This is a genomic window from Burkholderia sp. IT-111MI5 (genome assembly GCF_949752865.1).
GTDB classification, from domain to species: domain Bacteria; phylum Pseudomonadota; class Gammaproteobacteria; order Burkholderiales; family Burkholderiaceae; genus Burkholderia; species Burkholderia pyrrocinia_C.
In genome coordinates this window covers 113760-171430 of sequence record NZ_CATKIF010000044.1, presented here as the reverse complement: position 1 = coordinate 171430, position 57671 = coordinate 113760, and the positions used below count along the sequence as shown (strand labels likewise).

48 protein-coding genes and 2 tRNA genes (2 of these 50 cut by a window edge) are annotated in these 57671 nt (G+C 65.2%); 21 read left to right on the top strand and 29 right to left on the bottom strand.

The features are described from left to right. Positions 1 to 340: the 3' end of an aliphatic sulfonate ABC transporter substrate-binding protein gene (locus ACM6JT_RS25450; protein WP_243565487.1), read on the top strand. The gene continues 650 nt to the left of window position 1, outside the view; 340 of the gene's 990 nt are visible here — the last part of the coding sequence; its start codon lies off the left edge, out of view; its stop codon occupies positions 338 to 340. Positions 341 to 450: 110 nt separating this feature from the next. Next, positions 451 to 537 (top strand) — tRNA-Leu (locus ACM6JT_RS25445). A gap of 115 nt (positions 538 to 652) precedes the next feature. On the opposite strand, the gene ACM6JT_RS25440 is transcribed toward ACM6JT_RS25445, so the two are convergent. After that, positions 653 to 1216 carry a flavodoxin family protein gene (locus tag ACM6JT_RS25440; protein WP_034184065.1) on the bottom strand — a complete coding sequence of 188 codons (564 nt, stop codon included), beginning with the start codon at positions 1214 to 1216 and terminating at the stop codon, positions 653 to 655. Between the two features lie 445 nt (positions 1217 to 1661). Between ACM6JT_RS25440 and ACM6JT_RS25435 the strand changes: the two genes are divergently transcribed. The 6 genes from ACM6JT_RS25435 to ACM6JT_RS25410 all read left to right on the top strand — a co-directional run bounded on the left by ACM6JT_RS25435 (position 1662) and on the right by ACM6JT_RS25410 (position 8040). Continuing rightward, a tRNA-Leu gene (locus ACM6JT_RS25435) sits at positions 1662 to 1748 on the top strand. A 348-nt stretch (positions 1749 to 2096) separates the two neighbouring features. Further along, a complete protein-coding gene (locus tag ACM6JT_RS25430; protein ID WP_034184269.1) occupies positions 2097 to 3344 on the top strand; it encodes an ROK family protein in 1248 nt (415 codons plus the stop codon). After that, positions 3331 to 4884 (top strand): sugar ABC transporter ATP-binding protein, encoded by a 1554-nt coding sequence (locus ACM6JT_RS25425; protein WP_034184064.1) that lies wholly within the window; start codon positions 3331 to 3333, stop codon positions 4882 to 4884. Before ACM6JT_RS25430 ends, ACM6JT_RS25425 begins: the two co-directional genes overlap by 14 nt. Before the next feature lie 42 nt (positions 4885 to 4926). Next, the gene (locus tag ACM6JT_RS25420) at positions 4927 to 5964 is read left to right on the top strand and encodes an ABC transporter permease subunit (protein WP_034184063.1); all 1038 of its coding nucleotides are present in this window, start codon (positions 4927 to 4929) and stop codon (positions 5962 to 5964) included. An 84-nt stretch (positions 5965 to 6048) separates the two neighbouring features. Next, positions 6049 to 6993 (top strand): ABC transporter substrate-binding protein, encoded by a 945-nt coding sequence (locus ACM6JT_RS25415; RefSeq protein WP_034184062.1) that lies wholly within the window; start codon positions 6049 to 6051, stop codon positions 6991 to 6993. 111 nt (positions 6994 to 7104) lie between these two features. After that, positions 7105 to 8040 (top strand): carbohydrate kinase family protein, encoded by a 936-nt coding sequence (locus tag ACM6JT_RS25410; protein ID WP_414857546.1) that lies wholly within the window; start codon positions 7105 to 7107, stop codon positions 8038 to 8040. A 22-nt stretch (positions 8041 to 8062) separates the two neighbouring features. On the opposite strand, the gene ACM6JT_RS25405 is transcribed toward ACM6JT_RS25410, so the two are convergent. The 3 genes from ACM6JT_RS25405 to ACM6JT_RS25395 all read right to left on the bottom strand — a co-directional run bounded on the left by ACM6JT_RS25405 (position 8063) and on the right by ACM6JT_RS25395 (position 11117). Further along, positions 8063 to 9793 (bottom strand): SulP family inorganic anion transporter, encoded by a 1731-nt coding sequence (locus tag ACM6JT_RS25405; protein WP_414857545.1) that lies wholly within the window; start codon positions 9791 to 9793, stop codon positions 8063 to 8065. 24 nt (positions 9794 to 9817) lie between these two features. Beyond that, positions 9818 to 10444, bottom strand: coding sequence for a ParB-like protein (locus tag ACM6JT_RS25400; protein ID WP_105393195.1), 627 nt, complete (start codon positions 10442 to 10444; stop codon positions 9818 to 9820). Positions 10445 to 10574: 130 nt separating this feature from the next. Beyond that, the gene (locus ACM6JT_RS25395; protein ID WP_034184268.1) at positions 10575 to 11117 is read right to left on the bottom strand and encodes a GNAT family N-acetyltransferase; all 543 of its coding nucleotides are present in this window, start codon (positions 11115 to 11117) and stop codon (positions 10575 to 10577) included. Positions 11118 to 11397: 280 nt separating this feature from the next. Here ACM6JT_RS25395 and ACM6JT_RS25390 point away from each other — a divergent pair, with 280 nt between their 5' ends. The 4 genes from ACM6JT_RS25390 (at position 11398) to ACM6JT_RS25375 (ending at position 16513) form a co-directional block, all read left to right on the top strand. After that, complete coding sequence (locus ACM6JT_RS25390; RefSeq protein ID WP_414857544.1) at positions 11398 to 12618, top strand: MFS transporter; 1221 nt, start codon at positions 11398 to 11400, stop codon at positions 12616 to 12618. Between the two features lie 214 nt (positions 12619 to 12832). Beyond that, entirely contained in the window at positions 12833 to 13651 is an 819-nt protein-coding gene (locus tag ACM6JT_RS25385) for a TetR/AcrR family transcriptional regulator (RefSeq protein WP_105393194.1), read from the top strand. A gap of 157 nt (positions 13652 to 13808) precedes the next feature. Continuing rightward, positions 13809 to 15563: an AMP-binding protein gene (locus ACM6JT_RS25380; protein WP_414857543.1), complete on the top strand. Its 1755-nt coding sequence runs from the start codon at positions 13809 to 13811 to the stop codon at positions 15561 to 15563. 29 nt (positions 15564 to 15592) lie between these two features. Continuing rightward, positions 15593 to 16513 carry a DUF1571 domain-containing protein gene (locus tag ACM6JT_RS25375; RefSeq protein WP_414857542.1) on the top strand — a complete coding sequence of 307 codons (921 nt, stop codon included), beginning with the start codon at positions 15593 to 15595 and terminating at the stop codon, positions 16511 to 16513. Between the two features lie 27 nt (positions 16514 to 16540). Here the strand turns inward: ACM6JT_RS25375 and ACM6JT_RS25370 are convergent, their stop codons facing one another. Further along, on the bottom strand, positions 16541 to 16825 hold the full coding sequence (locus tag ACM6JT_RS25370; protein ID WP_034184056.1) for a PXPV repeat protein: 285 nt from the start codon (positions 16823 to 16825) through the stop codon (positions 16541 to 16543). 293 nt (positions 16826 to 17118) lie between these two features. On the opposite strand from ACM6JT_RS25370, the gene hfq reads away from it, so the two are divergent. Further along, a complete protein-coding gene (hfq, locus tag ACM6JT_RS25365; protein WP_414857541.1) occupies positions 17119 to 17739 on the top strand; it encodes an RNA chaperone Hfq in 621 nt (206 codons plus the stop codon). A gap of 79 nt (positions 17740 to 17818) precedes the next feature. Here the strand turns inward: hfq and ACM6JT_RS25360 are convergent, their stop codons facing one another. The 14 genes from ACM6JT_RS25360 to ACM6JT_RS25295 form a co-directional block, all read right to left on the bottom strand. Further along, on the bottom strand, positions 17819 to 18526 hold the full coding sequence (locus ACM6JT_RS25360) for a DUF2968 domain-containing protein (protein WP_034184054.1): 708 nt from the start codon (positions 18524 to 18526) through the stop codon (positions 17819 to 17821). A 56-nt stretch (positions 18527 to 18582) separates the two neighbouring features. Then, complete coding sequence (locus ACM6JT_RS25355) at positions 18583 to 19974, bottom strand: sigma 54-interacting transcriptional regulator (protein ID WP_175961540.1); 1392 nt, start codon at positions 19972 to 19974, stop codon at positions 18583 to 18585. Positions 19975 to 20082: 108 nt separating this feature from the next. Next, positions 20083 to 22116: a pilus assembly protein TadG-related protein gene (locus tag ACM6JT_RS25350; protein ID WP_414857540.1), complete on the bottom strand. Its 2034-nt coding sequence runs from the start codon at positions 22114 to 22116 to the stop codon at positions 20083 to 20085. Positions 22117 to 22127: 11 nt separating this feature from the next. Then, positions 22128 to 22457, bottom strand: a complete 330-nt coding sequence (locus ACM6JT_RS25345; RefSeq protein ID WP_131948497.1) for a DUF3613 domain-containing protein — start codon at positions 22455 to 22457, stop codon at positions 22128 to 22130. A gap of 19 nt (positions 22458 to 22476) precedes the next feature. Next, positions 22477 to 23319 (bottom strand): tetratricopeptide repeat protein, encoded by an 843-nt coding sequence (locus ACM6JT_RS25340; protein WP_217590453.1) that lies wholly within the window; start codon positions 23317 to 23319, stop codon positions 22477 to 22479. An 18-nt stretch (positions 23320 to 23337) separates the two neighbouring features. Beyond that, positions 23338 to 24330, bottom strand: a complete 993-nt coding sequence (locus tag ACM6JT_RS25335; RefSeq protein WP_407971388.1) for a type II secretion system F family protein — start codon at positions 24328 to 24330, stop codon at positions 23338 to 23340. 4 nt (positions 24331 to 24334) lie between these two features. Then, a complete protein-coding gene (locus ACM6JT_RS25330; protein ID WP_414857539.1) occupies positions 24335 to 25333 on the bottom strand; it encodes a type II secretion system F family protein in 999 nt (332 codons plus the stop codon). Beyond that, positions 25326 to 26696 (bottom strand): CpaF family protein, encoded by a 1371-nt coding sequence (locus ACM6JT_RS25325; protein WP_217590450.1) that lies wholly within the window; start codon positions 26694 to 26696, stop codon positions 25326 to 25328. The genes ACM6JT_RS25330 and ACM6JT_RS25325 overlap by 8 nt, the downstream gene beginning before the upstream one ends. A gap of 3 nt (positions 26697 to 26699) precedes the next feature. Continuing rightward, a complete protein-coding gene (locus ACM6JT_RS25320; protein ID WP_131948502.1) occupies positions 26700 to 27974 on the bottom strand; it encodes a fimbrial protein in 1275 nt (424 codons plus the stop codon). A 60-nt stretch (positions 27975 to 28034) separates the two neighbouring features. Beyond that, the gene (locus ACM6JT_RS25315; RefSeq protein ID WP_131948503.1) at positions 28035 to 29366 is read right to left on the bottom strand and encodes a type II and III secretion system protein family protein; all 1332 of its coding nucleotides are present in this window, start codon (positions 29364 to 29366) and stop codon (positions 28035 to 28037) included. A gap of 65 nt (positions 29367 to 29431) precedes the next feature. After that, entirely contained in the window at positions 29432 to 30361 is a 930-nt protein-coding gene (gene cpaB, locus ACM6JT_RS25310; protein WP_414857538.1) for a Flp pilus assembly protein CpaB, read from the bottom strand. A 93-nt stretch (positions 30362 to 30454) separates the two neighbouring features. Next, positions 30455 to 30901 (bottom strand): TadE/TadG family type IV pilus assembly protein, encoded by a 447-nt coding sequence (locus tag ACM6JT_RS25305; RefSeq protein WP_131948505.1) that lies wholly within the window; start codon positions 30899 to 30901, stop codon positions 30455 to 30457. After that, positions 30898 to 31398, bottom strand: coding sequence for a prepilin peptidase (locus ACM6JT_RS25300; RefSeq protein ID WP_217590449.1), 501 nt, complete (start codon positions 31396 to 31398; stop codon positions 30898 to 30900). The genes ACM6JT_RS25305 and ACM6JT_RS25300 overlap by 4 nt, the downstream gene beginning before the upstream one ends. Before the next feature lie 117 nt (positions 31399 to 31515). Further along, on the bottom strand, positions 31516 to 31722 hold the full coding sequence (locus ACM6JT_RS25295) for a Flp family type IVb pilin (RefSeq protein WP_131948507.1): 207 nt from the start codon (positions 31720 to 31722) through the stop codon (positions 31516 to 31518). Between the two features lie 678 nt (positions 31723 to 32400). On the opposite strand from ACM6JT_RS25295, the gene ACM6JT_RS25290 reads away from it, so the two are divergent. From ACM6JT_RS25290 to ACM6JT_RS25275, 4 genes are all read left to right on the top strand, one after another. After that, positions 32401 to 33996 (top strand): collagen-like triple helix repeat-containing protein, encoded by a 1596-nt coding sequence (locus tag ACM6JT_RS25290; protein WP_105393034.1) that lies wholly within the window; start codon positions 32401 to 32403, stop codon positions 33994 to 33996. Between the two features lie 40 nt (positions 33997 to 34036). Next, positions 34037 to 35386, top strand: a complete 1350-nt coding sequence (locus tag ACM6JT_RS25285; RefSeq protein WP_131948509.1) for a collagen-like triple helix repeat-containing protein — start codon at positions 34037 to 34039, stop codon at positions 35384 to 35386. 144 nt (positions 35387 to 35530) lie between these two features. Next, positions 35531 to 37216: a ShlB/FhaC/HecB family hemolysin secretion/activation protein gene (locus tag ACM6JT_RS25280; protein WP_175749339.1), complete on the top strand. Its 1686-nt coding sequence runs from the start codon at positions 35531 to 35533 to the stop codon at positions 37214 to 37216. Positions 37217 to 37382: 166 nt separating this feature from the next. Beyond that, positions 37383 to 37844 carry a DUF2147 domain-containing protein gene (locus tag ACM6JT_RS25275; protein ID WP_034184041.1) on the top strand — a complete coding sequence of 154 codons (462 nt, stop codon included), beginning with the start codon at positions 37383 to 37385 and terminating at the stop codon, positions 37842 to 37844. A 103-nt stretch (positions 37845 to 37947) separates the two neighbouring features. Here the strand turns inward: ACM6JT_RS25275 and ACM6JT_RS25270 are convergent, their stop codons facing one another. From ACM6JT_RS25270 to typA, 6 genes are all read right to left on the bottom strand, one after another. Continuing rightward, on the bottom strand, positions 37948 to 38358 hold the full coding sequence (locus ACM6JT_RS25270; protein ID WP_181152302.1) for a transposase: 411 nt from the start codon (positions 38356 to 38358) through the stop codon (positions 37948 to 37950). Positions 38359 to 38502: 144 nt separating this feature from the next. Then, positions 38503 to 39600 carry a cell division protein ZapE gene (gene zapE / locus ACM6JT_RS25265; RefSeq protein WP_034184039.1) on the bottom strand — a complete coding sequence of 366 codons (1098 nt, stop codon included), beginning with the start codon at positions 39598 to 39600 and terminating at the stop codon, positions 38503 to 38505. A gap of 97 nt (positions 39601 to 39697) precedes the next feature. Beyond that, entirely contained in the window at positions 39698 to 41128 is a 1431-nt protein-coding gene (gene lpdA / locus ACM6JT_RS25260; protein ID WP_105393030.1) for a dihydrolipoyl dehydrogenase, read from the bottom strand. 83 nt (positions 41129 to 41211) lie between these two features. Next, the gene (odhB, locus tag ACM6JT_RS25255) at positions 41212 to 42486 is read right to left on the bottom strand and encodes a 2-oxoglutarate dehydrogenase complex dihydrolipoyllysine-residue succinyltransferase (protein ID WP_034184037.1); all 1275 of its coding nucleotides are present in this window, start codon (positions 42484 to 42486) and stop codon (positions 41212 to 41214) included. A 135-nt stretch (positions 42487 to 42621) separates the two neighbouring features. Then, positions 42622 to 45486, bottom strand: a complete 2865-nt coding sequence (locus ACM6JT_RS25250; protein WP_034184036.1) for a 2-oxoglutarate dehydrogenase E1 component — start codon at positions 45484 to 45486, stop codon at positions 42622 to 42624. Between the two features lie 319 nt (positions 45487 to 45805). Then, entirely contained in the window at positions 45806 to 47632 is a 1827-nt protein-coding gene (gene typA, locus ACM6JT_RS25245; protein ID WP_034184035.1) for a translational GTPase TypA, read from the bottom strand. Positions 47633 to 47959: 327 nt separating this feature from the next. On the opposite strand from typA, the gene ACM6JT_RS25240 reads away from it, so the two are divergent. From ACM6JT_RS25240 to ACM6JT_RS25225, 4 genes are all read left to right on the top strand, one after another. Next, positions 47960 to 48451 carry a MarR family winged helix-turn-helix transcriptional regulator gene (locus tag ACM6JT_RS25240; protein WP_034184034.1) on the top strand — a complete coding sequence of 164 codons (492 nt, stop codon included), beginning with the start codon at positions 47960 to 47962 and terminating at the stop codon, positions 48449 to 48451. Positions 48452 to 48538: 87 nt separating this feature from the next. Continuing rightward, the gene (locus tag ACM6JT_RS25235) at positions 48539 to 50035 is read left to right on the top strand and encodes an efflux transporter outer membrane subunit (protein ID WP_414857537.1); all 1497 of its coding nucleotides are present in this window, start codon (positions 48539 to 48541) and stop codon (positions 50033 to 50035) included. A gap of 52 nt (positions 50036 to 50087) precedes the next feature. After that, positions 50088 to 51308: an efflux RND transporter periplasmic adaptor subunit gene (locus ACM6JT_RS25230; protein WP_034184032.1), complete on the top strand. Its 1221-nt coding sequence runs from the start codon at positions 50088 to 50090 to the stop codon at positions 51306 to 51308. A gap of 28 nt (positions 51309 to 51336) precedes the next feature. Continuing rightward, the gene (locus tag ACM6JT_RS25225) at positions 51337 to 52896 is read left to right on the top strand and encodes a DHA2 family efflux MFS transporter permease subunit (protein WP_034184031.1); all 1560 of its coding nucleotides are present in this window, start codon (positions 51337 to 51339) and stop codon (positions 52894 to 52896) included. A gap of 97 nt (positions 52897 to 52993) precedes the next feature. Here ACM6JT_RS25225 and truB read toward each other — a convergent pair whose 3' ends face one another. The 4 genes from truB to nusA all read right to left on the bottom strand — a co-directional run. Then, positions 52994 to 53926 carry a tRNA pseudouridine(55) synthase TruB gene (truB, locus tag ACM6JT_RS25220; RefSeq protein WP_105393026.1) on the bottom strand — a complete coding sequence of 311 codons (933 nt, stop codon included), beginning with the start codon at positions 53924 to 53926 and terminating at the stop codon, positions 52994 to 52996. Between the two features lie 13 nt (positions 53927 to 53939). Further along, complete coding sequence (gene rbfA / locus ACM6JT_RS25215; RefSeq protein WP_034184029.1) at positions 53940 to 54338, bottom strand: 30S ribosome-binding factor RbfA; 399 nt, start codon at positions 54336 to 54338, stop codon at positions 53940 to 53942. Positions 54339 to 54453: 115 nt separating this feature from the next. Continuing rightward, on the bottom strand, positions 54454 to 57390 hold the full coding sequence (gene infB, locus ACM6JT_RS25210; protein WP_034184028.1) for a translation initiation factor IF-2: 2937 nt from the start codon (positions 57388 to 57390) through the stop codon (positions 54454 to 54456). A gap of 91 nt (positions 57391 to 57481) precedes the next feature. Further along, a protein-coding gene (gene nusA, locus ACM6JT_RS25205) for a transcription termination factor NusA (RefSeq protein ID WP_034184027.1) crosses the window boundary here: on the bottom strand, positions 57482 to 57671 show its 3' portion. 1286 nt of this gene lie beyond the right edge of the window; the window shows 190 of its 1476 coding nt (coding positions 1287-1476); the start codon falls outside the window, past its right edge; its stop codon occupies positions 57482 to 57484.

The following is a 57671-nucleotide window of genomic DNA, read 5'->3' as shown; positions in this document are numbered from 1 at the left end:
GCGCTACTACCTCGCATCGAGCAGTTTCGCCGCCGCGCGGCCCGACGTCGTCCAGATCCTGTTCGACCAGTTGTCGCAGGCCGGCACGTGGTTGCGCGACCATCCGCAGGAGGCCGCGAATACGCTTGCGCCGATCTGGGGGCTCGACGCGGCGACGATCGCACGCGCGAACGCGCGCCGCAGCTACCTCGTTCGCGCAGTGGTCGCGCAAAATTTCGGCGAACAGCAGAAGATCGCCGACACGTTCCTCGCGGCCGGACTGCTGCCGGCACGCGTCGATACGGGCCAGGCGCTGCGCTGGAATTTCGCGGCGAAACGCGCGGATCCGGTCGGCGCGTGAGACGCCGTCGCACAAGGATGCAATATTTTTATCGCTTCGGATGAAATTGTGTTGACAGTCTTCGAAGACACGCTAGAATAGCGGTCTTCGCATCGCAGCAAGCGAAACGTGCCCAGGTGGCGGAATTGGTAGACGCACTAGGTTCAGGTCCTAGCGGTGGCAACACCGTGGAGGTTCGAGTCCTCTCCTGGGCACCATCTGTTTTTGAAAAGGTCGGCTTCCAGCCGGCCTTTTTTCATTTCAGGTCCCGCATCGGCGCCACTCATCCATCAGCCGGACGACCATCGAGACAGCGCCGCCCGGCCATCGATTTCAGGCACCGTTCCAGCGTTTCGCGGCAATCGCGACGCGCTCGCCCAGCACTTCGGCCGTCTTTCGATCGCTCTCGAGAATCGCATCACCACCCTCGTCCGCATTCGCCTGCGCCATCGCACCGAGGAACGACCCGAGCCGATTCAGATCGTTGACCGAACCCTTGCTGTTGTTGTTGCCGGGCATCAGCCCGAGGCTGACCCACAGCATCTGATGCTGGGCAGCGAAGACAGCCAGCTGCTGCAGCGTCGCCAGTTTGTCGCCGCTTTGCGAAGCCGACACCGTAAAGCCGGCCGCCAGCTTGTCTCGCCACTTGCCCCAATGCTTCGACGATGCGTCCATGAAGCCCTTGAACTGCGCGGACGCACTGCCCATGTAAGTCGGCGAACCAAAGACGATCGCCTTGGCATCGCGCTCCAGATACTCCCAGTGTTCGTCGATCGCGTCGACGGGGATCAGCTTGACCGACGCACCGTCGACTTTCTCGACACCACGAGCGACTGCGTCCGCAATGACGGCCGCATGGCCGTAGCCGCTATGAAAAACCACTGCGATTTCAGGCATGAGGAGCTCCTTGTCGCGGACTATTCCGCAAAAAAACGTTACTGCGATAGTAACAGAAATGATCGTAATGCAAATATCTTCACCTGCATGTGCCGCGCGCCCCATTGCGGCAGCCGACTACACGATGCGCATGGTGCCGCCAAGCGAGCGGACAAGGCGGCATAGAGCGGCGTCGGCTGCCTGTCTTCGCGAGTCAGCGCGGCACGACAGGCACGCACCAACGATAATTTCTCAGGCGACAAACTGGAACCTGCGTTCAGGAAATTCGCTCGCTCCTCTCCGGCGGCAATCCTTCGCACCGGGATCGATTCGGCAGCGATACCCGGACACGGCGAATCCGGCACGCCCCTCTTTCTCGTCCCGCACAAAAGCCGCTCAAAATCTGTTGACAAGCCGTTCGGGCACGCTATAATTGCGGTCTTTCGCATCGCAGCAAGCGAAACGTGCCCAGGTGGCGGAATTGGTAGACGCACTAGGTTCAGGTCCTAGCGGTGGCAACATCGTGGAGGTTCGAGTCCTCTCCTGGGCACCATCTGTTTTTGAAAAGGTCGGCTTCTAGCCGGCCTTTTTTCATTTCCGGACCCGCATCATTCACACCGCCACGTTGATCCGCATGGTGTGACAAACCCCGTCTCACCATCCTCCGGACGGACAAATCGTCGTCGCGTCCGCAGTGAACACGCGCCTGCCACGCGAATTCCAAAGTTTTCGCCCCCGGCTCCGCGCTCCATCCCCATTACCCGAGACCCACCCCGCCACCCCTCATCCACGGCAAAAACCGGGATTTCCCTAGGCTGACATGACGGCTCTCACGCGGTTAAATAAATCAACGTGATTTATTTAATGCGCTGCCGCATGGCGCAACATGGAAGGAGACGCCATGAGAAGCCCGCACATCGGCCAGGGAAGTAATTCGGCCAACGTGCGCCGTTACAACGAGCGCCTGCTGCTGAAGACGCTGCGCCGCGCAGGCAGCGCGTCGAAGGCCGACCTTGCGCGTCTCGCGAGCATGACGGGCACGGCGGTCGGCAGCATCATCGCATCGCTCGCCGATGCGAAGCTGATCGAATTCGCGGGCCGTACCGAAGGCCAGCGCGGCCAGCCGGCGTCGTTGATCCGCCTCGACCCGCGCGGTGCATTCGGCATCGGCGTCCATCTCGACCGGATGCGCATCGAAACCGCGCTCGTCAACTTCGCAGGCGACGTGCTCGGCCGCCGCTCGCACGACACGCTGCTGCCTCCTCCCGCCGACGTGCTCGAGATCGTGCGTCACGACATCGACGCGATGCAGGCCCTGCTCCCCGACCACGAACGCGCCCGCCTGACCGGCGTCGGCGTCGCACAGCCTTACAACCTCGGCGCTTGGATGCGCGAACTCGGCCTCGCGCCCGATACGTTCCGCGCATGGGAAGACGTCGATTTCGCGAGCGACCTCGGTCGCGCGCTGTCGCTGCCCGTGTTCGGCGAAAACGACGGCAACGCGGCCGCGATCGCCGAGCTGTTCTACGGATACGGCCGGCAGTGCGACGACTTCGTCTACCTGTTCATCGGGCCGGCGATCGGCGGCGGCATCGCGATCGACGGCGATTGCCTGCGCGGTGTGACCGGCAATGCAGGCGACATCGCCGTAATTCCCGTGCCGCCGAGCCGGCTGGCATCCGCGCCACCGCCGCGCGGCCCGTGGGACATCCTTCTCGCGCGCGCCTCGCTGCACGCGCTTGTACGACATCTGCGCCATCACGGCGAGACGGTCGAGAACCGCGCCGATCTCGAAGCCTGCATTGCCCGCGGCCTGCCGGCCGTCGACGAATGGATCGACGACTGCGTCGACGCGCTCGCGCCGGCATTGCGCGCGGTGCTGTGCGTGATCGATGCGCCGGTAGTCGTGATCGACGCCGATACCGACGCGGGCCTGCTCGACGCGGTCACGACGCGCCTGCGCTCGGCACTGGTTGCCACCGCGCCCGAAGCGCGCGGCACGCCGACGCTCGTGCGCGGCACGTTCGGCGCCGACGCCGGCGCGATCGGCGCGGCCACGCTACCGATGTTCTTCAACTTTTCCCCGCGGGCCGGCATCCTCAAGGGCGCCCGCACCGACTCGCAGGAGGTCAACCATGTCGCGGTCTGAGTCGCCCCGCCCGCTGCTCGAAATGCGCCGGATCAGCAAGACGTTCCCGGCCGTGCGCGCGCTGGACAATGTCAGCCTGACCGTCTATCCGGGCGAGATCCACTCGCTGATGGGCGAGAACGGCGCCGGTAAATCGACGCTGATGAAGATCCTGTCGGGCGCATACCGCGCCGACGCCGGCGGCGAGATCCTGATCGACGGCGAACGCATCGACATCGACGGGCCGCTCGCCGCGCGCGATGCGGGCGTCGCGGTGATCTACCAGGAGCTGTGCCTGTCGCCGAACCTGACCGTCGCGGAAAACATCTACGTCGGCCGCGAACTGCGGCGAGGCAACCGGCGCTGGGGCACGATCGACCGCGCGGCGATGGCGCGCGGCTGCCAGGACGTGCTCGCGCGCCTCGGCGCATCGTTCGGCCCCGAAACGCTCGTCGACACGCTGTCGATCGCCGAACAGCAGCTCGTCGAGATCGCGCGCGCCGTGCACACCCGCGCCCGCATCCTGGTGATGGACGAGCCGACGACGCCGCTGTCGTCGCGCGAAACCGAGCACCTGTTCCGCCTGATCCGCCAGTTGCGCGAGGAAGGTCTCGCGATCATCTACATCAGCCACCGGATGGCGGAGATCTACGAACTGTCCGACCGCGTGTCGGTGCTGCGCGACGGCGCATACGTCGGCACGCTCGAACGCGAATCGCTGTCGGCCGAGCGTCTCGTCGCGATGATGGTCGGCCGCGACATCTCCGGCTTCTACAAGAAGGAACACGCGCCGTACGACCCCGGCCACCTGCTGCTGTCGGTACGCGACATCGCCGACGGCGCACGCGTGCGCGGCTGCAGCCTCGACCTGCATGCCGGCGAGGTGCTCGGCATCGCCGGGCTCGTCGGCGCGGGCCGCACCGAACTCGCGCGGCTGATCTTCGGCGCCGAACCGCGCGTGCGCGGCGACGTGAAACTGGGCGACCGCCAGTTCGGCGCACACTCGCCGCGCGACGCGATCGACGCGGGCCTCGTCTACCTGACCGAAGACCGCAAGCGCCAGGGCCTGTTCCTCGACATGAGCGTGCGCGACAACATCAACATTTCCGTCTGCAACCGCGATGCACGGCTCGGCGCGCTCGACCTCGCACGCGGCGCCGAACGCGCGCGCGACGCGATTTCCTCGCTGTCGATCCGCGTACCCCACGCGAACGTCAACGTCGGCGCGCTGTCGGGCGGCAACCAGCAGAAGGTGCTGCTGTCGCGCCTGCTGGAGACGAAACCGCGCGTACTGATCCTCGACGAACCGACGCGCGGCGTCGACATCGGCGCGAAATCCGAGATCTACCGGATCATCAACGAACTGGCCCGTGCCGGCGTGGGCGTGATCGTGATCTCGAGCGAACTGCCGGAAATCATCGGCGTCGCCGACCGTGTGCTCGTGATGCGCGAAGGCGAGATCGCGGGCGAACTCGGCGGCCACACGCACACGCCCATCACGCAGGAAGCCATCATCGCGCTCGCGACCGGCTCGCAGGCCGAACTCGCCGACGCGCACTGAGCCGCGCTCTTTCATTTGACTCTTACAACTCAGGTTACCGAAATGATCAACCCGACCAAGCAGCGGAACCTCGCTTCCGCGACGGCCCATCCGGTGGGCGATCGTACTCCCCAGTTGCGCACCGCCGATCATCGCGCACGCATGCAGTCGCTGATACGCACCGCCGGCATGCTGCCGGTGCTGCTGGTCCTGTGCGTCGGCTTCGGCTTCCTGACCGACGGCTTCTTCACGCTGCAGAACCTGTCGATCGTCACGCAGCAGGCGTCGATCAACATCGTGCTCGCCGCCGGCATGACCTTCGTGATCCTGACGGGCGGCATCGACCTGTCGGTCGGCTCGGTGCTCGCCGCCGCGGCCGTCGCCGCGCTGATCGCGTCGACCATTCCCGGCTGGGGCTGGCTCGGCGTGCCCTTCGCGCTCGTCGTCGGCCTCGTGTTCGGCGCGATCAACGGCGGGCTGATCTCGTTCCTGCGCCTGCCGCCGTTCATCGTCACGCTCGGTGCGATGACGGCCGTGCGCGGCGTCGCGCGCCTGATCGGCAACGACACCACCGTGTTCAATCCGCAGCTGCCGTTCGCGTTCATCGGCAACGGCACGATCCTCGGTGTGCCGTGGCTCGTCGTGATCGCGTGCGCGGTGATCGCGATCTCGTGGTTCATCCTGCGCCGCACGGTGCTCGGGATGCGGATCTATTCGGTCGGCGGCAATCCGGAAGCCGCACGCCTGTCGGGCATCAACGTGCGGGCGATCCAGATGTTCGTGTATGCGGCGTCGGGGCTGCTCGCGGGCCTCGGCGCGGTGATGTCGGCCGCGCGGCTCTATGCGGCCAACGGCCTGCAGCTCGGCCAGTCCTACGAACTCGACGCGATCGCCGCGGTGATCCTCGGCGGCACGAGCTTCGTCGGCGGCGTCGGCTCGATCGTCGGCACGCTGATCGGCGCACTGATCATCGCGGTACTGACGAACGGACTCGTGCTGCTCGGCGTGTCCGACATCTGGCAGTACATCATCAAGGGGCTCGTGATCATCGGCGCCGTCGCGCTCGATCGCTACCGCCAGCGCGATTCGGCGCGCACCTGACACCGTTCCCGTCCATTCAACCTTGCGGCGCAGGCAGGCACGCCTGCGCCCGTCTACCAACCAACCTCACGGAGACACAACGACATGTTCAAGCACAAAGCCGCCCTGACCGCCGTCGCCTGCGCACTCGCATTCGGCGCTTCCGTCGCGCACGCGGCCGACAAGCCGCTCAAATCGATCGGCATCACGGTCGGGTCGCTCGGCAACCCGTACTTCGTCACGATCGTCAAGGGCGCCGAAGCGCGCGCCAAGCAGCTCAACCCGAACGCGAAAGTCACGGCCGTGTCGGCCGACTACGACCTGAACAAGCAGTTCACGCAGATCGACAACTTCATCTCCGCGCACGTCGACATGATCCTGCTCAACGCGACCGATCCGAAGGCGATCGAGCCGGCGGTGAAGAAGGCGCAGGCGGCCGGTATCACCGTCGTCGCGGTCGACGTCGCGGCGGCCGGCGCGAATGCGACCGTGCAGACCAACAACGTGAAGGCCGGCGAGCTCGCGTGCGACTACATCGCGAAGAAACTCAACGGCAAGGGCAACGTGATCATCGAGAACGGCCCGCAGGTGTCGGCCGTGATCGATCGCGTCAACGGCTGCAAGACCGTGCTCGCGAAAAACGCGGGCATCAAGTTGCTGTCGAGCGACCAGGACGGCAAGGGCTCGCGCGAAGGCGGGATGAACGCGATGCAGGGCTACCTGACGCGCTTTCCGAAGCTCGATGCGGTGTTCACGATCAACGACCCGCAGGCGATCGGCAGCGATCTCGCCGCGAAGCAGCTGAACCGTCCGGGCATCGTGATCACGTCGGTCGACGGCGCACCCGATATCGAGGTGGCGCTCAAGTCCAACACGCTCGTGCAGGCGTCGTCGAGCCAGGACCCGTGGGCGATGGCGCAGCAGGCCGTCAACGTCGGCTACGGGATCATGAACGGCCAGAAGCCGGCCAATCCGATGATCCTGATCGAGCCGACGCTCATCACGCGCGACAACGTGAAGACCTACAAGGGCTGGAGCTCCCCGCGCTGATCGCGCCTCCCGTCCACTGAACCGGGCGGAGCCGGGCCACGTCGCCGCGCGCGACGGCCGGCGCCGCCCGCTCGCATCAACCGCTGCACGGCCCGGCCACCGGGCATCAACATGACGACGACGTTCCCCCGCCTGATCGTATTCGGCGAAGCGCTGACCGATTTCATCCGCGACGACGCACAGCGCTGGCACAGCGTCGCCGGCGGCTCATGCTGGAACGTTGCGCGCGTCGGCGCGCGACTCGGCGCGCCGACGGCCTTTGCCGGCACGGTCAGCCGCGACATCTTCGGCGACGAACTGATACGCAAGAGCGCCGACGCGGGGCTCGACATGCGTTTCATCCGGCAGGTCGACCGCGCGCCGCTGCTCGCGATGGTCGTATCGAAGCAGCCGCCCCACTATTTCTTCATCGGCGAGAACAGCGCCGATCTCGCATTCGATCCGGCGGACCTGCCCGCCGGCGCACTCGACACGGCCGAGATCGTGCACATCGGCTCGCTCGGCGTCGTGCGCGAGCCGCTCGCGTCACGCCTGATCGAGGTGGCGCAGGCCGCGCGCGCGGCCGGCAAGCGAATCTCGTTCGATCCGAACTACCGTGCGCCGATGGCCGCGCCGTCGTATCGCGACACGCTGCGCCGGCTGGTCGCGCTCGCCGACTGGATCAAGGTGTCCGACGAGGATCTTCACGGGCTGTTTCCCGAACTCGACGAAACGGCCGCACTCGCGCAACTGCGCGCGTGGTCGCCCGACGCGACGATGCTCGTCACGCGCGGCGCATCCGGCATGCAGCTCCTGCATCGCGACACCGTGCTGTTCCAGCCCGCGTTCCCGACCGACGTCGCCGACACGGTCGGCTGCGGCGACGCCAGCGTCGGCGGCTGGCTCGCGAGCCAGCTTGCACGGCCCGATGCATCGCCCGCCGAGCATCTGCGTTACGCGGCCGCGTGCGCGGCGGTCGCCTGCGCTCACGCAGGCGCCTATGCGCCGACGGCCGCGGAAGTGGCCGATATGATCGATCGCGCTGCCGACGCCGTGCTTTCGCAATAGACCGCGCCGCCGCACCGCCTCGTCACGCGGCGGTCGTTCCGTCGCCGCCGTCCGGCGGCATACCGGCCTGCAGCAGTTGAAGACTTTCGTCGACGCTCAGTTCGGACATCGCATCCTCATGCAGCGTATCGTCGGCCGCGCGGCGCAATGCATGCAGCGCATGCATCTTGAGCCTCACGATCGCGAGTCGCAGCCCGCGTGCCGTGCATTCGGCCGCGAACGTGCGCAACGATTCGATCGTCGTGCCGTCGACATCCGGCGTTTCCTCGAGGCTCAGCATCACGGCATGCGTGTCCGGCGCGGCCTTCATCAGCGCGCGCACGCGATTCAGCATCCGGTCCGCGTTCGCGAAGAACAGCTGCGCCTCGGGCCGCACGATCAGCACGCCCGGCACCGGCTTCGCGTCGGCATGGCTCGCGACGTCGACGAAGTCATGGCTGTCGCGCAGCCGGCCGAGCACGCTGACGTTCGGCTCGGACAGCTTGCGCAGCGTCAGCAGCAGGCTCACGCCGATGGCCGCCAGCAGCCCGTGCAGCACGCCGAGCACGAGCACCGCAAGCAACGCCGCGATCACGACGAGCCGGTCGCGATGCCAGTCCCAGTATGGCCGGAATACGGTCGGATGCAGCGAGTGGCTGACCGCGAAGATCACGATCGCCGCGAGCACGGGCTCCGGCGTGCGCGCGAGTTGCGGCAGCAGCAGCCAGACGATCAGCGCGACCACGCCGGCTGCCCACAGGCCGGCGAAGCGCGACTGCGCGCCGGCCGCTTCGTTCGCCGACGTCGCCGAATAGCCGGCGCCGACCGGCATCCCGTGCAGCAGGCCCGACACGAGGTTCGCGCAGCCGAGCGCGACGAGGTCGCGGTTCGGCGACACGCCGTCGCCATGCTTCAGCGCGAAGTTTCGGATCGATCCGTACGACTCCGCGTACAGGATCAGCATCAGCGCGAACGCGAGCTCGACCGTCTGCATCCACGCGTTGCGGTCGAGCTGCGGCAGGCCGAATTCGATGTGCCGGAAATCGATGTGGCCGACGATCGCGATCCCGTATCGCTGCCAGTCGATCGCATAGCCGACCGCGATCGACAGCACGATCACGACGAGCGTCGCGGGCACGCGCGAGCGGCGCCCGAGCACGAACAGCAGCGCCAGCGCGGTTGCGCCGAGCACGGCACTCGCGAGGTTCGCATGCGGCGCGCCGGTGATCAGGTCGAGCGTGACATGCGGCGCATCGCTGTGCTGCACGGAAATCGCGAGAATCTTCGGCAACTGCTTGATGACGATCGTCAGTGCGAGCCCGAACGTGAAGCCGCGCAGCACGGGCCGCGCGACGAAGTCCGACATGCCGCCGAGCCGCGCGGCGCCCGCCAGGATGAACAGCACGCCCGTCATCGCAACCAGCGCCGCCGCCAGCGCGAGCTGTTCGGCAAGCGCCATCCCCGATTCCGCGAGCACGGTCGCCGCGAGCACGGCAGCCGAAGACGACGTCGACGACACGATCGCGAAGCGGCTGCTGCCCGTGAGCGCATAGATGACGAGCCCCGCCAGCAGCGCGATGAGACCGGCCTGCGGCGGCAGGTTGGCCAGCCCGGCATACGCGACCGCCTCGGGAATCAGCAGGCCCGCGATCGACAGGCCGGCCAGTGCATCAAGGCCGATGCGCCGCGCGGGCGGCGGCGAGGCAGCGTCGAGCGCTGAAAAATGGTCGGCATGCTGCGGGCCGGCATCGGGGCGGATCGGGGCGATCGTCATGAGGCGGTCGGCGCTGTGCGCCGGTCAGGGTTTGACGGCGATGACGCCCGACCAGCCGGGCAGATAGCGCGCATCCTGGTCGTGCGCGCGGTGCAGCGCGACGTCGAGCGCTTTCGCGAAGTTCTTGCGGATCTGGTCGAGCGACACGTGCTGGCGCAGGTAATCGGCCCACAGGAATTCGCTGAACGGCGTCGCGTCCTTCGCATAGCCGCCCGCCGTGCGCAGTTCGCCTGCAAGGCTGCGGTACGGATCGTCCACGAGCCCCGTCAGCGCCTTCGGCAAATTCGCGTAGTCGCGGCGCGACCCGTCCGCGCCGAACGGATGCACCCACTGGTTGTGCTCCATCATCCGCCAGAAAATCGTGTCGTCGAGCCACGACAGATCCTTCAGCAGCATCGCGTTCACGCGCGACTCGCCCTCCTCGATCAGCGCGAGGCCGAGATGATGGTGATCGGTGATGTAGTGCAGCCCGTCCGGGCCGAGGACCGCCGGGAACCAGTGCGATTCGATCGCGGCCTTGCGCGCGCGCTTGTCGAGTGCCTTCCAGTGCTTGCGCTTCGCCTTGACTTCGCGATAACCCACCGTCATCTGCGTCGGACGCAGCGCGTCGAGCCTGACTGGAATGAGATGAACGTCGCGGCCGAGTGTCATGGTCGTACCCCATGTTGCGAAATTCCGGCAACGATACTCCTGATCGCGCGAGCCGTTAATACGTCATGACCTCGATACGCCGGCGATTGACGATCTCCGACAACCGCGCACGCGTGCGCACGATGCCGTGCTACGCGCGCAGATCGTTGCGCTCGAGACGATGGCGGATATAAGGAATGCCGTCGTGCACGACGCTCACGCGACGCATCCCGAGCTTGCGCGCGACGTTCAGCGAACCGCTGTTGGCCTCGGCGATATCGGCGATCACGCGCGGCAGGCGCACGGTATCGAATGCATGCCGCACGACCGCCGCCGCGGCCTCGCTCGCGATGCCGCGGCCCCAGGTCGTGCGCACGAGCCGCCAGCCGATCTCGACGTCGCGTGCACCGTCCGCATAGTCGGGAATCAGCAGGACCCAGCCGATGAACGTATCGGGTGCGGCCTTCTCGAAGATCGACCAGTAGCCGAGTCCCGGCGGATAGTCGCGCGTGATCCGGTGCGTGACGAAGCGGCGATGCTCGACGGGATCGTGCCACGGGCCCGCGATATGCCGTGTGACCTCGGGATCGCGATCCATCGCGATGCACGCGTCGAGATCGGCCAGCACGCGCGGACGCAGCCACAGCCTGGCGGTTTCGAGCACGGGCAGCGCAGCATCGGAACGTTCGTTCATCTGGACTCCTGATTCGGTGACGATGCGCATCGAGCGCATTACAGAACAAATACAAAACGCCTTCCGGAATGATACAGATGCCTGTCGCCGGTCCGGCGCGGCTTCGTTTCCGTTTCCGAAACAGTTCATTTCGTAGGGGTTATTCCCGATTCGGCGTTATCGCGCCCCACATCGCGCGGCGCCGCGGCCTACACTCGATCAGTGCCCGCGCACCGTGCGCAAGCGGGCCGGCATCCGCATGCACATCGTGAGCGCGCAAGCCAACGAGGAGACCTCGGACATGAGCTGGACCCGCGAACAACGCAACGTCACGATCGCCGCCTACCTGGGCTGGACGCTCGATGCGTTCGATTTTTTCCTGATGGTTTTCGTGCTGAAGGACATCGCCGCCGAATTCGCGTCGACGATCCCCGCCGTTGCGTTCGCGCTCACGCTGACGCTCGCGATGCGCCCGCTCGGCGCACTGATCTTCGGCCGGCTCGCCGACCGCTTCGGCCGCCGCCCGACGCTGATGGTCAACATCGCGTGTTATTCGCTGCTCGAACTCGCGTCGGGTTTCGCGCCGAGCCTGATCGCGCTGCTGGTGCTGCGCGCGCTGTTCGGCATCGCGATGGGCGGCGAATGGGGCGTCGGCTCCGCGCTGACGATGGAAACCGTGCCGACCCAAGCGCGCGGCTTCGTATCGGGGCTGCTGCAGGCCGGCTATCCGAGCGGCTATCTGCTCGCGTCCGTCGTGTTCGGCCTCTTCTACCAGTACATCGGCTGGCGCGGCATGTTCATGGTCGGCGTGCTGCCCGCGCTGCTCGTGCTGTACGTGCGCACGCACGTGCCCGAATCGCCGGCGTGGAAACTGATGGAGAAACGCCCGCGCCCGAGCCTCGGGACCACGCTGAAGCAGAACTGGAAGCTCACGATCTACGCGATCGTGCTGATGACCGCGTTCAACTTCTTCTCGCACGGCACGCAGGATCTCTATCCGACGTTCCTGCGCGAACAGCATCACTTCGATCCGCATACCGTGTCGTGGATCACGATCGTGCTGAACATCGGCGCAATCGTCGGCGGACTGTCGTTCGGTGCGATCTCGGAACGGATCGGCCGGCGCCGCACGATCTTCATCGCCTCGCTGATCGCACTGCCCGTGCTGCCGCTGTGGGCATTCTCGAGCGGCCCGGTTGCGCTCGCCGCGGGCGCGTTCCTGATGCAGATCTCGGTACAGGGCGCGTGGGGCGTGATTCCGGTCCACCTGAACGAGATTTCGCCCGACGAAATCCGCGCGACCTTCCCCGGCGTCGTCTACCAGCTCGGCAACCTGCTCGCGTCCGGCAACGCGACGATGCAGGCATCGCTCGCCGTTTCGCACGACAACAATTACAGCTTCGCGCTCGCGCTCGTGGCCGGCATCGTCGCCGTCGCGATCGCCGTGCTGATCCTGTTCAGCCGCGAGCGGCGCGGCATCGACATGACGCAATCGGTCAATACGCGTAGCACGGTCGGCTGAACCCGCGCATTGACGCATCGCACCATCGCGCGCGCCCCGCCCCTCGGGGACGCGCGCAACGCTTGCCGCAGTTGCACATCGAACTAGAGGAATTTGTCCAGATTCCCCGCTTGCCCGCTCCGCCCGCGTTTTTTTATCTTAATAAAAACGACTGTTTGAATCAGACAATCAAATCACCTGTTCGCGGCCGGGCGACCGGCATGGGAGGCGGAACATGGCAGTAAGTCAGGAGGGGCGGCCATCCGCGGGACGGCCGTCCGGGGCGCGATCATCCGGCCCTCGGCAGACCGGCGGGACGAAGGCGCGCATCCTCGATGCGGCCGAGGACCTGTTCATCGAGCATGGCTTCGAGGCGATGTCGATGCGGCAGATCACGTCGCGCGCGGCGGTCAACCTCGCGGCGGTCAACTACCACTTCGGCAGCAAGGAAGCGTTGATCCACGCGATGCTGTCGCGCCGGCTCGATCAGCTCAACCAGGAACGCCTCGGCATCCTCGATCGCTTCGATGCGCAGCTCGGCTCGCACATCACCTGCGAGCACGTGCTCGGTGCGATGTTCATTCCCGCGCTGAAGGCGTCGCGCAACCCGGAACGCGGCGGGCCCGGGTTCCTCCGGCTGATCGGCCGCGCGTACACCGATCCGTCGCCGTTCGTGCGCAACTTCCTGACCGCGCACTACGCGAGCGTCGCGGGCCGCTTCTTCGACGCGTTCCAGCGCGCGTTGCCGCACCTGCCGCGCACGGAACTCGGCTGGCGGCTGCACTTCGCGATCGGCGCGCTGTCCGGCGCGCTCGCGGGTGCCGAGACGGAAAGCCTGATCGACGAGTTCTCGCAAGGCCGCACGATGAACGACGTGCAGATGATCGCGCGGCTGTCGTCGCTGATCGTCGCCGCGCTGAAGGCACCGATGCCCGACAGCGCCCAACTGTCGATTTTCGCGGCGGTACTCGACGACGCGGGAGCGAGCGAAGCGTTCGGGCTGCCGTCGAGTGCGGCAGCCGCCGATACGGCGACGCTGCATTCCGCGAACTGAGCGCGCGGGGCCACACGCGACTTCCTGTTCACGATTTGATTGATACGCGGGGTCATGCGGCGCATCGAGGCGCCCGTGCTGATCGCCCGTGAAGCATGGGGCGCGGGCAGGCATCGAAGCGCCTGCCCGCGCCGAAAGCAAAGACCGGAGACACGTCATGTCATCTTCCGCAGCAACCGCAGCGGCCCAGGTTCCGCCGAACACCGACGGTATCTGGTACGCGTCGTACCCGCCCGGCGTACCGCACGAAATCGACGTCACTCAATACGCATCGCTCGTGCAGTTCTTCGACGAATGCACGACACGCTTCGCCGAGCGCGTCGCCTACGTGAGCGCAGGCGCATCGATGACCTATCGCACGCTCGCGCAGAAAGTCGACGCGTTCGCGTCGTATCTGCAGAGCCTCGGCGTGAAGCCCGGCGACCGCGTCGCGATCATGCTGCCGAATACGTTCCAGTATCCGGTCGCGCTGTTCGGCACGCTGAAGGCCGGCGCGATCGTCGTCAACGTGAACCCGCTCTACACCGCGCGCGAACTCGCGCACCAGTTGAAGGACAGCGGTGCGCAGACGATCGTCGTGTTCGAGAACTTCGCGAGCACGCTGCAGGAGGCGCTGCCGGAAACGCAGGTGAAGAACATCGTCGTCACCGCGCTCGGCGACCTGCTCGCCGACGGCTTCAATGCGAAAGGACGCCTGATCAATTTCGTGCTGAAGCACGTGAAGAAGCTCGTGCCGTCCTACCACCTGCCGCAGGCGATCCGGCTGCGCTCCGCACTTGCGCTCGGCGCGCGCGGCAAACCGCAGCCGGTGCAGATCACGCGCGACGACCTCGCGTTCCTGCAATACACGGGCGGCACGACCGGCGTCGCGAAAGGCGCGATGCTCACGCACGGCAACCTGATCGCGAACCTGCTGCAGGCGAAGGCATGGATCGCCGACCAGGTCTCGGGCGACGTCGAAACCGTGCTCACGCCGCTGCCGCTCTATCACATCTATTCGCTGACGGTGAATGCGTTCATCTTCATGGGGCTCGGCGGGCGCAACATCCTGATCGCGAACCCGCGCGACATGAAGATGGTGATGAAGATCATCCGCAACGAAACGTTCACGGGGATCACCGGCATCAACACGCTGTACAACGCGTTCCTCGACAACGAGGAATTCCGCAAGCGCGACTTCTCGAAGCTCAAGCTCGCGATGGCGGGCGGGATGGCGATGCAGCGTGCGGTCGCGGAGCGCTTCCAGCAGGTGACGGGCCGACCGGTGGTCGAAGGCTACGGGCTTACCGAATGCTCGCCGATCGTCACGATGAATCCCGTCGACCTGAACGACATGGCCTCGTTCAGCGGTTCGATCGGCCTGCCCGCGCCGTCCACCGTCGTGCGCTTTCGCCGCGAGGACGGTACCTGGGCCGCGATCGGCGAGCCGGGCGAGCTGTGCGTGCACGGTCCACAGGTGATGCGCGGCTACTGGCAGCGCCCAGACGAGACGGCCAAGGCGATCGACGCCGACGGCTGGCTCGGCACCGGCGACATCGGCGTGATGGACGAACGCGGCTTCATCCGCCTCATCGACCGCAAGAAGGACATGATCCTCGTGTCGGGCTTCAACGTGTATCCGAACGAGATCGAGGAAGTGCTCGTGATGCATCCGGGCATCAGCGAGGCCGCCGCGATCGGCATTCCCGACGAGGTGCAGGGCGAACGGATCAAGGTGTTCGTCGTGCGCCGCGACCCGTCGCTCACCGTCGACGACGTGCTCGCGCACTGCCGCAAGAACCTGACCGGCTACAAGATGCCGAAATTCGTCGAGTTCCGCGACGCACTGCCGCAGACGAACGTCGGCAAGATCCTGCGCCGCGCGCTGCGCGACGAGGAACTCGCCAGGATCAAGACCGCGAAGCAAGACTGAACGATCCATCGCTCCGGGAGATGCTGTCGATGAACGCAGGAAAGAAGCGCAGCGCGTGGCACGCTGCCGCCGCGGCGGTCGCGTGCATGCTGTCGCTCGCTCGGCCGGGACTGCCGCATGCGCAGGAAATGGCCGACGCCGCAAGCGCGGCACAGGAGGTCGCGCTGCCGGCGGACCTGGCGAAAATCACGCGCGACCCGGTCGCGCAACAGGCGCGCTGGCTGCGCACGGCCGCGCAGCGCGGCACGCTCGCGCAGCTGGACGACGCGACGCTCACGACGCTCTTCAAGGCGCTCGACCCGCTCGCCGTGCCGCTCTATATCCGTAATGGCCCCAACGGCTATCCGTCGTACCAGTTCACGATGGTGCGTCAGGAGCGCATCAGCGGGAAATGGTCCGACACGCCCGACCGCATGCTCGTGAAAACCACCCGCGAGCCGCTGCGGGTGTATGCGAAATGGCTGCCGGGCGGCGCGCATGCCGGACAGGAGACGATCTACGACACGACGCAGCGCAAGGACGAGATGTACGGCCATCTCGGCGGCCTGCTCGGCAAGATTCCGTTGTGGACGGCGCTCGACGGCGCACTCGCGCGCGCCCAGTCGAATCACCAGGTGAAGGATCTCGGCACCGAGTTCATCACGAACCTGTACCTGACCGAAGGGAAGAAATACCAGGAAGCCGGCGTGCAGCGGCCGACCCGGGTGGAAGCCAAAATGATCGGCGGCGTGCGCGTCGTCGCGCTCACCTACGAAACGCCGACCGGCCGGCCGCAGTTCTACGCGAAGAAGGAAGTCCTCGGGCTCGACCTGCACGCGCCCTATTTCCGGACCGTCGAGTCCTACGACAACGACGGCAAGATCTTCGAGCGGATCATCATCGAGAAAATCGCGCCGGCGACGCTCGACGACACCGCATTCGACCCGAAAAAACCCGACTACGCGTTCTGATGCGCGCCGGCGGGGCCGACCTCGGGTTCAATCGTCATCGTCGTCGCCGTGGTGCTTGCGCCAATGCTTGTAATAGTGCTTGCGCCACTTGCGGTAGCGATCGTCGTCGTCATCGCCGTAATAGCCGTATCCGTAGCCCGGATAGGCGACCACCGCGGGCTGCGGCGCCACATAGACCGGTGCCGGCTCGACATAGACCGGCGCGACCGGTACGCCGATGCCGACCGACAGGTCGACATGCCCCGCCATTGCACTGCCGGAAGCCAGCAACGCCACGCCGCCGACCCACCCTGCCCATCGCCTCTTGTTCATGTTCTGGATCCCTGATATGCCGGCCCATCCGGCTCGCGCGAGTAATGTAGGCACAGCGCGCGCACCGAGGTGATACGGCGCTGCGAGAGTCGTAACGCGACGTAACGAAACGGCTTTGGCCGTTCGGCCGAATCGCGAAAATGCGCCGGAACGTCTATAGTGGGTTACGGTTCGACACAATCACGACTGCGCGCTTCCCTATCGAACAGGGTAGAATTCCGCCAAACGCCTTGTGGACCAACACGCCACACACGCACAACATATTCTCTGACGCAGGCTCCTGCCGCACCTCAATGGCCAATCCCGCAGAATCCCATCCGCAAAACGACTTCATCAATTCGGCGCGCAAGGAACGTAAGCGCGTTGAAATCTATCTCGTCAACGGCATTCGTCTGACGGGATGTATCGAGTCGTTCGACCAGTACCTGGTGATGCTGCGCACCCCCGTGGGTCTGCAAGGCATCTACAAGCGCGCGATTTCCACGATCCAGCTCGACACGGGCGGCTCGCGCCCGGGCGGCGGCGGCCCCCGCGGCCCGCGCACCGGTGGGCGCCCCGGCGGCCGTGAAGGCGGCGGTCACAGCCCGTACGGCTCGCACGGCGGCCCGCGCGAATCGCGTGGCGACGGCGGCGGCTACGGTTCCCGCGAACCGCGTGAAGGCTATGGCTCCCGCGAGCCGCGCGAAGGCTACGGCTCGCGTGAACCGCGCGAAGGCTATGGCGCACCGCGCGACCCCCGCGAACCGCGCGAAGGCTATGGCGCACCGCGCGAACCCCGCGAACCGCGCGAAAGCTACGGCGCGCCGCGCGACACCGGTGACGCATCCGGCAACACATCGCCGTCGGATGCACGCGGCGGCAACGGGCCGGTGATCGTCACCCGCCGCCGGCGAATCGTGCCGGACGGCCAGTAAAACAAAAGGGCAAGCCAACGGGCTTGCCCTTTTCTCTTGTGCGGCCGGCGCGGCAAGTCGCCGCACCGCCACTCTCGGTTCAGCGTGCCGTCCTCGGCAGGCCCGCGTCGGCCTCGCGCTGCAGCGAACGCACCTGCTGCTGCAACGCGCGCAGTTGCGACTGGAGTTCGGCCTGCTGCGCCTGCAACGCGACCGTCTCGCTGCGTACGCTCTTCTGGCGATCCGCGACCGCTGCCTGCTGCTGGCGTGCAATCGAGATATCGGCCTGCAGACGCCGCGCACGGTCCTGCGTGACTTCGATCTGCTTGTCCATTTGCGCCTTCTGCGACTCCAGCTTCGTCGCTCGCAGTTCGTTGACGGCCAGCCGCTCCGCCTGATGCGAGAAATCGCGATAGATCGCTTCCGCGCGCGTTTCGTCGTGAGTCTTGATCACGCGCCAGAACGCCTTCTGCTGGAACAGCGCGACGAAGTACGCTCCGTCCTTCACGTTGAACAGCAGGCTCGCACCGTAGCTGCCGTTGTAGCTCGTGCGCATTTCCGTCAGCGTGTGCGCCTGGATCTGGCGCTGCAGGTCGTCGACCGTGCTCGGCCCCGTCGTCTCGCCCGCCTGCGGCTGCACCGACGTCTGGACCTGCGAATCGATCACCGGAATCGCTGCCACCGGCGCCGACGCCTGCTGCACCGCCGGCGAATCGCTGCCTGCCAGCCCCTGCGCGTAAGCGCCCTGCATGCCCCCCACCATGGCGAACAACACACACGCCCGCCCCAACCCCGTCATATGGCTCATGAAGTTTTTATTCCCCGCCCGAGTCGTTGTAATCCAGCGCGATTTTATCTCATTAATTATTCGCTTTCGCGTGTCTCGGGCTCTTCGTCGAAGATCTGATATTTGCGCATTTTTTCCCACAACACCTTGCGGCTGATGCCGAGCTGCTGCGCCGTGTCCTGACGCCGCCAACCGTTTGCGTCGAGCGCCGCGATGACGCGATTGCGCTCGTTCATGTCCCACTTGCTGCGATCGACGAAGACCTCGGCCGCACTTTCCGCCGGCACCGGCTGCGCCGAGCTGCGCGCGTGCGCAATCAGCCGCTGCAGCCGCGCGGCATCCCACCCGCCCGTCTGCCGCACCGTCACGCCGACACGCTCCGCGAGATTGCGCAATTCGCGCACGTTGCCGGGAAAATAGCTGTCCGCGACCGAATCCGTCAGCCAGTACGGCAGATCCGACAACTCGGCGAGCCGGTCCTCGCCGACGACCTGCGCGACGAACGACTTGAACAGCGCGATCTTGTCGACCGCGCCGCGCTCTTCCAGCGACGGAATGCTCAGCTCGATCACCGCGAGCCGGTAGTAGAGATCCGCGCGGAACAGGCCTTCCTTCACGAGCTGCGGCAGCTTCTTGTTGCTCGCCGCGACCAGGCGGAAATCGACCTTGACCGACGTCGCCGCGCCGACGCGCAGCACCGCGCCGTCCTCGAGCACGCGCAGCAGCTTGACCTGCTGGTACAGCGGCAGATCGCCGACTTCGTCGAGGAACAGCGTGCCGCCCGCCGCCTGCTCGAAATAACCTTTATGCGCAACAACCGCGCCTGTGAACGAGCCTTTCGCATGGCCGAAGAACAGCGATTCGAAAAGGCCGTCCGGAATCGCGCCGCAGTTCACCGGTACGAATTCGCCGTGCCGGTAGCGCGAATGTTTTTCGTGCAGCAGTTGCGCGATGCGCTCCTTGCCGACGCCGGTTTCACCGTGCAGCAACACGTTGGTGTCGCAGTCGGCGAACGTATCGACTTCGTGCAGCAGCGCCTGCATCGATTCCGAGTGCGCGACGAGTTCGGACGGCTGTAACGTTTCGGCCGCATGCGCACGCAGTTGCGTGACGAGCTTGCCGATCATGCCGCGCAGTTCGGCGCACGTGAAGTCGAGCGGCAGGATGTGCGAATACTCGGGCGGATACTGCGACGCGTCGTGGTCGCGCGCCGCGCCGACCCAGACGACCGGCATGCCGATGTTGGCCTGCCAGTCGCGCAGGAACGCCGCGCCGGTTTCGATCATCGACACGCTGATGATCGCCAGCGATGGCCGCAACGCGGCGCGTTCGGGCGAGATCTCCGCGTTGTCGGCACGGATCACTTCGACGTCGAAGCTCGCCATGCAGCGGGCGACGCGGTCGACGATGTCCGCTTTGCCTTCCCAGACGTAGAGGTCGAGTTCTGCGATTGCGGGCGTGGTTCTCATGATTCGGGTGCGGCTTCAGTTATTGACGAGTTGCTCGGTGTTGCAGGTCAGTGACCGGTTGCGGACGGCAGCGACGCCGCCCGCTTCGATAACGGAACGTTCAGGCATTCATTGAACCAGCATGGGATTGCCGCATTTGATCGAGTCCGGTGTGTTCGTGACATAGGCGTTCCCCAGGCTCAAACCGAGCAGGCCCGTGACCGAGGTCAGAAGCGAATCGATCGGTTGCAGGAGTAGCGGAACGAGTGTGGTCGCCAGCGCGGACAGGATCGGCCCGGTCACGACGCTCAGTATGGGATTCACTATGACGCCCAGCCACGACAGCAAACCGCTGTTCGCCGACAGTTGCAATGACAGGCCGCTGTTCAAGATACCTTGAACGGCGGGCGACAGGAACTGATCCGTTCCCGTGCTCAGCATGTACGGCGATGCCGGGTTCGGCGAAGCGGACGACCCGGGCCCGGGATATGTGTACACCAACGGCGTCGGATTTTGACTGGCGACGGGAACCGTCAGTTGTCCGGGCAACAGGTTGATGTTGATGGAGATATCGGTCAGGTCGACGATTCCTAACGTCAGGGTTTTGACCAACGTCGTCAGTCCGGAAACCAGACCGCCAAGGTTCAACAGGTTGAGCAGGCTCTGCAGGTTGACGGACACAAGCGTGATCGGTGCAGCGCTGCCGTCGGGAACATATCCGCTGGGCGCATTGAGATTGATCGGCGTATTCGCCGCGCCGCCGATGTATACGGCCACTACCCCGGTCTGCACGTTTACCTGCGCGCTTTTCGTGCCGTCCGCGGTGCAGGTGACGGACGTCAGGCCCGCCTTCGCGGGAGCCACATAGGCGGTGATCGGCAATTGCACCGCTGCAAGCGGCGTCGCACTGCCGGACGGACAACTGCCGCCCGGAAAGACCAGCGAGCCGTTGGAGCACGTCGACAGCAGCGAGATCGACGTATTGAGGAACACGTTCCCCTGCGCGGTCGACGTGTTGGTCGTGCAATCGGACGTCCCGCAATTCGCCGGTCCGGGAGGACCACTCGCGGTGGACGGAGGATTCGCCCCCAACTTGACGGAACCCGACACGGTCACGTTGAGTAACGGTGCGAGCAAAGTAGGCGTCTGGACCGTGACACTGGGAATGCTCACTGAATTCGTGCCGTTCGCGATCTGCAATGCCGTCGACAACAATCCAAGCGCATTGACGCTGGCGTTGACGGCGGAAGTTCCCGTAGCGGTTGCGGCGGAAACCAGCTGGCCGAGCGCGATCTGCGGCCCGCCACAGATGCTGTTCGAACAAAGCGCGACGACGAGCGCATTCAGAACGTTCAGATTCGCTGCAGCCACATTCTGCTGCGTCGCCGCCTGCAACGTCGCATTGGCCAGTTGGCCGAGCGTCACGTTGCCGTTCAATACGGACGTGCTCGTGCCGATCGGTAGATTGGCGAGAATGCCGGCCAGTTTCAGGTTAACTTGCGCGAGCCCCTGATAATCGACAGCCTGCAGACTCAGCGCATTGGGCGAACCCGTCAGCGCCTTGAGCAACTGATTGGCCAGTCCACCGTTCAGCGACGCAAGCGACGTGGTCAGCGTAAAGGTATCAGTCGGCACGCTCTTGGCAATGGCCGACGCGCCGATGGTGGCCCCGCTGCGAAAAATGCCCGAGACCGGCTCGGAAACCGTCACGCATACGGCGTTGACCGATTGACCATTAATCGTTCCGGGCGACAAGCCTGCGCATTGGCCGTTGGTTGCTGCGCCAGAGGTCGGCGTAAACAGCGGATTGCCGCTGCCTTGAGGTGCGGTCCAGACACCGCACGTCACGGAAACGGTCGAGTTGGCCGGCAGCGGATTCGCCGCCGGATTCGCGATTCGATTGGCTGCCGTCGTCGCCGCCGTGCAGGTCGAATCAGCAGTAATTTGCGACACCGCCGAAAGCGCGGCCAGATCGGCAGCCGCCTGCATGCTGCGCCGTTCGGAATAGAAACGGCCGATGTCGATCGCACCCAGCATGATGAATGCGACCGACACCCAGATCGCGGCCATGACCGCAACGGCGCCGCGCTGGCGCTGGCGCTGCCGCCCCGGACCGCCGGCCGCGCGGCGCCTCTGCGCTACGTGTGATTGATCTGCGTGCATCGCCGTCCCGCTTACTGCATGCCCTGACCACCGCCCGACATGCCGCTGGCGGAACCGAGCTGCGGGCTCATTGAATTCGGGATCTTGTTCTTGAACGAATCGAGATAGCGCTGGTAGACGAGCGACGCGACGTCGCCGAGCATCGGCTGCGTCGGTGCCGCCGCGCGATTGTCGCGTTGCATCGTGAGCCAGTCTCTTGTCGAGCGGCCGACGTCAGCCGCGCCCGCTGTTACGGTCTCTTGACCGTATGCCGCGGCGGAACCGGCCACCATGCAAACGATCGCGGTCAGCACCGCCGCCCGGTGCGCGTGTACGCTTCGATGATTTTTGTTGTCGTTCATGTCGTTCCCCGACGCCCGTTCATTGTGCAAACCGTTGCAGGAGCGGCACGGTCTGATCGTAGCCAAAATTGTTCGCCATCGGCGTGATCGGCGCGGCAGTACCGCGCCGTGACACGACCGGCGGCATCGCAACCGCGCGTTGCTGCGCACGCGCCGCCGCCGTAATCTTCGCTGCATCGCTAACGATGTCCTTGCGGATATCCGCCGGCAGGTGCTGCTGGTTCATCAGCCTCTGCGCGTCCTGCGTACGCCCTGCTGCAAACAGGTAAAGCACGAGATTGCTGACGATTTTCGGATTGCGCTGATCCAGTTCGGCCGCCTTCATCAAAGGCACGCGCGCGCCGACAACATCGCCGCTGCGCAGCTTCGCGTATGCGAGATCGGACAGCATCGACGCATCGGTCGGCGCCAGTTCCGACGCCTGCGTCAGTGTCTGCGCCGCGCGGTCGAAATCGCCTGCCGCACCCGCGAGCAACCCGAGCCCGCGATAGCCGCGCGCGGCGAGCGGCGTCTTCAGCAACTGCGTGTAGGCGGCCGCGCTCGCGGCCGGCTGGTCGGTCATCCGCAGCGCGTCCGCACGCAGCAGGACCGACTCCGGCACGATGCCGTAGGTCTTGTCGTACGCGTCGATGTGCGCGAGCGACGCGTAATAGAGCCCCTGCGACTGCATCCGCTGGATCAGGCCGAGGTACATGCCCGGCGTATCCGGCACGGCCTGCTTCTGGTCAGCCGCCTGTATCAGCGCCGCGCGCTCCGTCTGCGCGTTTACGCCATAACCGCTGTCCTTGGTCGCGCACGCGCCCAGCAGCAGCACCGCCGCTACCGCACCCGCCCGTGTCGCCATTCCGCCGATCCGCTTCATCGTCTTTCCTTCCGTCCTTCAATGATGCTTCGACAACGCGTGCATCACCGCCAACATGCCGGGCCCGGCCGTCACGATCAACAGCGCGGGCAACAGCGTCAGCACCATTACACCGGTCATCTTCACGGTCAACCGGCCGATCCGCTCGCGCAGCATGGCCCGGCGCGTTTCTCGCAGCCGGTCCCCGAACTGCTTGAGCGGCTCCTGCACCGCGCCGCCATGCTTGTCGACCTGGATCATCAATCGCACGATCGCGCGCAAATCCTCGTTGTCGAATCCGACGGATAACCGCTGCAGCGACTGCTCGCGCGTGCGGCCCGCAGCGAACTGGCGCTGCGCGATTCCCACCTCCGACGACAGCACCGGCAACATCCCGCGAAAATCGTTCGTCACAACCTGCAGGCTCTGATCCAGCGACAGTCCGACGCCTTGCAGCAAGCGCAGCATGTCGACGAGCAACGGCAGTTCGTCGACCACGCTCTGTCGCCGCGCCGCCGCACGGCGCTGCACGTAGAGCTTCGGCAACATGAAGCCGAGCCCGAAGGCGGCGAACATGCCGACCATCCAGATACCGCCCTTCATGCGCCCGCTCGCGAAGATAGCGAACAGCAGCGGCAGCCCGATCCCGCACGCGACCCGCGCGCTCAGGAACAGCCCGCGCGTGCGCACGTCGACATAGCCGCATTGCTCGAGCAGGCGGCGATCCTCTTCCGCGACAACGTATTTGCCAAACCCGGTATCGAGCCAGCGCACGCCCGCCGCCGACAGCCTGTCGAGAAAACGTTCGACGCGCTGCCCGCCACGTACGTCGGGCTTCGCCGGCGCCTCGCCATCCGGCGCGGTTCGCGCTTTCGCTGCTTCGAGCGCGGCCATGCGCCGGTCCAGCGCATCGACCAGCGCACGTTCGGCACGCGTCGCGGCACTTGCGCGCAGCATCGCGACCATGCCGAGCAGCAGCACCCCGAGCGCGCCCACCGCCAACGCAATCGCTCCGATTTGAGTCGCTGTCATCGCATCACCTGAGCCGAGCCATTCGATACAGCCATACGCTGCCGGTCAATTGCATCAGGAACGCGATCATGAGGAGCGTTCGCCCGCTCGGATCGTTCCACATTCCGTGCAGATACTTCGGGTTCGTCATCACGACAAAGCTGCCGATTGCGATCGGCAGCATGACGAGGACGAACGCCGACAGCCGCGTCTCCGACGACATCGCGGTCAATTCCCGCTCGGCCTGCTCCAGATCGCGCATGAACACGGCCATCCGTTCGAGCATTACGTCCGCACGGCCACCGTATTTGACGGACAAGCGCAGCACCGAGCCCACGAGTTCGAACTCTTCGGTCCGGTAGATCTTCGCGATGTGCATCATTGCGCGGTCGATCTCGATACCTCCGCGCAGCATCCGCGACACAAGATCGAGACAGCCGCGCAGCGGCTCCTCGGTCGTCAGCAGCGCCGACTGGAACGCCGCCGGCACGCTGTTGCCGAGCGTCACGAGACGCACGATCCCGTCGAGGAACGACGGGATCTGCCGGACAATCTTCAGTCTGCGCCGCTGAATTCGCGACGCGAGCCAGACGCCGAGCATCGAGCTGCCGCACGCGAGCGCCGCGAAGCACGCAAGCGCGCCACCGCGACTGCCCGCGAACGCCGCGACAACAACCAGCGCGGCAAGCGCGACGAGCGTCTTGCCGCGCGCATCCTCAATCCCCGCGCGACTCGCGAGGTTCGCCAGATACTCGGATGCCGTCGCATACCAGTGCGCCCAAAATGCGTCGGACGATACGTTCCGCGCCGCGCCCGGCTGCGCCACGGCACGCGCAGCACCTGCCGCGGACTGCCGTGCCGCCTGCGCAGCGACGCCGGCACGCGCGCCGGGTTCGAGCCGGCTGTCGATGAAGCGCTTCGCGTCGGTTCGCACGCGCCGGGTCTCCGCGTGACGCCACAGCATCATCGCCGCCGCGACGCACAGCATCGCGCACGCCAGCACCCATATCATCGCGCTATACATTGAAGCCCCCGCCGCCGCGGCCGAACCCGCCACCGCCGAAGCCGCCGCCAAACCCGCCATCGCCGAAGCCGCCGCTCGTCAGCGTCTGACGGAAGCGCGCAAGCTTCGGCGAATGCGGATGAATGCCCAGCGTTTCCCAGTGGTCGACCTCCTCGCCCTCCGGCGTCACGCGCGCTTCGTAGCGGTAAAGCTCCTGCGTCGCGATGATGTTGTCGGACAGCCCCGTCACTTCGGTGATCGACAGGATCCGCCGCCGCCCGTTCGACAGGCGTCCGATCTGCACGATGAAGTCGATCGCGTTCGCGATCTGCCGGCGCAGGCTCGACTCGGTGCCCTGGAAGCCCGCGAAGCCCGCCAGCATCTCGAGACGGTACAGGCACTCGCGCGGCGAACTCGCGTGCACGGTGCCCATCGAGCCGTCGTGACCTGTGTTCATCGCTTGCAACATTTCCAGTACTTCGCCGCCGCGCACTTCGCCGACGATGATCCGGTCCGGGCGCATCCGCAGCGTATTGCGCAGCAGGTCGCGAATCGACACGATGCCGGTGCCGTCGAAGCCGCCCGGCCGGCTCTCGAGCCGTACGACGTGCGGGTGGTTCAGCGACAGCTCCGCCGTATCCTCGATCGTCACGACACGCTCGATCTCGGGAATGTGGAACGCCAGCGCGTTGAGCAGCGACGTCTTGCCGGAACTCGTACCGCCCGACACGAGAATGTTGCAGCGTGCCTCGACCGCCGCCTGGAGCAGCGTGTTGATTTCTTCGTTGAAGGTCCCGTTGGCGAGCAGGTCGGACGGCTTCAGCGGATCCTTGCGGAATTTCCGGATCGATACGACCGGACCGTCGATCGACAGCGGCTCGATCACGACGTTCACGCGGCCACCATCGGGCAGCCGCGCATCGACCATCGGGTTCGACTCGTCGAGACGGCGGCCGATCGGTGCGAGGATGCGCCGCACGATCCGCAACAGGTGCGCGTTGTCGGTGAAGCGCACCGGCAGCCTCGCGAGGATCCCGTGACGCGACACGTACACGTCGTTGTAGCCGTTGATCAGGATGTCCTCGACAGCCGGATCCGCGAGCAGGTCCTCGATCGGCCCGAAGCCCGCGAGTTCCTTCGTCAGCGCCTCGGCGATCGCGCGCACCTCGTTCTCGTTGAGCGGAATGCGGCGCAGGCGCACGAAGCTGTCGATCTCGAGATCGACGAACTGGTTGATCGCCTGGCGGGACCATCGGCCGAACTCGGCGCCCAGTTCTTCGATGCGCGTCAGCAAGTGCTCGTGCGCGGCATTCTTGATGTCGTGGAATTGCTGCGTCTGGGAGAACGGCGCTGCGCCGTCGGCAAATTGAATGTCGTGTGCCATCGCTTACGACCGCTTGGACGAGGGTTGAATGAAACGCTTCAGTGCGGACAGGCCGGATGCAGAACGCGGTGCCGCCGATCTGACCGACACGCCTGGCAGCCGCGCGGCGAGCGACTCGAGCGCGCGCACGTATGGATCGCGCTCCGCCATATCGACGATGAGCCGGCCCTGGTTCGCCGCACGTCCGATCGCGACGCGGCGCGACGGCAAGGTGCCGACCAGCGACAAGCCGAGGCGCTCGGCGATCTGCGCGGCCGTCAGGTCGAGTGCAGGGTCGTACTGGTTGACGACGAGCCGTACGCGATCGGTATCGACGCCCGCGTCGCGCAGCCCGGTAAGCAGATCGGCTGCCGATACGATCGACGCGACGCCCTGATCGCAGACGAGCCACGCTTCGTCGGCCGAGCTCGTGATCTGGGCGACGAACTCGCGGTTCGAAAAGCCGCCGAGATCGACGATCTGCTGATCGAAGAATGCGCGAAACCGGTTCAGCAAACCGGCACACGACGCGTATGAGACGTCGCGCAGCCCGCCGAGATCGGCCGGCAGCGTCGTCAATGCGACGCCGCTCTCATGCCGGGTCAGCGCAGTATTCACGAAGGTCCGGTCGATGCGGCGCAGATTGTGAACCGCATCGATGAAATGGAATTCGCAGCGGGTATTCAGGAACAGCGCGCCATCGCCTGCCGGCAGTCCCAGGTCGACGAGCGCGGTCTGGCGGCCGGCCGGGGTGCCACCGTTCGGCGCACCGCCCGCCCCCGGGCTCGCCGCGCGCTTCTGCAGCCATACGGCGAGATTCGTCGCGAGCGTGCTCACACCCATGCCGGCACGCGCACCGAGCAACGCGACGAGCTTGCCGTGGCGGCTCGCCGGCTCGGCGACGTTCGCAAGCAGCCCGCGCGTCGTGCGCAACGCCTCCTCGGCGGGTGCCGACACGTCGATGAAATCGCGAACGCCGGCGCGCAGTGCGGCGAGCGTGCTCTCCGGCCGTGCGAGCGAACCGAGCGCGACGATCGGCAACCCCGGATGCGTGGCGCGGACCGCGGCGGCGGCAATGCTCGCTGCCGTGCTGCCGTCCGAGAAATCGATGAAGACGAGCGCCGGATTGAGGCCCGTGATGCGCTGTGCAAGCACGCCAGGCTCGAGCGATGCGGCCTCGACAGCACCGGCCGACACCAGCGTATCGGCCAGCCAGCGGACATGCGCCTCCTGTTGCGACGCGCAAATGAAATAGTCGGTCACGGCGGGTTCACACAATGATTGGATTCGCGCGTTCATGTTGAACACCCCCGATTAAGCAAGGCGTGCCGATGCACCGCAACGCGCGATGCTTCGCACTCATTTCGAAAACCCCGGTGCAGCGTCCGGCGATGCGGCGCCGCCCAGATACGACTGCCAGACCGGCCCGTTGCGCTGTTCGGACAGCTCACCAGGCGTTGCAGGCAGCACCGCGCCCTTCGCGATAGGCGCGACGAGATGCGGCGTCACGATGATCAGCAGCTCTTTGTCATTTTGCTGATAGTTCAGGTTCTTGAAGAACGTGCCGATGATCGGCAGATCGCCCAGCAACGGCACCTTGCTCACGTTCGACATCGTCTGGCGATCGATCAGGCCGCCGATCACGAAGCTCTCGCCGTCACCGAGCTCGACCGTCGTATCCGCACGGCGGGTCGTGATACCCGGCACCGCGACGCCGCTGATCGTCACGCTGTTCACGAAATCGAGCTGGCTCGACTCGGGCGCGACTTTCAGCGCGATCCGCTGCGGGCTCAGCACCGTCGGCGTCAGCGAGAGTCCGACTCCGTATTGCTTCCACTGGATCGCCGTCGAGCCGAGCCCTTGCGGCGACGGTACGGGAATCTCGCCGCCCGCGAGGAAGCTCGCGCTCTGCCCGGACAGCGCGACGAGCGTCGGCTCCGCGAGCACACGAGCGAGATTGTTGGCCTCGAGCAACGACAGGTCGGCGAAGATCCCCCGCCCGGCTGCGTTCACGACCAGATTGAAGGCCGACGCTACGGGCGCACCGAGCGTCGGAATGTACCCGGCTGTACCGGGGCCCGCTCCGCCGTTATATGACTGCACACCGCCCGGAGAAAACGAGCCGAACGAAAACCCGTTGCTTTGCTTGAAGAAGTTGAAGCCAACCTGCTTGAGCACCGAGCGGCTGAATTCGACGACGCGCACATCGACCTGCACGACATTCTTGCCGGCGATCGTCGAGCGATCGATCATGCTCCCTTTCGCGCTCATGTTCTTGCCGACCGCGACTGCGCGGTCGTGCGCATCGAGCGATGCCGACGCTCCCCGCAGCACCGCCGTTCCGCCGTACGCATTCACGCGCGGCGTGGAGCCGTCGAGCACCGCATGCGCGGACGCATCGACGACTTCGACATTCCAGACCGTCGGCTCGTCGCGGCCGCGCTCCCACAGCATCACGTTCGTCGCACCCGGCGCCTTCGCGATCAGCAGCACCGATCCGGAACGGCTGCCTTTCATGATCAGCACGTCGGCGACCGCCGGATCGCCCACCGCAACGCGCTGCAGCGCGCGGCCGGCCGAAATCTGCCGTTGCGCGCCAACGGCGAGTTCGATCGTGCCGCTCGCGCTGGCGAGCGATGAAAATGTCATGGTCCAGATAGCAATCGCGAATGCAATCAGTGTGTTTTTCATTGTTCGTTGGACCGTCTCTCGGCCTTTTACTTGTCGTCGCTGATATCGATGACCGTCGATGCCTTTCAATAAGCAACCGTTTCCGACCGGCCGCCGCGAATCACCTCGACACCACCGCCACCACCGCCCGGCCGCACCGACGGCGGCAAGCGCGACGGCAGCGGCGGCACGTTCACGTTGGCCACCGCATTGCGCTGCGTGCCGGACAGTTGCTGCAGCGAAATGCCTGCTGCCGCGAGCCCCGACGGCGACAGCTTGTTGTCCGTGCGCACCGCAACCGTCTGCATCGCAAGCTCGTCGTCGCGCGGGTTGCGCAATGCGAGTGTCAACCGGCCGCTCGCCTCGCCGAGTGTTAGCGCATCAACCTGCGCGGTCGGCACCGCAAGCACCGCGATGCGCACATTCGACGGCTGGCCGTTATTGCCGTTCGTGTTGTTGCCGCTGTCGCGTTCGGACGTCGCATCGCCGAATGACAGCACACGCACCTTCGACAACAGCAGTCGTGCCTGCGTCTGCGAGATTTCCCCGTCAAACATCGACGAACTGGCCTCGCGCTTAAGGTTCAGGAATACGTCGACGAAATTGCCGGGACGCAGCCGGTTGCCGACCGCGTTGGTCTCGTCGACGCGAACCGCGATCGCGCGCTCGCCTGGCTGCACGTCTTCGGCAAGGCCCGACACCAATGCGCCCGAGACAACCGGCGACGAAACTGGAATGTCCCGCGTCGGCACACGGCCGACGAGCTCGCCCGGATTGCCGAACGCACCGACCGGCATCGACGCGGTCGGTTGAACCTTCAACGCGTCGGCGGCAATCGGCTGACCCGCCGGCAACGTGCGCGCCGCGATCACGACCGACACCGGATTTGCCACCGCGATCTGCTGCGCCGGCACGGGAGCCGGCGAACTACGCCCGAGCATCCACGCATAGATTCCGAGCAGAACAGCGATCGCAATCAGCAGCCCGGCGATGATCTTGGTTAGGTTGTTGGCCATGTTTTGGTATGGATGCCGGAATAAAAGTCCGAGTAAGTTTTTCCTGTTGCTCGATTCATGTGCTCGCGGCCCCGTCACGTCACGATGCCCCTCTCACAGGATGGACTGCGGGATCTGCACGACTGCCGTACCCGTCAACGGTTTGGTGATGATGGTCCCCAGGAATGGCATGGTCGTGACCCATGCTTCCGGCGAGTAGCTCACCGTGACCGTCAGGCAATACAGCGTCGGTGGATTCGTCGTGTCGTAACTGCACTGTGGAGCAGCCACCTGCGGCGGGCTGATATTCAGCCAGCCCAAGACATTCTGTGCGGCGGTCGTAGCGTTCGTCACACGCGCGGCCAGGGTCGGCGCGTAATTCAAGCCCGCACGCGCGCCTTCGCTGGCTGCCAGCGTCAAGCTTTGCTGAATGACGAAGATCATCCCGAAACTGAGGATCGCGTAGAGAATCATGAAGAACAGCGGAAAAACGATTGCGAATTCGACCGCCGTCGCCCCGCTCTGCCTCCGGTATCCCCGTGGCTGCCTCGGTCGCTTCATCGCACGCCCTCCGTTGCAACCAGATAGACAAGCCACGCGGCAGCCGGTATCGCGAGACATGCCGCATAGGGCGTCGCCCGATATTTGCCGAGCACCAGCGCGGGTTCTCCGCGGCGCCACAATGTGCCGAGCGACGTGCGCGACAGCAGAATTAGGACAATTGCATGAACGCCGGCAGCAAGGCTCGCGGCAACCCAGAGCCAGAGCAGCGCGTGCGCACCGCACCATGCGCCGAGCACGGCGAATATCTTTACGTCTGCCGCGCCCATCAGGCGCAGCATGAAAAATGGGAAAAGGCCGACCAGCCCGGCCAGCATGCCGAGCATTGCCTGAAACAGGGAGATTCCGAATGGGTTCGCGTTGAAAGTCGCCCCCCCGAACCCAACGATCAACCCCGTCAGAACGAGCGAATTCGAAATGCGCCGAAATCGGATATCACTGGCCGCGACAAACGTCACCCAAGCCAGGAATGCCCCGCTGAAAATTAGATATGCCATCGCGCAACTGCCCACCGCAAATGTCGGTGCGAGCGGATTGCCAAGGCAATCCGCTCGCTACCGAACCAAAACGACCTTCACGAAGTGATGAGATCGTTCTAATTTATTTACGGGAGGTCAGCCCCAGATGGTAGCTGCCGAACAGGCGGCAGCCGTACGTGTAGTCACGCAAGTGCCGAGATTGGTGAACATAGTCCCGAGACTGCCGCCGATCGACGTCACACCGGCGACGATCGCGACAGCAATCAGACCCGCAATCAGACCATACTCGATCGCGGTAACCCCGTCTTCTTCGCGAAGGAAGCGAATCATCAATGCTTTCATTTTATTCCTCGTGCCTGTATTTACGTTCTTTGGCCTTTTATACGTATACATCCCCGCATATCTGGCCGTTGCCCCGCGCCATTCGCCACATCTGCTGTAACGACAACCGGGTGCGCTTTCTTTATATATCGCCCAAAAGGGCATGTCTCATGATTTGATGCAAGTTAACATTCGCGATAGCAACCCTCCTCGAACGTTGTGTACCGAACCGTACATTTGCTTACATCTGCTCCGGATTCTATATCCGATCCTATTTAACTTCCAACCTCTTTTAGCGGCTCGGATCGAAAAAAATGACCGTGAGCACGACGTATTTGTACGGTGTTTCGGTACGTCTTACACATAGGATTTACGATAGGTTAGATGTGCACACCTAATCCACCAGTAAAACAATTGCCTCGTCCACCAAGCCTGCGTGGGCCCCACGTTACGTCGCACGCGTAACGCCAATGTTGTGACGTTACGTTACGAAACGGCCGAAACCGTTCTCATTCATCTGCGCTTAAACAGATTCAACAATCTTTCAATTTCCAGAACTTCCTTTTCCGACAAGGAATTGCCTCGTTTAAAACCTGTTGTCGAACCGTCGGCCATCGAAATGGCACGACAGTTGCAGAGTAGTCCTCGCATCACTCAACACAACGGCAGTTCACAACACATTTTTAATGCGAGGACAACATGGACATTAAGGTTATCCCTCATGGCGTGTTCCGGACGACTCTGATCGCGGCCACCGTTGCAGCCATGCTTTCCCTCTCCGCGTGCGGCGGCTCCGGTTCCATCAGCCAGGGCCTTGGCAGCGGCGGCTCGAGCTCGGGCGGCGGCGATTCGATCTCAACGTCGGGTGGCGGCACCTCCGGCGGCACGTCGGGTTCGACGAGCGGCAGCACGTCGGGCAGCACCAGCGGCTCGACCAGCGGCAGCACGAGCGGTTCGACGAGCGGCAGCACCAGCGGCTCGACGAGCGGAACGACCAGCGGCACGAGCGGCACCTCGGGTGTGTCGTCGAACGCGGTGGGAAGTGTCCTCGCAAACGGCAGCAATCTCGTCACGGGTGTCGGCGGAACCGTCTCGGGCCTCGGCACCGTCATCGCCAACCAGTCGCTGCCGGGTGTCAACCCGGCCACCACGCAAGCCGCGGGCGGCATCGTGCAGAGCGTCGGCGGCGCAGTCACCGCGCTCGGCAACGGCCTCGGCAATGGTCTCGGCCAGCTCGGCGCGACAAAGGATCCGATCGGCACCACGGTTGCCAGCACGGGTGGCGTGGTCAACCAGCTCGGCGGCGCAGTCACGCAGACCGGCAACCTGGTCACGAGTCTCGGCAGCGGCCCGCTGTCGCCGCTCGCACCGGTCACGGGTGCCGTCGGTGGCCTCGTGTCGACACTCGGCGGCGCCGTGTCGAACGGCGGCACCACCCTCACCAACGCGCTGTCGACCGGCCCGATCCAGCAGGTCACGCAGACGGTCAGCTCGGCCATCACACCGATCACGACGATGGTCGGCCAAACGACCCAGACGATCGGCACGGCAACCGGCCTCGGCGCACCCGTCAACACGCTGCTCGGCACGGTCGGCAACGGCCTGAACCAGGCCGGCGCGCTGCTCGCGTCGGCAGGCGGCAACCCTGTCACGACGGGCCTCGGCAACACCGTCTCGGCGACGGGCAATACCGTGAAGGCCGTCGGAGGCCTGCTCACGGGCGGCACCGGCGGTGTGACCAACCCGCTCGCACCGCTCACTGGCCTCGTCTCCACGGTTACCGGCGCTCTCGGTGGCGCAACGGGTGGCGGCAGCGGCCCGCTTGCACCGGTCACCGGCCTCGTCTCCACGGTCACCGGCACACTCGGCGGCGCAACGGGCGGCAGCGGCGGCCCGCTCGCACCGGTCACCGGCCTCGTCTCGACGGTCACCGGCGCACTCGGTGGCGCAACGGGCGGCAGCGGCAGCCCGCTCGCGCCGGTCACGGGCCTCGTTTCGACGATCACGGGCGCGCTCGGCGGTGCAACGGGCGGTACGAGCGGAAGCCCGCTCGCGCCGGTCACGGGTCTCCTCGGCACAGTCACGGGCGCACTCGGCGGCGCGACGGGCGGCGCAGGCGGCGGCAGCCCGCTCGCACCGGTGACGAACGCGGTGTCCACGGTCACCAGCACGGTCGGTGCACCGGCACTGACCGGCGGCACGGGCGCAGTCACGAGTTCGGGCTCGTCGTCGAATCTGCTCGCGCCTGTCACGTCGCTGATCGGCGGCCTGCTCGGCGGCACGCACGGCAAATAAACCGATATCCATTCATCGACAAGACAGCGAGGAGTTCACCATGTCCCAGCAACGTTCTCTCACGACGGCCACCCTGCGCCAGTGGCGCATGCCCCTCACCGCTTTCGCCGCAGCCTGCCTGCTGGCCGCCTGCGGCGGCGGCGGCGTCAGCTCGCCGCCGACCAGCAACAATGGCGGCTCGTCCAGCGGCACGAGCGGTACGTCCGGCACGAGCGGCACCAGCGGCACGACCACCGGCACCAAAGGTGTCGTCAGCACGGTCGGCCAGACGGCCACCGACCTCGGCAGCACGGTCGGCAACATCAGTCTGCCGGGCCTCGGCGACGGCGTAACGAAGGGTATCGGCAGCACGGTCGCCAGCACCGGCACGATCGTTGGCGCAGCCGCCGATGCGGTGAGCAACGGGCTGGGACAGATCGGCTCGACGAAGGATCCGGTCGGCACGACGGTTGCCGGTCTCGGCAATGTCGTCGGCGCGACGAGCAACACGGTGTCCGGCCTGAGTTCGACGGTCAAGGCGCTCGGCACGGGCCCGCTCGCGCCGCTCGCTCCCGTCACGACACCGGTCGGCACCGTGCTCGACACGGTCGCCAACGGCCTGACGGCCGCCGGCACGACGATCGGTTCGACGCTGTCGTCGGGGGCCGTGCAGCAGGTCACGCAGCCGCTCAGCTCGGCGATCACGCCGCTCGTGATCACCGCCGGCCAGGTCACGCAACAGGTCGGCACGACGACCGGCCTCGGCCAACCCGTCTCGGGCCTGCTCGGCCAGGTCGGCGGCGCGATCAGCTCGGCCGGCAAGCAGGTCGGTAGCACGTCGAACCAACCGCTCGTCGGCGATGTCGGTCAACTCGTGACCGCGGTCGGCAACACCGTGACCAACGCGGGTGGTCTCGTCAACCCGAACGGCCCGAACGGTGCAGCACCGATCCCCGGCCTGATCACGAGCCTCGTCGGCGGCTCGACAGCTGGCGTCCAGAACGGCACGTCGTCAGGCTCCGGTTCGACGAACCCGCTCGGCGGCCTGCTGTCGGGTCTCGGCTCGACGCCGCTCGGCTCGCTCACGGGCGGACTCGGCGGCGCAACGGGCGGCACGAGCAGCGGCCCGCTCGCTCCGGTCACGAATCTCGTATCGACGGTCACGGGCACGCTCGGCGGCGCAACGGGTGGCGCAGGCAGTGCAAACCCTCTCGCGCCTGTCACCGGTTTGCTGAATACTGTCACCGGAGCAGTCGGCGGTGCAGCAGGGTCCGGGGGCTCGAGCCCGCTTGCACCGGTCACGTCGCTGGTCGGCGGCGTGTCGGGGACGGCATCGTCGGGTGGCGGTTCGACGGGGCTGCTCGCACCGGTAACGGGGTTGCTGGGCACGCTGGGTAGCGTTGGCAAGTAAGGAGGACGGTCGCACCTTCGCAGCCGGTGCGGATGGCGCGGCCGTATAAATACACCCGGCATAGCGGCACGCGTCGCGCGACACCCAGGTGTCGCGCGACAGCATTAGAAAGAAGACGAAAAGAAAGGCCTACGAGGAAGAACAATGAAATCCAGACTCGACAGATGGATGATGCTGCTCGCCATCGCGGCAGCAAGCACGGCACATGCACAAACGCGCGTCGCGGGTAACCCGCTCGACTCCCTTCCCCAGATCAACGCACCGAAGACCGGCCCGAACGTCACCGTGCAGGTCGCACCCCAGGCACCGCAACTGCAGGAGCTGCTGTCGCGACATCTGACGCCGACGACGTTCCAGGTCGAAGGCGTGAAGTCGGTGCCGTTCGAGGAAATCTCGCGTCGCTTCACGCCCCTCGTCGGCAAGGACATCACGATCGGCGAGTTGATCGAAACCGCCAACGGCGTGACGAAGCTGTATCAGGATCGCGGCTACGCGCTGTCGTTCGCGTTCGTTCCCGCGCAGACGTTCGAGAACGGCGTCGTGCGAATCACGGTCGTCGAAGGCTATGTGTCGGACGTCAAGGTCACCGGCAAGCCCGGCGCAATGGAACCGAAGATTCGCGCGATCGCTGCGCATATCACGGCCGATCGCCCGCTGCGCCGCGCGACGTTCGAGCGCTACGTGAACACGTTCGGCCTGCTGCCCGGCCTCACGGTGAAGGCGAACGTGCCGCCGCCGCAAACCACCGACGGCGCAACGACGCTCGAACTTGCGGTCGACCGCAAGCCGTTCAACGTCAGCACCGGTATCGACTTCAACCACCCGGGCGTCCAGGGCCTCATCACCGCGACCGAGAACGGCCTGACGTCGTTCGGCGAACAACTGAGCATCTCCGCGCTGGCGCCGCCGGGGCGTGACAAGCAGACCTACTTCGCGTTCAGCGGCGCGGTACCCGTCGGCAGCAGCGGTCTGATCACACGCCTCGACGCAAGCACCTATCGCGGCAAGCCGACCGACAACCCGGGGCTACCGTCATATGTCGAACGCACCGTCAAAAACGAGAAGCTCGGTCTTTCGGCATCCTATCCGTTGCTGCTGAACAACCAGCGCAGCCTGCTCGGCACTGTTTCAGGCTACGCATCGCATAACGAAGACCGTTATCAGAACCAGATCAACGGCGCGACGCTCGACACGCGCTCGCAGGTCCGCGTGCTGCAGATGCAGCTCGACTACACGAGCGTTTCGCCGAAACAGGTACAGAAGCTGAGCGTCAACGTCGCGAAGGGGTTCAACATCCTCGGCGCGTCGAAAGCGCAGGACGTGACCGTCGGCACGACGACGACCTCGGTGGACAGCCCGATTTCGCTGACCTTCGTCCGCACCGGCGCGACCTTCACGCAAACGAACGAATGGCCGTTCCGGATCGGCACGTCGGTTTCGCTGACCGGGCAATACAGCCCCGACTCGCTGCCGACGTCCGAACAGATCTCGTTCGGATCGACCCGCTACGCGCTCGGCTACCAGCCAGGCGAAACGTCGGGCGACTCGGGCTGGGGGATGTCGCTCGAGGTCAACCGCGGCTTCTCGCCGGGCTGGACGTATCTGAAATCCGTCACGCCGTACATCGCGTATGACATGGCGCGCGTGTACCTGCACGCAGGCACGCCGTCGCCGAACCGCATGTCGTCGGTCGGCATCGGCGTGCGGTTCACGGACAGCCGTTATTACAGTCTCGACCTGAACGTCGCAAAACCGGTTGGCGACGCGCCGGTCGAAAGCGCGTCGCGCAGCCCGCGCATTAACGCCGCATTCTCGTATCAGCTCAACTGATCGGTCAGCAAACAGCTCGCGTCACGCGGGCTGTTTCGAATAGAGTCCCCTCTATCAAACGTGGCGCGCGGTTTCACGTATTCTGGCGAAGCTCGCAACATGCCCGCCCCATGCAGGCGGTCGTGCGGGCGAATCGAACACGACATGCAAAACAAGGAGGATGACAATGATTCAACTGACCCGTCCGTTGCGTGCAATCGCCGTCGCCGGCGCACTGCTCGCCTGCGCAGCACCCACGTTCGCTCAAGCCGACAACCCCATCGGCATGTGGCAGACGATCGACGACAACACCCATCAGCCGAAGGCACTCGTGCAGATCGCCGAGGACGGCGACGGTTCGCTGTCGGGCAAGGTCGTCAAGGGCCTCGGCGCGAACGATACGCCCGATCGCCGCTGCACCGCCTGCACGGACGAGCGCAAGGATCAGCTCATCAAGGGCATGACGATCATCAAGGCGATGAAGAAGGAAGGCGACCACTGGGACGGCGGCAACATTCTCGACCCGGAAAACGGCAAGGTCTACAAGTGCAAGATGACGCTTGAAGACGGCGGCCAGAAGCTCGTCGTGCGCGGCTACATCGGCGTGTCGCTGCTCGGCCGTTCGCAGACCTGGGTACGCCAGCAATAACGCAGCACGCGCTGAAACGCGCGTGCTCGATAAAAAATCGGCCTGCGACAAAGTCGTCAGGCCGATTTTCTTTTGGGGCATGCGTAGAAGCAAACGACGGACATCATGCCGCGTGCTTCAACGTGTCAGATGCATAGCCGCTCGGCGCGCGACACGCGGGCGCGATACTGCTACGCGCCTCCGCTGCCTTCGATTGCGTATGCTTGCGCATCCGTGTGGACAATTCGTTGCACAGACTCACGCCCGAATCGCCATAGAGCTCACGCATCACGCTCAACAACGTGCCCGTCTCGTGCCATACCTTGAAGCGGCGATGGCATGTCTGATACGAAGGGTAACGGCGCGGCATGGCGGACCATGTTGCGCCGCTGTAGATCACCCAGAGCACGCCGTTCAGCACGGCACGCGTATTGGCTAACGGTCGGCCGCGCAACTCGGTGCGCGGCTGCATTTCGGGCAGAAGCGGCGCGACGCAGCGCCACTCGTGGTCGGTCAGATCGCGATACGGTGTCATGGACATCTCCAGCCTTGGTAACCATGACACAACGATATCGGCTCACCTCAACAATGAATATAAGACAAATCCGAAAATACCCCGAGATTGCATGGATTTGACCGGAATTGACGTTTGAATCGCGCCAATTACCGAGCATCGCAATCAGGTCAGCGAAGTATCGACGATACGGCGCGGCGTTTCAAGATACTCCTTCGACTGCATCTCGACGATACGCGAGACCGTGCGCGCGAATTCGTTCGCCATCGGGCCTTCGACGTACAACTGCTCCGCCGGCACCGCCGCGGACATCAGCAGCTTGACCTTGTGGTCGTACAGCACGTCGATCAGCCAGGTAAAGCGGCGCGCCTCGGACGCCATCCGCGGCGACATCTGCGGCACCTCGGACAGCACGATCGCATGGAAGCGACTCGCGAGTTCGAGATAGTCGTTCTGCGATCGCGGGCCGCCGCACAGCGTCGCGAAGTCGAACCATACGACGCCGTCCGCCTTGCGCAGCGCCTTCAGCTCGCGCTTCTCGATATGCAGGATCGGGCTTTCGTCGGGTACCGCGGCGAGCTTCGCGAACGCATGGCGCAGTTCGCGATCGGCGTCGGCGCCAAGCGGCGTGTGATACATCTGCACCTGCGCGAGCGTGCGCTGGCGATAGTCGACGCCCGCGTCGACGTTGAGCACGTCGAGCTTTTCCTTGATCAGCGCGATCGCCGGCAGCATGCGGTCGCGGTGCAATCCGTCCGGATACAGGTCGTCGGGATCGTAGTTGGACGTCATCACGAACTGCACGCCGTTGTTGAACAGGCGGTCGAGCAGACGGTACAGGATCATCGCGTCGGCAATGTCCGACACGTGGAACTCGTCGAAGCAGATCAGCCGGTAGCGCTTCGCGATGCGTCGCGCGAGTTCGTCGAGCGGATCGGCCTGCCCTTTCAGTTCCTCGAGCTCGCGGTGCACTTCGCGCATGAATTCGTGGAAATGCAGGCGTGTCTTGCGCTGCACGGGTACGACCGCGTAGAAGCTGTCCATCAGGAAGCTCTTGCCGCGACCGACACCGCCCCACATGTAGACGCCGCGCGGCAGGTCCGGATGAATGATGAGCTTCTTGAACGCGTTCGAGCGGCGCGCCTTGTATTCGACCCACTCGTCGAAACAGCGCTGCAGGCGATCGACCGCGGCGCGCTGCGCGGGGTCGGACTGATAGCCGCGCGTGGTCAGTTCGCGCGTGTAGTATTCGGTGACGTTCATCGGGCAAACCGGAAAGAACGAAGGCGAGCGGGAAACCCCGCCCGCCTTCGTCATGAGACGGCTGCGCCGGCCGAGGGCCGGCTGGCGCTTACCGCGCTCAGCTATTCAGCGAGCGCTTGTCGACGGCGAGCGCCGCTTCGCGCATCACTTCCGACATCGACGGGTGCGGATGGCAGATGCGGGCGATGTCTTCCGACGCCGCCTTGAATTCCATCGCCACCACGGCTTCCGCGATCAGGTCCGACGCGTTCGCGCCGATCACGTGCACGCCGAGCAGTTCGTCGGTTTTCGCGTCCGCGATCATCTTCACGAAACCGTCCGGTGCGTTCATGCCGAGCGCACGGCCGTTGATCGAGAACGGGAACTTGCCCGACTTGATCTCGCGCCCTTCCGCCTTCAGTTGCTGCTCCGTCTTGCCGACCCACGCGATTTCCGGGTACGTGTAGATCACCCACGGAATGCAGTTGTAGTCGATGTGCGGCTTCTGGCCGTCGATCACTTCCGCGACCAGCACGCCTTCATCTTCCGCCTTGTGCGCAAGCATCGGGCCGCGCACCACGTCGCCGATCGCGTACACGTTCGGCACCGCCGTGCGGCAGTGGTCGTCGACGTCGATGAAGCCGCGCTCGTTCGCCTTCAGGCCGATTGCCTCGAGGCCGAGGTTGTCGGTGTTCGGCACGCGGCCGACCGACACGATCAGGCGGTCGGCGTCGAGCGTCTGCGCGTTGCCGTCCTTGTCCGTGTAGGCGATCGACACGCCGTTCGCGGTCGTCTTCACTTCGCCGATCTTCACGCCGAGATGGATGTCGAGGCCCTGCTTCTTGAACAGCTTGGCCGCTTCCTTCGCGAGCGCTTCGTCGGCTGCGCCGAGAAACGCCGGCAGCGCTTCGAGCACCGTCACTTCGGCACCCAGGCGACGCCACACCGAGCCGAGTTCGAGGCCGATCACGCCTGCGCCGATCACGGCGAGCTTCTTCGGCACCGAGTCGAACGTCAGCGCACCTTCGTTATCCGACACGATCTTGTTGTCGACCGGGATGCCCGGCAGGTGACGCGCCTTCGAGCCCGTCGCGATGATCACGTTCTTCGCGGTGACGACTTCGGTTTCACCCTCGCCGCTCACTTCGATCTGCACGCCGGCGTCGGTCTTGCCGGCGAACTTGCCATGGCCCTTCAGCCAGGTGATCTTGTTCTTCTTGAACAGGAACTCGATCCCGCTCGTCATCTTCTCGACGATCGCGTCCTTGCGGCCGATCATCTTCGCGATGTCGATCTTCACGCCGTCGACGGTGATGCCGTGGTCGGCCAGGTGATGCGACGTGTTCTCGAACTCTTCCGACGACGCGAGCAGCGCCTTCGACGGGATGCAGCCCACGTTCAGGCAGGTGCCGCCGAGCTTCAGCGCGCCGGCCGGGTTCTTCCACTTCTCGATACAGGCAACGGTCTTGCCGAGCTGCGCGGCGCGGATCGCTGCGATGTAGCCGCCGGGGCCGGCGCCGATCACGACGACGTCAAATTCCTTGGACATGACAATCCTTTCTTCTTGTGCATCCGCACGGTCGCGCGTTTCGCGCGCCCGTGCGGGAGCGGGTCAATGCGGTGAAACTCGGCTTACAGGTCGAGCAGCAGGCGTGCCGGATCCTCGAGCGCATCCTTCATCGCGACGAGCGACAGCACCGCTTCGCGGCCGTCGATGATCCGGTGGTCGTACGACAGCGCGAGATAGTTGATCGGACGGATCACGATCTGGCCGTTTTCGACGACCGGACGCTCCTTCGTCGCGTGCACGCCGAGGATTGCCGACTGCGGCGGGTTGATGATCGGGGTCGACAGCATCGAGCCGAACACGCCGCCGTTCGAGATCGAGAACGTACCGCCCGTCATTTCCTCGATCGACAGCTTGCCGTCCTTCGCCTTCTGGCCGAATTCGGCGATCTTCTTCTCGATGTCGGCGAGGCTCAGTTGATCCGCGTTGCGCAGGATCGGCACGACGAGGCCGCGCGGCGAGCCGACGGCGATACCGATGTCGAAGTAGCCGTGGTAGACGATGTCGTTACCGTCGATCGACGCGTTCACGAGCGGGAACTTCTTCAGCGCGTGCACGGCCGCCTTCACGAAGAACGACATGAAGCCGAGCTTCACGCCATGTTCCTTCTCGAACTTGTCCTTGTACTTGTTGCGCAGTTCCATGACCGGAGCCATGTTGACTTCGTTGAACGTCGTCAGGATCGCGTTGGTCTGCTGCGATTCGAGCAGACGCTCGGCGATACGCGCACGCAGGCGCGACATCGGCACACGCTGTTCCGGACGGTCGTTCAGCCAGGTCGTCGCCGACGCCGGCACCTTCACTTCCGGCAGCGACGGCTTCGCAGCGGCCTTGGCCGGTGCGGCGGCCGGAGCGGCCTTCGGTGCGCTGCCTGCTGCCAGCGCGTCGCCCTTCGTGACGCGGCCGTCGCGGCCCGAACCTGCGACGTCGCCTGCCGACAGGCCCTTCTCGGCCAGCAGCTTCGATGCGGCCGGCGATGCGGTGGCCGAGCTCGATGCCGTTGCGGCAACCGGCTGTGCTGCCGGTGCGGCTGCAGCAGGCGCTGCTGCCGGCTTGACTTCGGCGGCGCCCGCCGCTGCTTCGGCCGCACCTGCCTTCGCTTCGGTGTCGATCGTCGCGATCAGCTGATCGGCAACCACCGTGTCACCGTCGTTCTGCAGCACTTGCGCGAGCACGCCCGCGGCCGGTGCCGGCACTTCGAGCACGACCTTGTCGGTCTCGAGTTCGATCAGGATTTCGTCTTGCGCGACTGCTTCGCCCGGCTTCTTCTTCCACTGCAGCATGGTGGCTTCCGAAACCGACTCCGAAAGCTGGGGGACTTTGACTTCTACGATAGCCATGTGATTTTCCTGGATGCTTAATCTGGGGTGTGACGAGGTTCGTGCGATTCCTTCGGCCGGTGCGGCGCGCGACGCGCCCGGCGGGCCAAAGGGGACGGGAAAGCGCCGCGCGCCTTCCCGTTTCGCTTCCGTCGGTTATTTCGCGATCGATGCGCTCTTCAGGCGGCCGAAAGCACCTTCGATCAGGGCCTTCTGCTGCTCGTAGTGCTTCGCGTAGTAGCCAACCGCCGGCGAGGCCGAGGCCGGACGGCCGCTGTATGCCAGCTTCTGCCCTTCCTTCATGCCTTCCTTCAGATGGTGCTCGACGTAGAACCAGGGGCCCTGGTTCTGCGGCTCGTCCTGCACCCAGACCACTTCAGTCGCGTTCTCGTACTTCTTCATTTCGGCTTCGAACTGCTTGTGCGCGAACGGATACAGCTGCTCGATACGGATGATCGCGACGTCGTTCGCCTTCGCTTCGCGGCGGTGTGCGACGAGGTCGTAATACACGCGACCCGAGCATGCCAGCACGCGCTTGACCTTCTTCGCGTCGATGCCGCCGTCGGTTTCGCCGATCACCGGCTGGAACGAACCCTTCGCCAGTTCCGACAGGTCCGACACCGCTTCCTTGTGACGCAGCAGCGACTTCGGCGTAGCGACGATCAGCGGCTTGCGGAACAGGCGGATCATCTGGCGACGCAGCAGGTGGAAGATCTGCGCCGGCGTCGTCGGCTGGACGACCTGCATGTTGTGATCCGCGCACAGCTGCAGGAAACGCTCGATACGGGTCGACGAGTGTTCCGGACCCTGGCCTTCATAGCCGTGCGGCAGCAGCATCGTCAGGCCCGACACGCGGCCCCACTTCACTTCGCCCGACGAGATGAACTGGTCGATCACGACCTGCGCGCCGTTGACGAAGTCGCCGAACTGCGCTTCCCACAGCACGAGCGTGTTCGGCTCGGCGGTCGAGTAACCGTATTCGAAGCCCAGCACCGCTTCTTCCGACAGCACCGAGTCGATCACCGTGAACTTCGCCTGGCCTTCGGCGATGTTCTGCAGCGGCACGTACGTGCCGTCGTTCCAGCGCTCGCGGTTCTGGTCGTGCAGCACCGCGTGACGGTGCGTGAACGTGCCGCGGCCCGAGTCCTGGCCCGTCAGGCGCACCGAGTAGCCCGATGCGACGAGCGACGCGAACGCGAGGTGCTCGCCCATGCCCCAGTCGAGCGGCTGGTCGCCGCGCGCCATGTTGCGGCGGTCGTTGATCACGCGCTCGACGAGCGGGTGGACCTTGAAGTTTTCCGGGACCGTCGTGATGCGTTCGCCGAGGCGCTTCAGTTCGGCGAGCGGCACGGCCGTGTCGGCGGCATCCGTCCACTTGCGGTTCAGGAACGGAACCCAGTCGACCGCGTACTTGCTCTTGTAGTTCGACAGGACCGGGTCGACCGTGTGGTGACCGTCGTCCATCGCCTTGCGGTACGCCTTCACGTAGTTGTCGGCGTCTTCCGCGGTGATCACGCCCTGCTGCACGAGCTTCTCGGCGTACAGCGCACGGGTGCCCGGGTGCTGCGCGATCTTCTTGTACATCAGCGGCTGCGTGACGGCCGGCGTGTCCTGCTCGTTGTGACCCAGCTTGCGGAAGCAGACGATGTCGATCACGACATCCTTGTGGAACTGCATCCGGTAGTCGATCGCGATCTGCGTCGCGAGGATCACCGCTTCCGGATCGTCGCCGTTCACGTGCAGCACCGGCGCCTCGATCATCTTGACGACGTCGGTACAGTACAGCGTCGAGCGCGCGTCGCGCGGGTCGGACGTCGTGAAGCCGATCTGGTTGTTGATGACGATGTGCAGCGTGCCGTGCGTGCCGTAACCGCGCGTCTGCGCGAGGTTCAGCGTTTCCATCACGACGCCCTGGCCCGCGAAGGCCGCATCGCCGTGGATCTGCACCGGCAGCACCTGCAGGCCGTCTTCGTCGCCGCGGCGGTCCATCCGCGCCTTCGCGGAACCTTCGACCACCGGGTTCACGATTTCGAGGTGCGACGGGTTGAATGCCAGCGACAGGTGGACCGGGCCGCCTTCCGTCGACACGTCCGACGAGAAGCCCTTGTGGTACTTCACGTCGCCTGCCGGCAGGTCGTCGACGTGCTTGCCTTCGAATTCGGCGAACAGGTCGGCCGGCATCTTGCCGAGCGTGTTGACGAGCACGTTCAGGCGGCCACGGTGGGCCATGCCGATGATGATTTCCTGCACGCCGCGCTTGCCCGCGTGCTGGACGACTTCGTCCATCGCCGCGATGAAGCTTTCGCCGCCTTCGAGCGAGAAGCGCTTCTGGCCGACGTACTTGGTGTGCAGGTAGCGCTCGAGGCCTTCAGCGGCCGTCAGGCGATTCAGGATGTGCTTCTTCTCGTCTGCCGAGAAGTTCGGCGTCGCGCGGGTCGACTCCAGGCGCTCCTGCCACCAGCGCTTCTGTTCCGGGTCGCTGATGTACATGTACTCGGCGCCGATCGTGCCGCAGTACGTGTCGCGCAGGCCCTTGACGATATCGCGCAGCGAAGCCTGGTCGAAACCGAAATACAGGTTGCTCGCGCTGTAGGTCTGGTCGAGGTCGCCTTCGGAGAAGTCGTAGAACGCGGGTTCGAGTTCGGGAATGGCGGGACGTTCGCGACGCTTCAGGGGATCCAGATTGGCCCATTGCGAGCCAAGGAAGCGATAGGCGCTGATGAGGGACTGGACGTGAACCTGCTTGCGCGCCGCAGCCAGATTGGTGCCGCTTTCGCGCGGGATGAAGGCATTGGCCTTCGCACGCTCGGCAAACGATTCGACGATCGGGAAATGTGCGACGTCATTGGCATTCGAACCGTCCGTTGCAGGCACATTCTGCAGCGCGTCGAAATACTCTCGCCAATTCTCCGGCACCGACGCCGGATTGTTGAGGTATGCATCGTACAGTTCTTCAACGTACGAAGCATTGCCGCCGAACAGATAAGAGTTCAGCTGAAACTGCTTCATTACATCTGACATTTTACGCTCACCTTTCTTCGAGCTTCTCGAGAAATAGCGGGTTACTCAACCTTCCGCGACACGGCCTGACCGTTTAGCGGATTGCGAATCAAGTCTTGCTTGGAAGGACCTAAAACTTGCGTGCGCGCAGCATATCACAGAACCGATACCGGAGTTCACGGCGAAATGTGCCCGAAAGCACCGCGCGACGGGGTTTTGCCGGATTGCCACGCCCCGCGGGAACAGTGTTTTGCCGACAACCCGGTTGCGCGCCGCGCAGACGCAAAAAAGGCCGCCCGGAGGCAGCCTTCTTTGTCATGCACGGGAACGGTCGAAACGCTCAGTCGACCGCGCCTTCGCGGCTCGCGCGGCGACGCTCGTGCTCCTTCAGGAAGCGCTTGCGCAGGCGGATCGACTGCGGCGTCACCTCGACGAGCTCGTCGTCATCGATGAACTCGACCGCGTATTCCAGCGACATCTGGACCGGCGGAACGAGACGCACGGCTTCGTCGGTGCCCGACGCGCGCACGTTGGTCAGCTGCTTGCCCTTGATCGGGTTCACGACGAGGTCGTTGTCGCGGCTGTGGATGCCGATGATCATGCCCTCATACAGCGCGTCGCCCGGCTTCACGAACATGCGGCCGCGATCCTGCAGCTTCCACAGCGCATACGCCACGGCCGCGCCGTCGTCCTGCGAGATCAGCACGCCGTTGCGGCGCTCGCCGACCGAGCCGTCCTTGACCGGTGCGTACGAGTCGAAGATGTGGCTCATCAGGCCCGTGCCGCGCGTGAGCGTCAGGAATTCGCTCTGGAAGCCGATCAGGCCGCGCGCCGAGATCTTGTATTCCAGACGCGTGCGGCCGCGACCGTCCGACGCCATGTCGAGCATCTCGCCCTTGCGGCGACCGAGCTCTTCCATCACGCCGCCCTGGTGTTCGTCCTCGACGTCGACCGTCAGCAGTTCGTACGGCTCGTGCTTCGCGCCGTCGATTTCCTGCATCACGACGCGCGGACGCGACACGGCCAGCTCGTAGCCTTCGCGACGCATGTTCTCGACGAGAATCGTCAGGTGCAGTTCGCCGCGGCCCGACACTTCGAACACCGTTTCGTCGCCGGTGTCCTTCACGCGCAGCGCGACGTTGTGGTTCAGTTCCTTCATCAGGCGGTCGCGGATCTGGCGGCTCGTCACGAACTTGCCTTCGCGGCCTGCGAGCGGCGACGAGTTGACGAGGAAGTTCATCGTCAGCGTCGGCTCGTCGACGGTGATCATCGGCAGCGCTTCCGGCGTATCCACCGCGCAGATCGTCGCGCCGATACCGACATCTTCAATACCGTTGATCAGCACGATGTCTCCGGCTTCGGCCGAGTCGACCTGCACGCGCTCGAGACCCTTGAACGACAGCACCTGGTTGATCTTGCGGCTCAGCACGTCGCCTTCCGGGCCGAAACGCATCACGACCGGCTGGCCCGGCTTGATGCGGCCGCGCGTGATGCGGCCGACGCCGATCCGGCCGACGTACGTCGAATAGTCGAGCGACGTGATCTGAAGCTGCAGCGGCGCTTCCGGGTCGGCCGGGCGGACCGGCACGTGCGCGAGGATCGCCTCGAACAGCGGACGCATGTCGCCTTCGCGCGTGGCCGGGTCGAGCGACGCATAGCCATTCAGGCCCGATGCATAGACGATCGGGAAGTCGAGCTGCTCTTCCGTCGCGCCGAGCTTGTCGAACAGGTCGAACGTCTGGTTGATGACCCAGTCGATCCGCGCGCCCGGGCGGTCGATCTTGTTGACGACGACGATCGGCTTCAGGCCGAGCGCGAGCGCCTTCTTCGTGACGAAGCGCGTCTGCGGCATCGGGCCCTCGACCGCGTCGACGAGCAGCAGCACCGAGTCGACCATCGACAGCACGCGCTCCACCTCGCCACCGAAGTCCGCGTGCCCCGGCGTGTCGACGATGTTGATGTGCGTGCCTTCGTACTCGACCGCGCAGTTCTTCGCGAGAATCGTGATCCCGCGCTCCTTTTCGATGTCGTTCGAGTCCATCACCCGCTCCGCAATCTGCTGGTTCTCGCGGAAGGTGCCGGACTGGCGGAGCAGTTGGTCGACGAGCGTAGTCTTGCCGTGGTCGACGTGGGCGATGATGGCGATGTTGCGAAGGGCGCGGGTCATAGAAACCTGGAAATCGTTTGAACGCGCAAGCGCGCCCGCTCGTTTTTCACGGGCGCGCGCGTTGCAGCTGGGAAAGCCTCAAATTATAGCACGTGCGAGTGTCGAAAGCTGGCTGGCACGTTGCAACGCAGCAAGCCGGGCCGGCCCGGCCTCTCCACGAACACGCGGACCTGCCGAAGGCGCCGCCGCCGGCAGACCGAAAACCCTTGTCGTGATAAGGGATTCTTGCAACGCGAAGCACGCCCCCTGCCGTTCGATTAACATTTGCCGCGGCAAGCAATTGTGCCTATACTGCTGCCTAGTCAACTATTGCAGCTTCAGGGTTTTATGTCGGATTCTCCTACCCAACCGCCCGTTTCACCGCTGTCTTCGTATCAGATGAACGACAGCGTCGGTTATCTGATGTCGCGCGTGAAGTCGGTGATGACCAACCTCGTCACGCAACGTACGCAGGAAGAGCTCGGCATCACGGGCACGCAGGCGAGCATGCTGTTCATGATCGCGGTCGGCAAGTGCTCGACGGCCGCCGAGCTCGCTCGCGAATACGGGATCGACGCGAGCGCGGTTACGCGCCTGCTCGACCGGGTCGAGAAACGCGGCCTGCTGTCCCGCGTGCGCAGCATCGAGGATCGGCGCGTCGTGCGCCTCGAACTGACCGACGAAGGCCGCGCGCTTGCCGAACGGCTGCCGCCCATTTTCCGCAGCGTGCTCGACCAGGTTCTGGACGGATTTACGCCGGAAGAAGTCGGGTTCCTGAAGAGCATGCTGCGCCGCATTCTCAGCAACTATTGCGAGACGGCCGGCGGCAGCATCACGTAATAGTTGCCATAACAATTACTTTTGACAGATTAATGTAAGGAAATCCTTGCAGTGTCCATCATTCATTCCGAGTCAGGGGTCAGCGCGATGAAATCCTCCCCGTTGTCCGTGCGCGCCGGGTCGTGCCGCGCCGCCGTCGCTGCCGCGGTCGCCGCACTGGCGCTGGCGGGCTGCGCGAATTACATCGGCATCAAGAGCGACAAGCAGATCGCCCCCGCGTCGCAATTCGAATCCGCGCAGAGCCTGCCGGCCCAGGGCGGCCAGTGGCCGGCGCTCGACTGGGCCAGCCAGTTCGGCGATCCGCAGTTGCCGAAGCTGATCGACGAGGCCCTTCAGGGCAATCCGTCGATCGCGCAGGCGCAGGCGCGCATCGCGAAGGCATCGTCGTACATCGAATCGTCGCGCTCGAACCTGCTGCCGAAAGCCGAAGCCAGCTACTCGTGGACGCGCGAGCTGTATTCGTCGAACGCACTGTTCCCGCCCCCGTACGGCGGCCAGTGGTACAGCGAGAACAACGCGCTCGCGAGCGCATCGTGGGAACTCGACCTGTGGGGCAAGAACCGCGAACGCCTGCACACCGCCGTGTCGCAGGAAAAAGCGGCCGAAGCCGACATGCAGCAGGCACGCATCACGCTCGCTTCGTCGGTCGCGCGCACCTATAACTCGCTCGCGCAGCTCTACGCGTTGCGCGATATCGCGCAACGCGAGATCACCAACCGCGAGACAGTCGGCAAGATCACCGACGGCCGCGTATCGGCCGGCCTCGACACCAACGTCGAACGCCAGACGGCCCGCGGCAATATCGCGACGACCCAGGCTTCGCTGTCGGATCTCGACGGCCAGATCACGACGGTGCGCTACCAGCTCGCCGCGCTGCTCGGCAAGGGGCCTGATCGCGGGCTGCAGATTGCGGCGCCCGTGATGAACCCGAGCGGCGAAGTCGCACTGCCCGGCAACCTGCCGGCCGATCTCGTCTCGCGCCGCCCCGACATCGTCGCCGCACGCTGGCAGGTCGAAGCCGCGATGCACGACGTGAAGGAAGCGAAGGCCGAGTTCTATCCCGACGTGAACCTCGCGGCCGGCTTCGGCTTCGATGCGTTCGGCTGGGGCAAATTCCTCAACTTCGCGAGCCGCCAGGCGCAGTTCGGCCCGGCGATCCATCTGCCGATCTTCGACGCCGGCGCGCTGCGCGCCCAGCTCAAGGGCCGCTACGCGGACTTCGACCTGTCGGTGGCGAACTACAACCAGACGCTGATCAGTGCGCTGAACGACGTCGCGACGCAAGTCGCGTCGATCCGCGCGGTCGATCGCCAGATGGGCGACGCGCAACGTGCGCTCGACGCGTCGACGCGCGCCTACGATCTCGCCGTGATCCGCTACAAGGCCGGCCTGTCGCCGCAACTGCAAGTGCTGACCGCGGACAGCAACCGCCTCGCCTCGGAGCAGACGGTGACCAACCTGAAGATGCGCCGGCGCGACATGCAGCTCGCGCTGATCAAGGCGCTGGGCGGCGGGTTCGATGCGACCGGCACGCCGCTCGCCGTGCCCGACGCCGACAAGCCGACCAAACAGGCCGCCAACTGATCCGGCGCCACCACTACGCAGACACTCGAAATAACGGACGGAGAAAATCGCCATGAGCGACCCTCAACAAAACGCCGCCAGCGCACAGTCGCAAAACAACGGGAAGCGCAAGCGGATGATGACGCTGCTCGTCGCGGTCATCGTGATCGCGGCCATCGCGTACGGCCTGTACTACTTCCTCGTCGCCCGCTTCCATGAAGGGACCGACGATGCGTACGTGAACGGCAACGTCGTGCAGATCACGCCGCAGGTCACCGGCACCGTGATCGCCGTGAAGGCCGACGATACGCAGACGGTCAAGGCCGGCGATCCGCTGGTCGTGCTCGACCCGGCCGATTCGCAGGTCGCGCTGCAGCAGGCGGAAGCCAACCTCGCGCAGACGGTGCGCCAGGTGCGCGGCCTGTTCGTCAACGACGACCAGTACCGCGCGCAGGTCGCGCTGCGCCAGTCCGACCTGTCGAAGGCCGAGGACGACCTGCGCCGCCGCGTGGCCGTCGCGCAGACGGGCGCCGTGTCGCAGGAAGAGATCTCGCACGCACGTGACGCCGTGAAGGCCGCGCAAGCGTCGCTCGATGGCGCGCAGCAGCAGCTCGCATCGAACCGCGCGCTGACTGCGAACACGACGATCGCGTCGCACCCGAACGTGATGGCCGCGGCAGCGAAGGTTCGCGACGCGTATCTCGCGAACGCGCGCAACGTGCTGCCGGCGCCTGTCACGGGCTACGTCGCGAAGCGCTCGGTGCAGGTCGGCCAGCGCGTGTCGCCGGGCACGCCGCTGATGTCGGTGGTGCCGCTGAATGCCGTGTGGGTCGACGCGAACTTCAAGGAAGTCCAGCTCAAGCACATGCGCATCGGCCAGCCGGTCGAGCTGACGGCCGACATCTACGGCTCGTCGGCCGTCTACCACGGCAAGGTCGTCGGCTTCTCGGCCGGCACGGGCTCGGCGTTCTCGCTGCTGCCGGCGCAGAACGCGACCGGCAACTGGATCAAGGTCGTGCAGCGCCTGCCGGTGCGTATCGAGCTCGATCCGAAGGATCTCGACAAGCATCCGCTGCGCATCGGCCTGTCGATGCAGGTCGACGTGGACATCAAGGACGAACGCGGCAACCAGCTCGTCAACGCGCCGAACACCGTCTACGAGACCAATGTGTTCGCGAAATACGGCGACGAAGCCGATGCCGAAATCGCGCGCGTCATCGCCGAGAACGCGGGCAGCAACGCGTCGGCAGTGCCGGCCGCGGCGAAGCAAGGCAGCGCCGCGAAGATGATGTAACCGTTCCGACTCCGGAAAGACAACCGAAATGGCACAGGCTCCTGTCTCCTACCCGCCCTTGCAGGGCGGGCAACTCGTGCTCGGGACGATCGCGGTGTCGCTCGCGGTGTTCATGAACGTGCTCGACACGTCCATCGCGAACGTCGCGATCCCGACCATCTCGGGCGACCTCGGCGTGTCGTCCGACCAGGGCACGTGGGTCATCACGTCGTTCGCGGTCGCGAACGCGATCTCGGTGCCGCTGACGGGCTGGCTGACCGACCGTTTCGGGCAGGTCCGCCTGTTCCTCGCGTCGATCATCCTGTTCGTCATCTCGTCCTGGATGTGCGGCCTCGCGCCGACGCTGCCGTTCCTGCTCGCGTCGCGCGTGCTGCAGGGTGCGGTCGCGGGCCCGATGATTCCGCTGTCGCAATCGCTGCTGCTGTCGAGCTATCCGCGCGCGAAGGCGCCGATGGCGCTCGCGTTGTGGTCGATGACGACGCTGATTGCACCGGTCGCGGGCCCGATCCTCGGCGGCTGGATCTCGGACAACTACTCGTGGCCGTGGATCTTCTACGTGAACATCCCGGTCGGCATCGCCGCGGCGCTCGCCACGTGGTCGATCTACCGCTCGCGCGAATCGACGGTGCGCCGCGCCCCGATCGACGGCGTCGGTCTCGCGCTGCTGGTGCTGTGGGTCGGCTCGCTGCAGATCATGCTCGACAAGGGCAAGGATCTCGACTGGTTCGCATCGACGACGATCGTCGCGCTCGCGCTGATCGCGATCATCTCGTTCGCGTTCTTCGTGATCTGGGAACTGACCGCCGAGCACCCCGTCGTCGATCTTTCGCTGTTCCGGATTCGCAACTTCACGGGCGGTACGGTCGCGCTTGCGGTCGGTTACGGGCTCTACTTCGGCAACCTCGTGCTGCTGCCGCTGTGGCTGCAGACCCAGATCGGCTACACGGCGACCGACGCCGGCCTCGTGATGGCGCCGGTCGGGCTGTTCGCGATCCTGCTGTCGCCGCTGACCGGCAAGTTCCTGCCGCGCACCGATCCGCGCTACATCGCGACCGCCGCGTTCCTCACGTTCGCACTGTGCTTCTGGATGCGCTCGCGCTACACGACGGGCGTCGACGAATGGTCGCTGACGCTGCCGACGCTCGTGCAGGGCATCGCAATGGCCGGCTTCTTCATTCCACTCGTGTCGATCACGTTGTCCGGCCTGCCCGGCCACCGCATTCCCGCGGCTTCCGGCTTGTCGAACTTCGTGCGGATCATGTGCGGCGGTATCGGCACGTCGATCTTCCAGACCGCATGGGATCACCGCAACAACTTCCATCACGCGCAACTGGTCGAACAGGCGAACGTGTACAACCCGACGTTCAACCAGGCCGTTACGCAGATGGGCAATCTCGGGCTGACGCAGAACCAGGCGCATGGCCTCATCAACAACCAGGCCACGCAACAGGCCGCGCAGCTCGGCGTGAACGACCTGTTCTACATCTCGGCCGTGATCTTCGTGCTGCTGATTGCGCTGATCTGGATCACGAAGCCCGAACGCGCGGGCGGCGGCGATGCCGGTGCGGCAGCGTCGGCGGCACACTGAGCGCCGACCGACACCGCGCCACCGCGCGCCAAACAAAAAGCCCGGTCGAAATCGACCGGGCTTTTTGTTGCTCCGACGGCGCGCTCGCGCCGCTGCGTCAGGCGGCCGTCACGACGAGCCGTTCCGGTGCGAGCACGCCATTCGCCTTGCGCGCCACGCCGAGCAGCCGCGTTGCGTCGTAGACGCGCACGCGCTCGCCGTCGGCCGCATCGATCGGCCCGAGCTCCGACAGCGGCAGGCGCTGACCATGCAGGAACCGCTTCGCGCACGCATCGTCGAGACGAACGGACGGAAACGTCGACAACAATGCATCGACCGGCTGGAGCCACGCATCGCGCGCCGATTCATCGGCGTCCGACAGCGCATCGAGCGTCACCGCATGCTCGAGCGTCAGCGCGCCGACGCCCGTGCGACGCAGCATCGTCAGATGCGCACCGCAACCGAGCGCCTCGCCGATATCCTCCGCCAGCGTGCGCACGTAAGTGCCCTTGCTGCAGGTCACGCGAAACGTCACGTCGGGCATCTCGCAGGCAAGCAGGTCGAGCGCATGGATCGTCACGTTGCGGCCTTCGCGCTCGACGGTCTGGCCCGCGCGTGCATATTCGTACAGCGGCTTGCCATCGCGCTTGAGTGCCGAATACATCGGCGGCACCTGCACGATCTCGCCGGTGAAGCGCGCGAGCGCGGCCTCCACCGCTGCGCGGTCGCATTCGACCGGCCGCGTGTCGATCACTTCGCCCTCCGCGTCGCCGGTGGCCGTGCGCAGGCCGAGGCGCATCGTCGCCTCGTAGGTCTTGTCGGCCTCGAGCAGATCCTGCGAGAACTTCGTCGCCTCGCCGAAACACAGCGGCAGCAGGCCCGAAGCCAGCGGATCGAGCGTGCCGGTGTGGCCGGCTTTCTTCGCGAGAAGCAGCCGCTTCGCGCGAATCAGCGCATCGTTGCTCGACAGGCCGACCGGCTTGTCGAGCAGGAGGACACCGTCCAGCGCGCGCCGGGGCACGCGCGGGCGTTGGGATGCTGCATTCGTCATAGGCCGGTCGAGTTCAGTCGTCCTTGGTCGGCGCGTCGGCTTCGTCGTCGTCCTTCGCACGCGTCGAATTCGCTTCCTTGATCAGGCGCGACATTTCCACGGCCTTCTCGATCGTCTGGTCGTAATGGAAGTGCAGCGTCGGCACCGTATGAATGTGCAGACGCTTGAACAGCAGGTTGTGCAGGTGCCCCGACGCATGGTTCAGCGCCTCCTGCGTCTTTTCCGGATCGCCGGTGAGCGCCGTGAAGTAGACCTTCGCGTGCGCGTAGTCCGGCGTGAGCTCCACGCTCTGGATGGTCACGATGCCGATGCGCGGGTCTTTGACCTCGCGCATGATGAGTTCGGACAGATCGCGCTGAATCTGGTCGGCGATCTGAACGTTGCGATTGGGAGAAGTCCGTTTCCTGGACATGATCGATCCGTGATCCGTTTATCAGGATGAAGCGGCGGGCCATTGTTGGCGCGCCACTATGAAAATGGGCGGGACAGGCCCAAGCCTGCCCCGCCCATGAGCCGATGCGCGACGATTACAGCGTACGCGCGACTTCGGTCACTTCGAAGACTTCGAACTGGTCGCCTTCGATGACGTCGTTGAAGTTCTTCACCGACATACCGCACTCGAAGCCTTGCTTCACTTCCTTCACGTCGTCCTTGAAGCGCTTCAGCGATTCGAGTTCGCCCGTGAAGATCACGACGTTGTTGCGCAGCACGCGAACCGACGACGAGCGCTTGACGATACCGTCCGTCACCATACAGCCGGCGACCGTGCCGACCTTCGGTACCTTGAAGACCTGGCGCACCTCGACCATGCCGGTGATGACTTCGCGCTTCTCCGGCGCCAGCATGCCCGACATTGCCGCCTTCACCTCATCCACTGCGTCGTAGATGATGTTGTAGTAGCGGATGTCGATGCCGTTCGACTCGGCCAGCTTGCGCGCCTGTGCATCCGCACGCGTGTTGAAGCCGATGATGACCGCCTTCGATGCCGTCGCGAGGTTGACGTCGTTTTCGCTGATGCCGCCCACCGCGCTGTGCACGATCTGCACGCGCACTTCGTCGGTCGACAGCTTGAGCAGCGACTGCACGAGCGCTTCCTGCGAACCCTGCACGTCTGCCTTGATGATGAGCGGCAGGTTCTGTACTTCGCCTTCGCCCATCTGCTCGAGCATGCTTTCCAGCTTCGCGGCCTGCTGCTTCGCGAGCTTCACGTCACGGAACTTGCCCTGACGGAACAGCGCGATTTCACGTGCCTTGCGCTCGTCCGGCAGCACGATCACTTCCTCGCCCGCACCCGGCACTTCCGACAGACCCTGGATTTCGACCGGGATCGACGGGCCGGCTTCCTTCGTCGGCTTGCCGTTCTCGTCGAGCATCGCGCGCACGCGGCCATAGGCCGTACCCGCCAGCACGATGTCGCCGCGGTTCAGCGTACCGGACTGCACGAGGATCGTCGCGACCGGGCCCTTGCCCTTGTCGAGCTTCGCTTCGATTACGATGCCCTTGGCCGGCGCTTCGACCGGTGCCTTCAGTTCCAGCACTTCGGCCTGCAGCAGCACGTTCTCGAGCAGATCGTCGATGCCGGCACCCGTCTTCGCCGACACCGGCACGAACGGCGAATCGCCGCCGTACTCTTCCGGCACGACGCCTTCCGCGACCAGCTCCTGCTTGACGCGCTCGGGGTTCGCATCCGGCTTGTCGATCTTGTTGATCGCGACGACGATCGGCACGCCACCCGCCTTCGCGTGGGCGATTGCTTCCTTCGTCTGCGGCATCACGCCGTCGTCGGCCGCCACCACCAGCACCACGATGTCGGTCGCCTTCGCGCCGCGTGCACGCATTGCCGTGAACGCCTCGTGACCCGGCGTATCGAGGAACGTGATGACGCCGCGCGGCGTATCGACGTGATATGCGCCGATGTGCTGCGTAATGCCGCCCGCTTCGCCCGCGGCAACCTTCGCGCGGCGGATGTGGTCGAGCAGCGAGGTCTTGCCGTGGTCGACGTGACCCATCACCGTGACGACCGGCGGACGCGGCAGTTGCTCCGCGTCGGTGGTCGTTTCACCTTCGACGAGCAGCGCTTCCGGATCGTCCAGCTTCGCGGCGACCGCGCGGTGGCCCAGTTCCTCGACGACGATCATCGCCGTTTCCTGGTCCAGCACCTGGTTGATCGTGACCATCTGGCCCATCTTCATCATCACCTTGATGACTTCCGAGGCCTTGATCGACATCTTGTGGGCGAGATCGGCAACCGACACGGTTTCCGGCACGTGCACTTCACGCACGATCGGCTCGGTCGGCGCCTGGAACGACGATGCGCTGTCCTGGTGACGGCCACGGCCCTTCGGGCCGCCGCGCCAGCCGCGGTCGACGCCGCCGCTCGAATCGCCGCGCGTCTTGATGCCGCGGCGCTTCGCTGCGTCGTCCTGCCAGCCGCCCTTGCCTGCGCCCGGCTTCTTGTTGCGGTCGCCCGCGCCTGCCGGTGCCTGCGTCGTGGCCGGTGCCGCGCCGGCCGGCTTCTTCACTGCCGGACGCGCCTGCGCGCCTTCAGGCTTCGCCGGCTTGTGCAGCGTGCCCTTCGCTTCGGCCGGCTTCGGCGGCTCGACCGGCTTCGGCGGCTCGACTGCCTTGACCACGGCCTTGCGCGGCGTGTTCATCATTTCGCGGATCGCGCGCGCTTCGGCCTCGGCGGCCGCACGGCGCTTGCTGATCTCTTCCTGCTCGGCGCGCGCCTTGTCCGCCGCCTCGCGGGCAGCATCCTCGGCCTTCTTCGCCGCTTCGCGCTGCGCCGCACGTTCGGCAGCCGCACGGGCTTCGGCGGCCGCGCGCGCTTCGTCCTGCGCGGACTGCGCACTCGGTGCTTCCGGCTCGGCCGCGGCGGCCTGCTGCGCTGCCGCCTGCTGCTGTGCCGCAGCGGCTTCGGCCGCAGCACGCTTCGCCGCAGCTTCTTCCTCGGCGCGACGGCGCTCGGCTTCAGCCGCTTCCTCGCGAGCGCGGCGCTCGGCTTCCTCGCGCTCGAGGCGCTCCTGGCGCTCGCGCAGTTCCTGAGCCTGCTTTTCGAGCAGCTCGGCCTCGCGGCGCGCTTCTTCCTCGCGACGCTTCAGTTCTGCATCGTCGTCCGCTTCTGCGGCCTGCGCCTGACCCTGTTCCGCGCCATCGCTCACGTCGTCGCGCTTGACGAACGTGCGCTTCTTGCGGACCTCGACCTGAATGGTGCGAGCCTTGCCCGTCGCGTCAGATTGCTTGATCTCCGACGTATGCTTGCGGGTCAGCGTGATCTTGCGCTTGTCGCCGTCGGTTGCGCCGTGCGACTTGCGCAAATGATCGAGCAGACGCGCCTTGTCCGCTTCGGACAGCGCATCGTCTTCACTCGCTTTCTGGACGCCCGCTGCCTGCAGCTGTTCGAGCAGCACACCAGCAGGCATTTTCAGTTCCGCGGCAAATTGGGCTACGTTGTTACTCGCCATTCATTCCTCTTAGTGCAAGGACCGATTCCTTGCTGTTAGCATCGGGTCAGGCCATACGGCCGCCATCAAATCAGTGCGCCATGGTCATTTCTCACTGGAACCAGTGTTCACGTGCTTTCATGATCAACGCCTTAGCGGCATCCTCTTCCATCCCGGTCAGGTCGACCAGTTCATCCACTGCAAGCTCGGCGAGATCGTCTCGCGTCTGCACACCATGTTCGGCCAGCTTCGCGAGCAGCTCCGGCGTGACGCCGTCGAGGCTCTTCAGATCCAGCGCTGCG

Bases quoted from the DNA above. Each gene is read 5' to 3' on its own strand.
- ACM6JT_RS25440 (WP_034184065.1), bottom strand. From the start codon at position 1,216: ATGCCTGAAATCGCAGTGGTTTTTCATAGCGGCTACGGCCATGCGGCC.
- ACM6JT_RS25430 (WP_034184269.1), top strand. From the start codon at position 2,097: ATGAGAAGCCCGCACATCGGCCAGGGAAGTAATTCGGCCAACGTGCGC.
- ACM6JT_RS25425 (WP_034184064.1), top strand. From the start codon at position 3,331: ATGTCGCGGTCTGAGTCGCCCCGCCCGCTGCTCGAAATGCGCCGGATC.
- ACM6JT_RS25420 (WP_034184063.1), top strand. From the start codon at position 4,927: ATGATCAACCCGACCAAGCAGCGGAACCTCGCTTCCGCGACGGCCCAT.
- ACM6JT_RS25415 (WP_034184062.1), top strand. From the start codon at position 6,049: ATGTTCAAGCACAAAGCCGCCCTGACCGCCGTCGCCTGCGCACTCGCA.
- ACM6JT_RS25410 (WP_414857546.1), top strand. From the start codon at position 7,105: ATGACGACGACGTTCCCCCGCCTGATCGTATTCGGCGAAGCGCTGACC.
- ACM6JT_RS25405 (WP_414857545.1), bottom strand. From the start codon at position 9,793: ATGACGATCGCCCCGATCCGCCCCGATGCCGGCCCGCAGCATGCCGAC.
- ACM6JT_RS25400 (WP_105393195.1), bottom strand. From the start codon at position 10,444: ATGACACTCGGCCGCGACGTTCATCTCATTCCAGTCAGGCTCGACGCG.
- ACM6JT_RS25395 (WP_034184268.1), bottom strand. From the start codon at position 11,117: ATGAACGAACGTTCCGATGCTGCGCTGCCCGTGCTCGAAACCGCCAGG.
- ACM6JT_RS25390 (WP_414857544.1), top strand. From the start codon at position 11,398: ATGAGCTGGACCCGCGAACAACGCAACGTCACGATCGCCGCCTACCTG.
- ACM6JT_RS25385 (WP_105393194.1), top strand. From the start codon at position 12,833: ATGGCAGTAAGTCAGGAGGGGCGGCCATCCGCGGGACGGCCGTCCGGG.
- ACM6JT_RS25380 (WP_414857543.1), top strand. From the start codon at position 13,809: ATGTCATCTTCCGCAGCAACCGCAGCGGCCCAGGTTCCGCCGAACACC.
- ACM6JT_RS25375 (WP_414857542.1), top strand. From the start codon at position 15,593: ATGAACGCAGGAAAGAAGCGCAGCGCGTGGCACGCTGCCGCCGCGGCG.
- ACM6JT_RS25370 (WP_034184056.1), bottom strand. From the start codon at position 16,825: ATGAACAAGAGGCGATGGGCAGGGTGGGTCGGCGGCGTGGCGTTGCTG.
- hfq (WP_414857541.1), top strand. From the start codon at position 17,119: ATGGCCAATCCCGCAGAATCCCATCCGCAAAACGACTTCATCAATTCG.
- ACM6JT_RS25360 (WP_034184054.1), bottom strand. From the start codon at position 18,526: ATGAGCCATATGACGGGGTTGGGGCGGGCGTGTGTGTTGTTCGCCATG.
- ACM6JT_RS25355 (WP_175961540.1), bottom strand. From the start codon at position 19,974: ATGAGAACCACGCCCGCAATCGCAGAACTCGACCTCTACGTCTGGGAA.
- ACM6JT_RS25350 (WP_414857540.1), bottom strand. From the start codon at position 22,116: ATGCACGCAGATCAATCACACGTAGCGCAGAGGCGCCGCGCGGCCGGC.
- ACM6JT_RS25345 (WP_131948497.1), bottom strand. From the start codon at position 22,457: ATGAACGACAACAAAAATCATCGAAGCGTACACGCGCACCGGGCGGCG.
- ACM6JT_RS25340 (WP_217590453.1), bottom strand. From the start codon at position 23,319: ATGAAGCGGATCGGCGGAATGGCGACACGGGCGGGTGCGGTAGCGGCG.
- ACM6JT_RS25335 (WP_407971388.1), bottom strand. From the start codon at position 24,330: ATGACAGCGACTCAAATCGGAGCGATTGCGTTGGCGGTGGGCGCGCTC.
- ACM6JT_RS25330 (WP_414857539.1), bottom strand. From the start codon at position 25,333: ATGTATAGCGCGATGATATGGGTGCTGGCGTGCGCGATGCTGTGCGTC.
- ACM6JT_RS25325 (WP_217590450.1), bottom strand. From the start codon at position 26,696: ATGGCACACGACATTCAATTTGCCGACGGCGCAGCGCCGTTCTCCCAG.
- ACM6JT_RS25320 (WP_131948502.1), bottom strand. From the start codon at position 27,974: ATGAACGCGCGAATCCAATCATTGTGTGAACCCGCCGTGACCGACTAT.
- ACM6JT_RS25315 (WP_131948503.1), bottom strand. From the start codon at position 29,366: ATGAAAAACACACTGATTGCATTCGCGATTGCTATCTGGACCATGACA.
- cpaB (WP_414857538.1), bottom strand. From the start codon at position 30,361: ATGGCCAACAACCTAACCAAGATCATCGCCGGGCTGCTGATTGCGATC.
- ACM6JT_RS25305 (WP_131948505.1), bottom strand. From the start codon at position 30,901: ATGAAGCGACCGAGGCAGCCACGGGGATACCGGAGGCAGAGCGGGGCG.
- ACM6JT_RS25300 (WP_217590449.1), bottom strand. From the start codon at position 31,398: ATGGCATATCTAATTTTCAGCGGGGCATTCCTGGCTTGGGTGACGTTT.
- ACM6JT_RS25295 (WP_131948507.1), bottom strand. From the start codon at position 31,722: ATGAAAGCATTGATGATTCGCTTCCTTCGCGAAGAAGACGGGGTTACC.
- ACM6JT_RS25290 (WP_105393034.1), top strand. From the start codon at position 32,401: ATGGACATTAAGGTTATCCCTCATGGCGTGTTCCGGACGACTCTGATC.
- ACM6JT_RS25285 (WP_131948509.1), top strand. From the start codon at position 34,037: ATGTCCCAGCAACGTTCTCTCACGACGGCCACCCTGCGCCAGTGGCGC.
- ACM6JT_RS25280 (WP_175749339.1), top strand. From the start codon at position 35,531: ATGAAATCCAGACTCGACAGATGGATGATGCTGCTCGCCATCGCGGCA.
- ACM6JT_RS25275 (WP_034184041.1), top strand. From the start codon at position 37,383: ATGATTCAACTGACCCGTCCGTTGCGTGCAATCGCCGTCGCCGGCGCA.
- ACM6JT_RS25270 (WP_181152302.1), bottom strand. From the start codon at position 38,358: ATGACACCGTATCGCGATCTGACCGACCACGAGTGGCGCTGCGTCGCG.
- zapE (WP_034184039.1), bottom strand. From the start codon at position 39,600: ATGAACGTCACCGAATACTACACGCGCGAACTGACCACGCGCGGCTAT.
- lpdA (WP_105393030.1), bottom strand. From the start codon at position 41,128: ATGTCCAAGGAATTTGACGTCGTCGTGATCGGCGCCGGCCCCGGCGGC.
- odhB (WP_034184037.1), bottom strand. From the start codon at position 42,486: ATGGCTATCGTAGAAGTCAAAGTCCCCCAGCTTTCGGAGTCGGTTTCG.
- ACM6JT_RS25250 (WP_034184036.1), bottom strand. From the start codon at position 45,486: ATGTCAGATGTAATGAAGCAGTTTCAGCTGAACTCTTATCTGTTCGGC.
- typA (WP_034184035.1), bottom strand. From the start codon at position 47,632: ATGACCCGCGCCCTTCGCAACATCGCCATCATCGCCCACGTCGACCAC.
- ACM6JT_RS25240 (WP_034184034.1), top strand. From the start codon at position 47,960: ATGTCGGATTCTCCTACCCAACCGCCCGTTTCACCGCTGTCTTCGTAT.
- ACM6JT_RS25235 (WP_414857537.1), top strand. From the start codon at position 48,539: ATGAAATCCTCCCCGTTGTCCGTGCGCGCCGGGTCGTGCCGCGCCGCC.
- ACM6JT_RS25230 (WP_034184032.1), top strand. From the start codon at position 50,088: ATGAGCGACCCTCAACAAAACGCCGCCAGCGCACAGTCGCAAAACAAC.
- ACM6JT_RS25225 (WP_034184031.1), top strand. From the start codon at position 51,337: ATGGCACAGGCTCCTGTCTCCTACCCGCCCTTGCAGGGCGGGCAACTC.
- truB (WP_105393026.1), bottom strand. From the start codon at position 53,926: ATGACGAATGCAGCATCCCAACGCCCGCGCGTGCCCCGGCGCGCGCTG.
- rbfA (WP_034184029.1), bottom strand. From the start codon at position 54,338: ATGTCCAGGAAACGGACTTCTCCCAATCGCAACGTTCAGATCGCCGAC.
- infB (WP_034184028.1), bottom strand. From the start codon at position 57,390: ATGGCGAGTAACAACGTAGCCCAATTTGCCGCGGAACTGAAAATGCCT.